Source organism: Streptococcus sp. VTCC 12886 (assembly GCF_049893425.1).
Lineage (GTDB): Bacteria > Bacillota > Bacilli > Lactobacillales > Streptococcaceae > Streptococcus > Streptococcus suis_AA.
Genome location: NZ_JBMVJB010000003.1, coordinates 1 through 57456, shown reverse-complemented (window position 1 = coordinate 57456; position 57456 = coordinate 1). Strand labels below are relative to the sequence as shown.

Genomic DNA, 57456 nt, shown 5'->3' with positions numbered 1-57456 from the left:
AGAAGCAAGTTGTACCTGGAGACCAGTTAATCATGACAGCTAAATTTGTCAAACGCCGTGGAACCATTGCGGTCGTTGAGGCAAAGGCAGAGGTGGACGGGAAATTGGCTGCATCGGGGGTGTTGACTTTTGCTATCGGGAAATAAATCAGTTCTCCATTTTATCTTTTATTGCGTCGTTAACTCGTTTTGCCGTACCCAAGTACTGTCTACAACAAATGATACGAATTTTATTCGTCTCATTTCCAACCTCCAAAGGTTTCCCAAACCTTTGGAGCAAGCACTAAAAGTAAAATGAAGAACTGCTATTGATAACCATTATTTAATATTCTCATCTTGAGATTGTTATAACAATTATTCTATGTTAAAAAGGAGATAGGATTCATCATGTTTGAGAAAATTTTGATTGCCAATCGTGGTGAGATAGCGGTGCGGATTATTCGTGCGGCCAGGGAATTGGGGATAGCGACAGTAGCTGTCTATTCAGAAGCCGACAAGGAAGCACTCCATACCATGTTGGCAGATGAGGCAGTTTGTATTGGACCAGCACGTTCGACAGACTCCTATCTCAATATGCAGGCGGTCATCTCGGCGGCTGTTGTGACAGGTGCTCAGGCTATTCACCCTGGTTTTGGATTTTTGAGTGAAAACTCCAAATTTGCCACCCTCTGTGAAGAGGTCGGCATCAAGTTTATCGGGCCATCCGGAACGGTTATGGATACCATGGGGGATAAAATCAACGCGCGGGCGGAGATGATTAAGGCTCAAGTGCCTGTTATTCCAGGATCAGACGGTGAAGTCTTAACAATCCAAGAAGCCCTTGAAATCGCTGATAAGATTGGCTACCCTGTCATGCTCAAGGCATCGGCAGGTGGTGGCGGTAAGGGGATTCGTAAGGTGGAAAAAGCTGAAGACTTAGTACCTGCCTTCGAATCGGCTTCCAGCGAAGCCAAGGCAGCCTTTGGTAATGGCGCTATGTATATGGAGCGGGTCGTTTATCCAGCTCGCCATATCGAAGTACAGATTTTGGCGGATCAGCATGGTCATGTCATTCATCTGGGAGAACGGGATTGTTCCCTTCAACGCAATAACCAAAAAGTTTTAGAAGAAGCTCCGTCTATTGCTATCGGCCAGACCATGCGGGACCGTATCGGTCAAGCAGCTGTGCGGGCTGCCCAGTCAGTTGGTTATGAAAATGCAGGGACTATTGAGTTCCTCTTGGATGAAGCCAAAGGTGAATTTTACTTCATGGAAATGAACACACGGGTGCAGGTAGAACATCCTGTAACCGAGTTTGTGACTGGTGTGGATATTGTCAAGGAGCAGATTAAAATAGCAGCTGGTCAGGAACTCAGTGTCCGTCAAGAAGATGTGCAGATTACAGGTCATGCTATTGAATGCCGTATCAATGCCGAAAATCCAGCCTTCAACTTCGCCCCAAGCCCGGGAAAAATCTCCAATCTTTATCTGCCAAGTGGTGGCGTTGGTTTGCGTGTGGATTCGGCAGTTTATCCGGGCTACACGATTCCACCATACTATGATTCTATGATTGCTAAGGTTATTGTGCATGGAGAAAATCGTTTCGAAGCTCTAATGAAAATGCAACGTGCGCTTTATGAACTAGAAATTGAAGGAGTGGTAACCAATACGGACTTCCAGTTGCACTTGATTTCTGACAAACGTGTTGTGGCTGGTGATTATGATACAGCCTATCTTATGGAAGAGTTTTTACCGCACTATCAAGAAGAATTAAAAAAGTAAATTAGGAGAGAAGTATGGCTTTGTTTCGTAAAAAGGATAAGTATATTCGCATCAGTCCCAATCGTTCACGGACAGAAAAGGCAATTCAAACAAAGCCGGAAGTGCCAGATGAACTCTTTTCGAAGTGTCCTGCTTGTAAAGAGATTTTGTACAAACGAGATCTTGGACCAGAAAAAGTCTGTCACCATTGTTCATATAACTTTCGAATTACAGCCTATGAACGTCTGAATTTGACGATAGATGAGGGAACATTTGAGGAATTATTTACAGGAATTGACACGAAAAATCCGCTCGATTTTCCAAATTATCTTGAAAAGTTGTCTGAAAATCGTCAGAAAACGGGACTGGATGAGGCAGTCTTGACTGGTAGGGCGAAAATTGGTGGTCATTCAGTAGCTTTGGGGATTTTGGACTCAAACTTTATCATGGCCTCTATGGGAACGGTGGTCGGTGAGAAAATCACTCGTCTTTTCGAACTCGCTATGGAAGAGCGACTCCCAGTTGTACTCTTTACCGCATCTGGCGGTGCTCGAATGCAGGAGGGCATTATGAGTCTGATGCAAATGGCCAAAATTTCAGCTGTAGTAAAACGTCATTCTAATGTGGGTCTCTTTTACTTGACGGTCTTGACTGACCCGACAACAGGAGGTGTGACGGCTAGTTTTGCTATGGAAGGAGATATTATCTTGGCTGAGCCACAGGCCCTGGTTGGATTCGCAGGGCGGCGCGTGATTGAGTCAACTGTACGGGAAAATTTGCCAGACGATTTCCAGAAGGCTGAATTTTTACAAGAACATGGCTTTGTTGATGCCATTGTCAAACGCCAAGATTTACCGACGACGATTAGTCGCTTGCTGAGAATGCATGGAGGTGTAAGATGACCAGTGATATTGCACGTATGATCCGTTTGGCACGTGATCAGGCACGCTTGACGACCTTAGACTATGCCACGCAACTCTTCGATGATTTTATTGAGTTACATGGTGACCGAAACTTCCGCGATGACGGTGCTGTGGTCGGTGGTATCGGATTTCTAGAAGGTCAGCCTGTGACAGTTATTGGAATCCAAAAAGGCAAGAACCTCCAGGACAACCTTAAACGCAACTTTGGTCAGCCCCATCCTGAAGGTTACCGCAAGGCCCTTCGCCTTATGAAGCAGGCGGAGAAGTTTGGTCGCCCAGTTGTCACATTTATTAATACTGCAGGAGCATATCCAGGCGTCGGTGCAGAGGAGCGTGGACAGGGCGAGGCCATTGCCCGAAACCTCATGGAGATGAGCGACCTCAAGGTGCCTATTATCGCCATTATCATCGGTGAGGGAGGATCTGGTGGGGCTCTTGCTCTAGCAGTCGCAGACCAGGTCTGGATGCTGGAAAACTCTATTTACGCTGTCCTCAGCCCTGAAGGTTTTGCCTCTATCCTCTGGAAAGACGGCAGTCGGGCCATGGAAGCAGCAGAACTCATGAAGATCACGTCATACGAGTTGGAGAAACTCCAAGTGGTCGATCGGGTTGTTTTGGAAAATGGCAGAGCTACCAAGGAAGTCTTGGCTGACATCAAGGAAAACCTGGTCAGCCAGTTGGCTCAACTGCAGACCTTGCCACTAGATGAGCTGCTCGAAAACCGCTATCAACGCTTTAGAAAGTACTAGGAAGACCTAGTATTTTTTTCTAGATTTGATACAAGGGATAAAATCATTTCAGGAGGTTTTCCATGTTAGTAAAAGCAGATCTATCAAACGCAGAAGAATTGCTACCTATTCAGCACCGAGCATTTGCAGCTTTGTATGAAACTTATCAGGACCAGTACAACCTTGCTATTGAAGCTATGGACTATTTTCAATCAGGATTTGCACGACCAAATTGCACCTACTACAAGATTGTCGAGGAAGGGCACACAGTCAGTCGGTTTAGTACGAACAACGGTCGCTGAAGATGCTGACCAGGGCTGGTTAGACATGATTGGCATTGATCCAGACCACAGAGGAAAAGGCTATGGTCACAAGGCTATGCTAGAATTAGAAAGCCTTTATCTGACAAGTTATCCGTTGTGTGCTCTGTACCGTCTTACAGGAGCCTAGATTAGTCGCTTTCTATGAAAAACTTGTCAAAACCGAACCTGAACAAGAAGCTATGGACATGGTCTACATGGAGAAGTGGATTTTGGATCCAAAAAAACGTTTCTGTTAGTCAGTTGGATAACGGAAACGTTTTTTATTTTAATTTAATTCTGATTTATCAGGTAAAAGTATTGCCAGAACGATATAGGCAGTTAAAAAAGGTAAATTAGTGATAATGGCCAAGAAGATGACAACCAATCGAACGTTTTCTAACTTCCAACCATAGTTTTCATACAGGTCAAAATAGTCATATAGTCCAGCAATAACACCAGCAATTTCTTTACGACTTTTATCTTTATACCATTTCTTTGGCTTCATATCTCACTCCTATGGTTTAATAACTTCTACCCCACCCATGTATGGACGGAGTACTTCGGGAATAGTAACAGAGCCGTCTTCATTTTGGTAGTTTTCAAGGATGGCAGCCACAGTACGACCAACTGCCAAACCAGACCCATTGAGGGTGTGGAGCAATTTGACCTTGCCGTCAGCAGCATCGCGGTAGCGGATTTGGGCACGACGGGCTTGGAAATCCTCGGTATTTGAACAGCTTGAGATTTCACGGTAGGCATTTTGGGCAGGAATCCAGACTTCTAAGTCATAGGTTTTGGCTGCTGAGAAGCCCATATCCCCTGTACAGAGGGACAAAACGCGGTAAGGCAAGCCTAATTTTTGAAGGATATTTTCTGCGTTTGCTGTCATTTTTTCCAATTCATCATAAGATTGCTCTGGTGTGGCAAATTTGACCATTTCTACCTTGTGGAATTGGTGGAGGCGGATAAGACCGCGGGTATCACGACCAGCAGAACCTGCCTCAGAACGGAAAGATGGGCTCATAGCTGTGAAGTAGATTGGCAAGTCTTTTTCTTCCAAAATCTCGTTGCGGTAGTAGTTGGTCAATGGCACCTCCGCAGTTGGAATGAGGACATAGTTAGTATCAGTCAACTCAAACGTATCTTCTTTAAATTTTGGATATTGACCGGTACCATACATTGAGTCACGGTTAACCATATAAGGCGTGATAATTTCTTGGTAGCCTTCTGCGATATGCTCATCCAACATGAAGTTATAAAGGGCACGCTCCAAACGAGCACCTAAATTCTTGTAGAAAAGGAAACGAGCACCAGTTACTTTTGCACCACGTTCCCAGTCCAGAATGTCAAGGTCTTCACCCAAATCCCAGTGAGCTTTTGGCTCGAAATTAAATTCACGGGGTGTTCCCCAACGGCGAACTTCCACGTTTTCCTCTTCGTCTACCCCAACTGGAACAGAATCATGAGGAGTATTTGGAAGAACTGCAAGGATGGCATTTAGTTTTTCATCAATTTCGAAGAGTTCTGCATCTAAATTTTTCACATCTGCAGACAATTTTTGCATAGCAGCAATCTTATCATCTACATTTTCTTTGTTACGTTTTGCTTGGGCAATTTCTGCAGAAACTGTGTTACGTTCAGCTTTTAATTCTTCTACAGTAACCAAGATTTCACGGCGTTTTGCATCCAATTCTTTGATATTTTCCAAGCTTTCAGCAGTTACACCACGTGTAGCTAATTTAGAAGCTACTCCGTCAAAATCTGTACGAATACGTTTTATATCTAACATAACTATGAATACCCAGAGCAGAGTAGCTACAAGTCAAAGTAGAAAGTTACTAGAAAGTTTAGATTTTTTAGGTGGCTTTTTACTTTGACAGAGCCTAATGCTCTAGTTCAATTTTTAGCATCTTGAGTGACGATGAAATTGAACTTTCCTTTCTTTTTTTTAAAATAAAACGCACACATGAGTAACTACTGGAGCGATATTTACCGCGGTTCCATCCAGTTTCACATGTGTGCACTTTTTAATATTTAATTTTAGTAGCAACGGTAGAATTTCATTAATTTTACTTATCTGCTCACAGCAACCGCAGACTTTCTGAAAAGCTAAACTAATTACTTATCCGTTTATCTTATTATACTTGATTTTCTATTTTTTGGCAAATAGATTAAAAATTTTTCTTCCAATTGTTTGAATGAGGGTTGGTAATTTGACGACTTTCTCATTTCCGATATGCTCACGAGCAACTTTGAGAATCTTACCAGAGTCTTTGGAAGCAAACAGGAATCGACTTTTTTTGGTGTAAATTTCAAAATGTCGACTGATTTTTTTTCCAGAAACATTTGCACCAATGCTAGTCATCTCTGACCAAGGAATCTGGATATAGCGCTCAACGTTGCTATCAGGATAGAATTCTAGAGCCTTGTCACCAAGTAAAAATTTGCCAACCTTACCACCAAATCCCATGTAAGAAACTCCTGTGGTTTGTAGCTCAATGCTTGTATTTTGTGATTGTGCCATAGTGTTCCCTTCTTAGATATTCATTATATCATAAAACCCCGCATTTGCGGGGTAATTGATTACATAATTCCGAAGAAACGAGCAAGAATACCTACGATGAAGAGACCGATAATCATTGTGATTGGTGTTACTTTTTTCTTAAGCAAGTACATGCAGAGGAAAGTAAGGAGAAGTCCCATCAAACCTGGAATCAAACTGTCCAACTGGCCTTGTAAAGTTTGTGCTTGAGTTGGTTCAAGGCTAAATCCGCTAAGAGCTTGACCAAGAATACCTTTCAACTCAGTACCAGTAACTGTACCTTCTGGGAAGACAATGTAGCCACCTTCTGGCAATTGTTTAGCAGGAAGGTTTACAGAGAAATTAATAGAAACCCAACGTTGAACAAGTACAGCAAGGATGAACATACCAAGGATAGAAGCACCTTTTGTAATATCTTGTAAGATACCACCTGACATGTCTTTAGTGATTTCACTACCAGCTTTGTAACCAAATTCTTGAGTATACCAGAGGAAGGCCATACGGATAGCATTCCATCCGATAAAGAATAGAAGTGGACCAACGATGTTACCAGTCATTGCAAGTGAAGCACCAAGGGCACCGAGAATCGGACGAACAGTAAACCAGAAAACTGGGTCACCGATACCTGCAAGAGGTCCCATCATACCGATTTTCACACCTTGGATTGCTTTGTCGTCGATTTCAGCACCATTAGCACGTTCTTCTTCTAGGGCAAGTGTTACACCAAGGATTGGAGAAGCAACATATGGGTGTGTGTTGAAGAATTCCAAGTGGCGCTCAAGGGCAGCAGCTTGATCTTCTTTTTTAGTGTAGAGTTTTTTGATAGCTGGAATCATTGCATATGCCCAACCTAAGTTTTGCATACGCTCGTAGTTCCAAGAACCTTGAAGGAAGGTTGAACGCCACCAAACTTTTTTACGATCGCTTACGGAAAGTTGAATTTTTTCTGACATGGTTAAATCTCCCTTCTCTTAGTAGTCTTCAAGAATATCGCCGATTGGGTCGTTAGATGAAGCACCACCGTTACCAGAACCACCTTGTTTAGACAAGTTAAGGTAGATAATGGCAATTGCAACACCGATAACACCAAGTGCGATAAGAGTCAATTGGCTAATTGCAGCAAATGCAAAACCAAGTGCGAAGAATGGCCAAACTTCACGAGTTGCCATCATGTTGATAACCATAGCGTAACCTACGGCTACAACCATACCACCGCCGACAGCCATACCGCCTTTGAGCCATTCTGGCATTGCTTCAAGAACAGATTGAACAGCTTCAGCTGGCATTGCAAGAAGAAGAGCAGCAGGAATGGCGATACGCAAACCTTGGAGAAGGAGAGCAAATAAGTGGTAACGTTCTACTGCAGCAAAGTTAGCACTTTTTGCAGCATTATCAGCACCGTGTACAAGACCGACTGAGATTGTACGTACAATCATAGTAAGGAAAAGACCAGCTACTGCAAGAGGGATAGCAGTTGTAGTAGCAACGGCAATACCTTCAGTTGAGAAGTCTCCACCTTTAATCATGATGATAGCAGCAGCAACTGAAGCGAGAGCGGCGTCAGGAGCAACAGCTGCACCGATGTTAGCCCAACCAAGGGCAATCATTTGTAGAGAACCACCAAGCATAACACCTGCAGCTAAGTTACCAGTAACGAGACCAATAAGGGTACAAGCGACCAATGGTTGATGAAATTGGAATTCGTCAAGGATACCTTCAAGACCAGCGAAGAAGGCAACGATGACAACGAGAATTGCAGAAATAAATGTAATATCTGACATGTTGTAATCCTTTCTATACTAACAGATCGATTTATTTTACGTTTGCCTTGTTGATAAGTTCAAACAAGTCTTTTTTCGAATCGTTTGGTACTTTACGAACGTCAAATTTCACTCCAAGGTCACGCAATTTTTCAAATGTTGCAACGTCATCTTTATCCATTGATAATACGTTGTTGACCATTGTTTTACCAGTTGAGTGAGCCATAGAACCGACATTCAATTCTTTGATTTCAAGTCCACCTTCAATCGCTTCAAGAGCTTCTTGAGGCGTTTCGAAAAGAATCAAGGCATGTGTATTACCAAAGCGAGGGTCTTTTGATACCTCAATCAATTTCTTGATTGGTACAACGTTCGCTTTTACGTTACCAGGTGCAGCCTGTTTGATGAGTTGTTTGCGCAATTCATCTTTTGCAACCGTATCAGATGCAACGATAATACGATCTACTTTAGAAGCAGGAACCCAAGCAGTTGCCACTTGACCATGCAAGAGACGCGAATCGATACGAGCCAAGTTGATTTTCAACTTGCCGTCACCAATAACAGTTCCTGGAGGGATAGCACCTTGAGGTGCAGCAGGAGTGGCAGTTGCCACAGGAGTAGCTTCAGCTGGTTGAAGTTCTTCTGGAAGAACCTTCACTCCATCCTTAGCTTCCTTAATAATGTTTGCCGCAACTTCTTCCACACCAGCAGAAGCATTAATCATACGTTCTGTGTATGCTTGGATAAGCATTGGCAAGTTTAGACCTGTGATGATGACTACCTTGCGGTCTGGATTTTCACCAGCTACGCGGCTTGCTTGGTTAAATGGTGAACCACTCCAAAGGTCAGCCAAAACCAAAACTTCATCATCGGCATCGAATGCGTCAACGGCTGCATTCAGCTTGGCATATAAATCATCAGGACCTTCACTTGGCATAAAAGTAACGACTTGTACTTTTTCTTGTTCGCCAAAGATCATTGAACCTGACTGATGAATACCAGCAGCAAATTCGCCATGACTTGCAATAATGATTCCAATACTCATTATTGATCCTCCTAAATTTTTTTAGATCCTATGAAAGTCTGAGAAGACCTTCATATTCCTTGTAACGTGTATATTATAAAACGCTTACAGAAGAATGTCAAGTATATATGTAAATAAGTTTGGGAAAACTTTCAGAAAAATTATAAAATAATACCGCTTCGCATATGTTTTATTGGTCGCAGAACTCCTGATATCATAGCTTTTGTACAAAACAAAAACTCTGAAAATAATTTTTCAGAGCCTATAATTTTTTATAAAAATAATTTTTCTAATTCTTTTGCGACACCATCTTCAAAATTGGCAAATTCAGTCATCTGATCAGCATGGGGGCGAAGTGTGTCACTACAGTTTTTCATGCCATATGCTTTTCCAGCGAGGTCAAGCATTTCTACATCATTATGTTCATCCCCAAATGCAATCAAATCTTTTGCATCTAATTGAAATATATCCAATAAATAAATCAAAGCTGAAGCCTTAGTAACACCTTTTGCACAGGTTTCCAATACATTGAGAGGTCCACCCCAGGTATTGATTTCTAATTCATTATTGAAATAAGATCTCATTTCTTCCGCAAGTGCGTATTTATCAGTTGCTCTTGTCTGCATGAGGATTGAATGTGGGTCAGAAGTGATTAATTCAGGTTTAATAAGTGTGTCAGGTGTTATTTGTTCAACTCCCATCAAGCTAGGATCAACTCGGTCCAGATGATTTTGTGTAATAAAGAATTTATTTTTATACTCACCAGCAATAAACTCGGCTTCAAATGTATCTTCAGATTTTAAAAATTCTAATAGATAGCTTTTATCGATTAAAACACTCTTTTCCCATTCCCATCTTCGATTTGGAATATGTACCAATGACCCGTTAAAATTAATCATCGGTGTATCTAACCCCAGTTGTTGATAGAATGTTTCAGCCATCCGATAGGGGCGTCCAGTAGCAATTAAAACTAGGTGTCCCTGTTTTCTTACTTTTTTAATTGTAGAGATTGTGTACTCGGATAATTGGCTTTCTTGATTTAAAAGCGTTCCATCCAAATCAATTGCTATCATTTTTTTCTTCATCATTTAATGTTTATATTACTCCGTTTTATAGCTAATAAGTGACAGTATATCAAAAACAAGTAAGATAATCAAAAAATTAATAGTTCAGCTATTTAATAGTAGAGAATGCAATATAGTTCACAAAAAACGAACGTTTCAACAAACATTTAAGGGGAATCTGTAAAAATTACCGGAAAAAGCGTTCATTTCTATTGAAATATTATTTTATTTCCGGTATAATAAGTTTATTGTTCGTGAATACGTGAATAAAGGAGAAAAATGAAAAATGGACAAGTTTTTTAAACTAAAAGAACATAACACGACTGTTTCGACAGAGATTATGGCAGGGCTTACGACATTCTTTGCAATGTCATATATTTTATTTGTCAACCCAAGCATTTTGAGTGTTGCGGGTATGCCAACACAAGCTGTTTTCTTGGCGACCATTATTGCCAGTGCGGTCTCTACATTAGTAATGGGACTATTTGCAAATGTACCTTATGCTTTGGCACCAGGTATGGGGTTGAATGCCTTCTTCACCTATACAGTAGTTATTGGTTTGGGCTTCACATGGCAAGAAGCACTTGGTATGGTATTCTTGTGTGGTTTGTTTAATATCTTTATCACAGTTACAAAAGTTCGTAAAAGTATTATTAAGGCGATTCCTGTTAGCTTGCAACATGCTATTGGTGGAGGTATTGGGGTATTTGTAGCCTACCTTGGTTTCAAAAATTCTAACTTGATTACTTTCCTAACATCTGGTTCAGATATCATTACAGTCAATGGTGTTGCCCCGGCGGATGCAACAGCAGAAACATTCTCAAATGGTGTTTTCTCTGTCTTAGCTGGCGGTGGTGTAGTTCCTTCTATCTCAACCTTCACTGATCCAAGTGTACTTCTTACTGTATTTGGTCTGATTCTTACAGCTGTTTTGGTTATTAAGAATGTACGTGGTGCTATCTTGATTGGTATTATCGCGACAACTGTAGCAGGTATCCCAGCAGGTGTAGTTGATTTATCTTCTATTAATTTTGCAGATAATCATATTGGTTCAGCATTTGGAGAATTAGGGACAACCTTCCTTGCAGCCTTTGGAGGAATCGGCTCACTATTTGCTGATTCAAGCCGTTTACCATTAGTATTGATGACCATTTTTGCATTCAGTTTGTCAGATACATTCGATACTTTGGGTACCTTCATTGGTACAGGTCGTAAGACTGGTATCTTCTCTGCTGAAGATGAAAAAGCACTTGAAAATGGCACAGGTTTCAATTCAAAAATGGATAGAGCGCTCTTTGCAGATGCAATTGGTACATCTATTGGTGCCATCTTTGGTACTTCAAATACCACAACCTATGTTGAGTCTGCTGCAGGTATCTCAGCAGGTGGGCGTACAGGTTTGACAGCTGTCACAACAGCAGTTCTCTTCCTTCTTTCTATTCTTATTTTGCCATTTGTTGGAATCGTGCCAGCGGCAGCGACATCTCCAGCCTTGATTATTGTCGGTGTCATGATGGTATCTTCATTCCTTGATGTGGATTGGAGCCGATTTGAAGATGCGCTTCCAGCCTTCTTTGCAGCCTTCTTTATGGCACTATGCTTCTCTATCTCTTACGGTATTGCAGCAGCCTTTATCTTCTATTGCTTGGTAAAAGTTTCAACAGGTAAGGCTAAAGAAATTCACCCAATTCTTTGGGGTGCTACAGCACTGTTTATTTTAAACTTTATCATTTTGGCCATTATCTAACATGGTTTATATACATCAACCTGGTTTCTAAGAAACCAGGTTTTTTGTCAAATATATAGAATGTAGGAAGCGGGTTACGACTAATTTGAGACAAATTGAAGAAATGTAAAATGGTTTGTATTAGCTATATGAGGAAATTTGTAAATAGAAGACCCCTTAAACGAAAAGTCCAAGGGGGAATGCGTTAACTATAATGTTTGAATAAGGCATGAGTTGCTTCGTGAATAGTCCTTGCTGTCTCAGCATTATTCATTGTATAAAGATGGACACCAGCCACATCATTAGTGACCAAATCAACAATTTGATCCACAGCATAGGCAAGACCTGCAGCCCGAAGTGATTCAGGATCGTGCTCATATTTTTCTAAAATGGCTTTAAACTTACGGGGCAAGCGTATGTTTTCACACGTTTTCAAGAGTCGAAGTGCCTGATTCCTGTTGATAATAGGCATGATACCTGCAATAATAGGCACTTCGATGTCTGCTAGAATACATTTCTCTTGAAAATTGTAGAAGGCTTCATTATCGAAGAAGAGTTGTGATACTAATGTCGAACAACCTGCGTCCACTTTCTTTTTTAGGTTCTTGATATCTGATACTGCGTTTGACGATTCAGGATGTCCTTCTGGATAGCAAGCTCCGATGATATCAAATTGAGGAGCTTCTTCCTTGATAAAGGAAACTAAATCAGTTGCATATTTGAAATCCTCCTTTGGAGAAAGCTCATTGATAATATCTCCACGCAGGGCTAAAATCTGATGGACACCAATTTCGTCGAGAGAATGAAGAACAGAACGAACTTTTTCCTTTGTTAGATAAGCCGCAGGTAAGTGTGCAATGGTTGGAATATGTAACTCATTGTGCACATGGTTTGCCAACTTAACAGTTGTTTCCTCAACATTCAAATTGTTGTTGCTACAAGTCACACTAATAAAGTGAGGGGCCAAACCCTGCATCTCATTAAGCGCGTGGATAATTTTTTCATTGCCTACTTCTGGTTTTGGAGGAAAAATTTCAAATGAGAGACTTGGGGTTTGACCAATCATAAATTAGAGTTCCTTTCTGGCTGCCTTAGCTGCTTGAATCAAGTGGATAAGGCTGACTTTTGTTTCTTTTTCACCACGAGTTTTAAGACCGCAGTCGGGGTTAATCCACACTTTTTCTTTTGGTACTTTAGCAAGAATAGCTTCTATCGTATGAGAAATTTCTTCTACAGATGGAACACGTGGGGAGTGGATATCATAGACACCAGGACCTACCTGAGTTTGGAAATTCTTAGCCTTGAGTTCATCTAAGATAACGAGATTTGAACGGCTGGCTTCAAAGGAGATAACGTCCGCATCCATATTGTCGATGGCAGGAATAATGTCTGTAAATTCGCTATAGCACATGTGAGTGTGAATTTGAGTATCTGGTGCAACAGTTGAGTGAACTAATCGGAAGGCTGGAATCGCCCAATCCAAATATTCACTGTACCAGTCGCTACGACGAAGTGGTAATTTTTCACGTAAAGCTGCTTCGTCAATTTGGATAATCTTGATACCCGCTGCTTCAAGGTCAAGAACTTCTTCCTTGATAGCAAGGGCGATTTGAAGAGTTGATTCTTTAATAGAAATATCTTCACGAGGGAATGACCAGTTGAGGATGGTTACTGGCCCTGTCAACATACCTTTAACTGGTTTGTTTGTACGGCTTTGTGCATAGCTTGACCATTTAACAGTGATTGGGTTCAAGCGCGTCACATCCCCCCAGATGATCGGTGGTTTTACCCCACGCATACCATATGATTGGACCCATCCGTTCTTACTGAAGAGATAACCAGAAAGGTTTTCACCGAAGTATTCTACCATGTCGTTTCGTTCAAACTCACCATGAACCAAGACATCGAAGTCAACTTCTTCCTGCCATGCAATCCATTCGTCTATTTGAGCTTTAACAAATGTATCGTATTCTTCTTCTGAGATATTTCCTTTGCGGAAAGCCAAGCGTGTGCTGCGAATTTCTTTTGTTTGAGGGAAAGATCCAATCGTTGTTGTTGGAAGAAGTGGTAAGTTCAATTTCTCACGTTGAATGGCTTCACGTTCTGCAAAGACTGGTAGGCGTGTATAGTCAGCGTCTGTCAGTCCTGCAAGACGGTCTGCGAGCACTTTGTCACGACCAACTCGTTCAAGGGAGAAAAGTTCCTTGTTTGCTGCTAGGGCTATCTCACCTTGTCCATTACGAATGGCATCCAAATCACGCAATTCGTTCAATTTTTCAACTGCAAAGGCAAAGTGGTTGAGAATTGCGGGTTCAAACTCTTCATTTGCTGTTGTGAAAGGCACGTGAAGAAGAGAGCAAGAAGTTGATAGGACGACATTTTCAGCTGGAATAGCATCCAGAATAGCCAAGCTCTTTTCATAATGGTTACGCCAGATATTTTTACCGTTGACGATACCAGCGTAAAGGGTCTTGTCAGCTGGGAAGCCTGTTGCAACAAGTGCAGCAGTTTCCTTACCTTCTACAAAGTCAAGACCGATGGCATCGACTGGTAGGTTAGTCAATTCTGTGTAAATATCACGAACATCACCGAAGTAGGTTTGGATGAGGACTTGCAAGCCTTTTTTGTCTGCCAAGAGAGTTTGATAGATATTTAGGAACAGGGCTTTTTCATCTGCAGTCAAATCCTTGACCAAGCTCGGTTCGTCCAGCTGGATTTTTTCAGCGCCAAGTTCTGCTAATTTTTTAAAAACTTGTCCATAGGCTGCAACTAAGCTATCAGCGAAATCAGTAGCAGTTAAACCTTCTTCAAAATCAGTTAATTGTAAGAGAGTAAATGGTCCGATTAAGACTGGTCGAGTTGAGATACCTAAGTCTTTTGCTTCTTGGAATTCATCGAAAATCTTTTGACCAGCTAGTTTGATTTCTGTGTCTTTTTCAATAGCTGGAACGATATAGTGGTAGTTGGTGTTGAACCATTTTTTCATCGGTCTAGCACGAACGTCCCCTTTTTCTCCTTGATAGCCACGCGCCAAAGCGAAGTATTTTTCAAGGTCAGTCAAATCAAGGTTTTGTGCTGCTTTAGGTACGATGTTGAATAGTACTGCTGCATCCAAAACATTGTCATAGTGTGAGAAGTCGTTGCTTGGGATTTCAGTAATGCCTGCCTCTTTTACAATATTCCAATGTTTAGCACGCAATTCTTTGGCAGCAAGCAAAAGTTCTTCCTGTGGAATTTCATTTCTAAAGTATTTTTCAGTAATAAATTTTAATTCGCGGTGTTCTCCGATTCGTGGGAAGCCGATAATGGTAGTCGTCATGGTAGTTCCTCCAAAATATTTTTATGAACCTATCCTAACAAAAAAAAGAACACTTGTATAATTGTAAAAAATTAGAGGAAGCTATAGTTTTTAGCTATACCGTTTTTTAAGAGACCAAGCTTAATTTTTTTCTATATTATTAATAACTTAAAAATGATAGCTTGTTTTTGCTAGTAGAATGATGGTGTAACTAAACAGAGGTCATAGTTTTTCTTTAAGTCGTGATAAATTTTATATATTGGTCAAATAGGGTATTCCTTGATAGACTAGTACTACTTTTGAAAATTGGAGGAAAATGTAATGAAAAAGAAATGGCTTGCAGGTTTGCTTTCAACGGTTGCGGTGGTAACCTTGGCAGCTTGCGCAAGCGGTGGTTCATCAACGACTACATCAAGTTCTAGCTCATCAGCTGACACAGAAACATTTACATATGCTATTAATGGAGATCCAAGTTCAACCAACCCAATTAATACAAGCGATCGTTGGGGATTGACCTTGACAAATTTTATCTATTCTCCACTTATTCGTGTAGAGGCTGATGGTAGTTATGTCAATGAATTGGCAGATTCTTATGAAGTAGCCGAAGATGGACTTAGTATCACAGTGAAACTTCGTCAAGATGTAAAATGGTCTGATGGTGAAGAATTTACAGCTGATGATGTTGTCTTTACTTATGAACAAAAGATTAAAGAAGAAAATGGTGGATCAGATGGTTTATATATCAATGGTCAACCTGTAACAGTCGAGAAGGTGGATGATTACACTGTGAAGTTTGTTCTTCCAGCTGTTTCAGCGCCAGCTTTGGACAATATTGTGACGGAAACCTACATCATTCCTCAACATGTGTTCAAGGATGAAGCCGACTTTTCTGCTAGTCAGTTGACAGCGACACCTGTCGGGACTGGTCCATACAAGTTTGTGGAGTACAAACATGGTGAATACATCAAATTAGCAGCGAATGAGTACTATTACAAGGGTAAAGCTAAAATTGATAATCTCGTTCTTCGTATCATTGAAAGTGCAGACACCACTAAAGTAGCACTCCAAACTGGTGAAGTAGATGCGGCCTTTGTGCTTCCATCAGATATTAAAGATTTGAGCACCGATACCATTACAACATATGCTTATAGTGAAAACCGTATTGGCTATCTTGGTCTCAATACCTCAACTGAAGAATTGAAAGATGTGAGAGTTCGTCAAGCCTTACTTTATGCGTTGAATAAAGAGGAGCTTAACCAAGCGGCCTATCTTGATAAGAAATACTATGAAACGCCATATTCATTCTTACCAGTTGCCAATCCATATGTGACAGAAGATGTTGAGAAATATGAACAAAATATTGAGAAGGCAAAACAACTCTTAGCAGAAGCAGGTGTCAGCAATCTGACTGTGAATCTTGGATACTCATCATCAGATGCAGCCCAAACCTTGCAAGCTACTTTGATTCAACAACAATTAGCAGCAATTGGTGTTACTGTTGAATTGGCAGGTGGAGACTCTACAGCGCTCTTTACAGAGTTGAAAAAAGAAGGTTCTACAGCATATGACCTCTTCTTGGGTGGCTACATCATGGGAAATGACCCTGATCAGTATGCTCGTTTGTTTAAAACTGGTGGTGCTTCAAATTACTTTAAATTGGCGTCAAGCGAGGTTGACAGTCTCTTTGAACAAGGTGCTGTTGAATTGGATCAAACAAAACGTGAGCAAATTTATGATAATTTGCAAGCAACATTGGCTGATCTAGCTGTCATCTACCCTATCGTAGATAACAAAAAAGTTTTGGCAGTTAACAATCGTGTAAAAAATGTTGAAGAAGCTGGATTAATTCCAATTTATACATTTGAAGATCCGTCTAAATTAACAATTGAATAAGTATAATATGGGATGGAAGAGGGATTTTCCTTGCTCCCAAAGAGGAGAAGGAGTGGCAAATTGCCGAAAACTCCTCCCCTCTTTTTCTCGTTTTTGGAGGATGTATGTTTCGTTATATTTTAAAAAGAATCTTACAGGCAATTCCCCTCTTGCTGTTGATTTCTTTCATTGTGTTTTCATTGATTCAGTTAGCCCCCTTTGATGTCATTGATTCAATGACAACACCAAATATGAGTCAAGAACAAATTGATTTGTTGAAGGTAAAATATGGTTTGGATCAGTCATTTTTAGTTCAATATTTTGTATGGTTGAAGGGGATTTTATCGGGAAATTTGGGTTTTTCCCTCATGACTCAACACTCGATTGGGGCAGATTTGGCCGAAAAAATTCCCAACACGATTTCCTTGGTTTTACCAGCATATTTGACGGCTCTTGTCTTAGCCATTACACTTGGGCTTGTTTCAGCTTCCCAACGTGGCAAATGGGCTGATAAAGTCATTGATGCCTTTGCATCTGTGGGCATTGCGGTACCAACTTTCTGGTTTGCTATGATTTTAATCTATTTCTTTGGTTATAAGTGGCGAGTGTTTCCGTTTATCGGAATGTACACTTTGGGAAAGGAAGGAGATGTTCTTGATTTTCTAGCTCATTTTGCCTTACCTTATCTTACATTGACCATGGCATTTTTACCTGAGTTGATTCGGTTTATTCGAGCGTCAGCGATTGTAGAGGTTGAAAAAGATTATGTAACCGTTCAAGAAGCTTTCAAAGCTAAACCGTTTGAAATTTTTGGGAAACATGTGGCCCGCAATGTTTTAATTCCTGTCGTGACTCAAGTTGGGATGGCCTTACCAATGTTGGTAACGGGTGCTATTATCACAGAGACTATTTTTGCTTGGCCTGGTGTAGGTCCTTATTTGACAGCGGCTACTAAGAGTTTGGACTATCCAGTGATTATGGCTGTCATGCTTTTGTCTGCGACCTTAGTTATTCTAGGGAATCTCTTTTCAGATATTCTCTATGCTGTCGTCGATCCACGTATTTGGAAAGGAGGAGAGGGACAATGATTCTTAAACAATTCAAGGAGACTTTGAAGAGTTCGCCACTCTATCTTTTCTCTCTTCTTTTTATTCTTTTCTTGATTATTTTATCTCTCATTGCGCCGTTGATTCCTATTGATCCAAATGTAACGGATGTCAGTCAAATGAACCAAGGGCCTAGTGCTGAGCATTGGTTTGGAACCGATCAAGTAGGGCGTGATTATTTTATTCGTGTTATTTATGGGGGACGGATCTCTCTTTTAGTTGGCTTGTTGGCAATGGCTGCATCAGTGACCATTGGCAGCTTGGTTGGCATCACAGCAGGCTATCTAGGAGGAAAATGGGATAATGCCATTATGCGGGTAGTAGATGTGCTGTCATCCATTCCTTGGCTAGTCTTAGTGATTGTTCTCAGTATCTTTTTAAAGCCTGGTTTATCCACAATCATTATTGTGATTGGTGGTTTTTCATGGATGAGTATTGCTAGGATGTTACGGGCTGAAACCTTAAAAGCAAAGGTGGCAGATTATGTTGGCTACGCATCCTTTATAGGTTTAAAGAAACCATTGATTGTTTGGCGACACATCCTGCCAGCAATCTTACCGACCTTGATTGTAACGGCCTCAACCAGTATTTCTTCAGCCATTATGACAGAATCAGCTCTTAGTTTCTTAGGAATGGGGATTCAACAGCCCTTAGCATCTTGGGGTAGTCTTTTACAAAATGCCCAGTCTACCTTACAGAGTGCTCCGCATATGGCAATCTTACCGGGACTTTTTATCCTATTGACCATCTATTCATTTAATATTATCGGTGATCTCATACGTGATTGCCTTGAAAGAGAGGTGTACTAATGTCAAAGTACTTGGTAGAAATCAGTAACCTCACCATTATCAATCAAAAAAGTAAAGAACAAACCATGCTTGTCAAAGGGATTGATCTCTCCATTCCCAAAGGAAAAATTGTTGGAATTGTTGGAGAATCAGGTTCCGGTAAGAGTTTGACAATGAAATCCTTGATGGGGATTTTACCAAAAGGTTTGGAAGCAAGCTATGATCGATTTGAAATGGATGGAAAGCAAGTTCATAATCCAAAGGTTTTGCCTTTGTCTATGATTTTTCAAGATCCAATGACCTCTTTGAATCCATTACGGACCGTTGGGTTTCATTTACGGGAAGTTCTTCGTCGTTTTCAGCCGAAATTGACCAAGGAAGAGCGGGAAGTGGCCATTTTAGAGATGTTGGATAAGGTGGGAATTTCTAATCCAGAACTTCGTCTCAAACAATTTCCTTTTGAGTTTTCAGGTGGCATGCGTCAAAGGATCATGATTGCTATGGCCTTATTGACCAAGCCAGACATGTTAATTGCTGATGAACCAACAACGGCATTAGATGTGACAATTCAAGCTCAAATCTTGGCTTTGCTAAAAGAATTGCAAGAGCAATTAGGGTTGACAGTTGTAATTGTGAGTCACGATTTTAGTGTAATTGCTGGTATTTGTGATCAGGTCTATGTGATGAGAAACGGCCTGGTGGTGGAACATGCACCTGTTGATACGATTTTTGCAGAGTCTTTGCATCCCTATACGCAATCTTTGTTGAGGGCGGCCCGCTTAGAAGCAAGTCAAGGTCCTGTACCGGCTGATCGCGATGATAGTCAGTTGGTTCAAGTTGGTCCAGAACATTGGGTGAGAAAGGAGGAGAAAAATGGCTAAAGAAGTATTGGTACAAGTTTCAGATGTGAGAAAGACCTATTCCAAGAAGAATTGGTTAGGTCAAGAACAACGCGTCGATGCTTTAAATGGTGTTGATTTGTCCATTTATAAAGGTGAGACACTCGGTCTGGTTGGTGAATCTGGCAGTGGTAAATCGACATTGTCTAAAATTGTTTTGGGACTGGAAAAAGCAAGTCAGGGACAGGTAGATTTTCCTGGTTTGACAGCTGAGGAACTAAATAATCAAGCGCTTCAGGTGATCTATCAGGATCCCTACTCCTCCCTCAATCCCTATCTATCAGCTTTAGAACTTGTCAAAGAACCGCTTTATTTGTTACCAAAAAAGGAGGCAGAAGAGAGGGCTTTAGCAATGTTGGAAAGGGTAGGTATACAGGGGGATGCTGTACATAAACGCCCAAAATCTTTTAGTGGGGGCCAACGCCAGCGTATTGGAATCGCTCGGGCAGTTGTATCCAATCCGCAATTTATCGTGTGTGATGAACCGACTTCTGCTCTGGATGTTTCGATTCAGGCAACCATATTGGATTTGCTTAACCAGCTTCAAGAGGATTTAGGTTTAACCTATCTTTTCATTTCTCATGACCTAAATTTGGTGCAGCATTTTGCTGATAGGATTGCGGTCATGTACAAGGGTAGTTTGGTTGAAATTGGACCTGCGCAGGATATTTTTCAAGATCCCCAACATCCCTACACCCGCTATCTTTTGCAATCCAATTTAAGTTTAGATCCCCATCAGGCAAGAGCTCAATTGCAGGAGTTGTCACAGACAGGTCTCCTAAAGGATTTCATTACGGAAGGCGAATGGAAAGAAATCAGCGGGGACCATTTCGTATTACAGGCTGTTGATAAATAATTTTTATCAGTCTATAAATCTTCTATATTAGACAAGGCGAGTGAGCCGTGCTACAATGAACGAAATAAATGAAAGGAGCTTTTTATGGGAAAAGTGATTATTGGAATTTCAGGAAATGAACAAGAATTTCCAACAAAATCTGGTCGAGTTTACGTAACAGTTGCGCGTGAATTGGCAGACGGTGTTCGTCAGGCTGGTGGTGTACCAATAGTTATTCCTATGGGAACTCCTGATTTAGCCAAAGATTACATTGACGTGATTGATAAGTTGATACTTTCAGGAGGTCAGCATGTTGACCCGATTCTATATGGGCAAAAACGTTTAATTGACAGTGATGATTATCTATTAGAACGTGACGAATTTGAGTTGGCTTTGATTGCTGAAGCCTTACGTCAAGGAAAACCGATTTTTGCAGTCTGCCGTGGGATGCAGTTACTGAATGTTGCACTTGGTGGTAGCTTGGAGCAAGAAGTTGCTAATCACTGGCAAAATGACTTGGTGGGCACCTCCCATCGTTTGCAAGTCAAACCACAAAGTCGTGTCGGTAAGTTATTTGCTCAAGGAAGTCAAATCAATTCCTTTCATCATCAGCGTATTAAAGACTTGGCACCCGGATTAGTCGCGACTGGTCTAGATCCAAGAGATGGTACGATTGAGGCTTATGAAAGTAAAGGCAAACAGGCTCTGTTTGGTCTACAGTGGCATCCAGAATTTTTGTACAATGACTGTAAACAGCACAGAGAGCTATTTCACTATTTGGTAGATGTGTTTTAAAGAGGGAAGCGGTTCCCTCTTTTATTATTATCAATTGTTATAATTGCATTTGTATTTGCTATAGTGAAAACCTATAGCCATCTATAAAAAAAGTCAATTGGTCAGAACTGAATTTCTGTGTTAAGATAGATACAGTTCTAATTTTAAGGAGATATATTTTATGAAATTAAAAAAATTATTTAGTTTAGCAGCAGCAACTTTATCAATCGGTGTTCTTACTGCATGCGGTAGTTCATCTTCAACTTCATCATCCGATTCAGCAGAAACAAAAACTTTGAATGTAGGTATCATGACTCGTGATGATTATACCACTGAATTGTGGGACAAAATCACTGAATTGGCTGCAGATAAGGGTGTAACACTTAACTTGACTGAGTTTACTGACTATTCACAACCAAACAAAGCTTTGGCTGAAGGCGATATTGATGTCAATGCATTCCAACACATTTATTTCTTGAATAACTGGAACCAAGAAAATGGTGAAGACTTGCAAGTTGCTGGTTATACAATTTATAGTCCAATCCGTTTCTATTCTGGTGTTGAAGGTGGTAAAGAGAAATATACTTCAACAGATGAGATTCCAGAAGGTGCGGAAATTGCAGTTCCAAATGATGCAACAAATGAAAGTCGTGCACTTTTCTTACTTGAGTCAATTGGGTTGATTGATTTGGATGTTGCGGATGGTGAGTTGGCAACACTTGCAGATGTTAAAAGTAATCCTAAAAACATCACTATTACAGAATTGGATGCTAGCCAAACAGCTCGTTCACTTGAATCTGTAGATGGTGCAGTTATCAACAATAACTATGCAAAAGAAGCTGGTTTAGACACAGATAAAGCTCTTTATATCGAGCAAAAAGGTCCTAATACAGAATTATGGTATAATGTAATTGCAGCACAAAAAGGCTGGGAAGATTCAGACAAGGCTGATGCGATTAAAGTGTTAATTGAAGCATACAACACAGATGAAGTAGCAGAAATTATCACACGAGCTTCTGGTGGAACTGACTTCCCAATCTGGGACGAAGTTGCAGCGCAATAATTGAAGATTTTTTGATAAGGAATAGAGGAAGCTGATACGAATGTTTCAGCTTCTATTCCTATTTTTAGGGAGGGACGTTCATGAGCTATTTAACAGAACAAGAACAGATCGCAAAATTTTGGCAAGATGAAATAGTACAAGAAAATATCAACCTTTTGCAGACTTTAATTGGTAAAAAATCGATTTTCGCTCAACAAATTGGATTGGAAGAGGTAGCTGACTATCTTCAAGTACTGTTTGAAGAGGCAGGAGCATCAGTTCTAGTGGATAAATCTTACGCTGCTCCATTTGTCCTTGCCAAATTCGCAGCAAATCATCGAGAAGCCCGAACAATCATCTTCTATAATCACTATGATACTGTTCCAGCAGATAGTGATCAGATTTGGTTGAATGGCAAGCCGTTTGAGTTAACAATCACAGAAGATACAATGTATGGTCGTGGGGTTGATGATGATAAAGGTCATATTATTGCACGCCTGACAGCTGTAAAGAAGTATTTAGCCAAGCATGGAGAATTGCCTGTAAATATTATTTTTATCATGGAGGGTGCTGAGGAATCAGCGTCTGTTGATTTGGATAAATACCTTGCCAAATACAAGGAACAATTGAGTCATGCAGAGCTACTCATTTGGGAACAAGGAATTCGCAACAAGAAAAACCAATTAGAAATTTCCGGCGGTAATAAGGGGATTGTGACTTTTGATGTGAGCGTTACAAGTGCAGCACTGGATATTCATTCCTCATTTGGTGGGGTTGTTGATTCAGCTCCGTGGTACCTGCTACAAGCATTAAATAGTTTACGGGAACCAGATGGAACCATAAAGGTTCCTGGTATTTATGAGAAGGTTCAGGATCCGAATGAGCGTGAATTGGCTTTAGTTGAGGAATATGCATTGATTCATGCGGAAGGGTTACATGAAATCTATGGCCTGACCTTGCCCCTCTTGATTGAGGAGAGAAAAGCACTCCTGAAACGTCTGTATTTTGAACCGTCAATTACGATTGAAGGAATTCATGCAGGCTATTATGGTCAGGGTGTTAAAACAATAATTCCCGCCCAAGCTAGTGCAAAAATGGAAGTACGACTGGTTCCCGGCTTAAGTCCAGAAGGTGTTTTGGACAGCATTCGGGAATATTTAGCGGATCAAGGGTTTGATAAGATTGAGGTAAACTTTACCCTAGGTGAAGAGTCTTATCGCTCTGATATGTCTGCCCCAGCTATTTTGAAAGTCATTGATTTAGCTAAGTCATTCTATCCTAATGGTGTTTCAATTTTACCAACCTCCCCTGGCACTGGTCCTATGCACACCGTTTTTCATGCACTAGAAGTTCCTATTGCTGGTTTTGGTTTGGGACATGAAGGTAGTAGAGACCACGCAGGTGATGAAAATGTTAAGATTACTGACTATATTGCACATGTTGAATTTATTGAGGAGTTGATAGAAACCTATGAGTAAGGAAATCATTAAACTAGATAAGATTGATGTTACCTTCCGTCAGAAAAAGCGGGAGATTACAGCAGTAAAAGATGTGAGTATTCATATTAACCAAGGGGATATTTATGGTATCGTTGGATACTCAGGAGCAGGAAAGTCGACTCTTGTTCGTGTGATTAACCTCTTGCAAGTGCCGACTGGTGGAACTATTACCGTTGATAAGGATGTCCTATTTGAAAATGGTAAGGTAACTTTGACTCCAGCTCAGTTACGCGAGAAACGCCGTGATATCGGTATGATTTTTCAGCACTTTAACCTAATGGCCCAATCAACTGCAGCAGAAAATGTGGCCTTTGCCCTTAAACACTCAGGGTTGTCCAAAGAAGAAAAGGCTGAAAAAGTAAAGAAATTACTTGATCTTGTTGGTTTGGCTGACCGTGCTGAAAACTATCCAGCTCAACTATCTGGTGGGCAGAAACAACGGGTAGCGATTGCACGAGCCTTGGCCAATGATCCTAAAATTCTGATTTCTGATGAGTCCACATCCGCATTGGATCCAAAAACAACCAAGCAAATTTTGGCACTTTTGCAGGAACTCAATGAAAAATTAGGTTTAACAATTGTTCTCATCACACATGAAATGCAGATTGTCAAAGATATTGCTAACCGAGTAGCTGTGATGCAGGATGGGCGTTTGATTGAAGAAGGTTCTGTGTTGGAAATTTTCTCTCATCCAAAACAAGAATTGACCAAAGACTTTATCAAAACAGCAACAGGAATTGATGAAGCTTTGGTGAAGATTTATCAACAAGGCATCGTGAAAGAATTGCCAGACAATAGTGTGTTGGTGCAATTGAAATACTCAGGTGCAAGTACTGACACAGCGATTGTCAATGATCTATATAAATTCTACCAAGTTTCATCAAATATTCTTTATGGAAATATTGAAATTTTGGATCATATTCCAGTAGGTGAATTGGTGGTTATTTTATCTGGTGAACAGGCAAATATTCAACGCGCGTTGACAGCCGTACGGGAAGCCAATGTTGAAGTAAACATTTTGAAAGGAGACCTTGCATGAACGCGTGGATTGAATCAACATTTGCAAATGTTATAAAAATGGGGTGGGATACCTCTTATGGTTGGAAAATTGCTATCGAATCTACCATTTACATGACCTTCTGGTCCTTTGTATTTGGAGGACTCTTAGGCTTGCTGGCTGGTTTATTACTGGTATTAACAGGTCCAAGAGGTGTATTAGAAAATAAATATGTTTTCTGGATTTTGGACAAGGTAGCCTCTCTCTTTCGTGCCATTCCATTTATCATTTTGTTAGCGGTTATTTCACCTGTTACTAAACTTATTGTTGGGAAATCAATTGGTATGACAGCCGCTCTGGTTCCTCTCTCTTTATCAGTATTTCCATTCTATGCCCGTCAGGTACAGGTTGTTTTATCTGAGATGGATCGTGGGGTTATTGAGGCGGCACAAGCTTCAGGAGCAACGATTTGGGACATTATTTGCGTCTATTTGCGTGAAGGTCTACCAGATTTAATTCGTGTGACAACCTTAACTTTGATTTCCTTGATTGGTTATACAGCAATGGCGGGAGCAATTGGTTCGGGTGGTCTTGGAAATGTTGCTATTTCTTATGGATACAATCGTTCTGACCATGACGTGACATTTGTTGCAACGTTATTAATCCTGATAATGATTTTCTTTGTTCAGTTTGTTGGAGACTTCCTCACTAAGAAAATCAATCATCGATAGTGAATAGAAAGGGATTGGCTATGGAATTTGCAAAACTTGTTCGAGGTGAACCGGGTCAGTATGTAGCATCACAAGGAGCACTTAAAGAGTTACCTGATCGCCTCTCTCTATTTAAACACCCTGTTGTAATAACTGGTCAAAAATCTTATGCGGCCTTTGTCAAACATTTTGGGAAAGAGTCAGATTGGCCAGTGCTATTCTATGATCAAACAGCTAGTCATGAGGATATGGAACGATTAGCAGCTCAAGCTCGTCATCTGGAAGCAGATGTGATCATTGGCATTGGTGGTGGTAAGGTCATGGATACGACAAAAGGAGTTGCTGATCGATTAAATGTAGAAGTTGTGTTGATTCCTACACTAGTCGCGACATGTGCATGCTCAACACCGCTTCTAGTTGCCTACCAGCCTGATCACACCTTTAAATCGATTGACTATTGCCAAAGGTCTGGATTTATGACAGTCGTTGATTATGATTTACTGGTAGATGCTCCCAAAGAGTTCTTGATTAGTGGACTTTCAGATACATTAGCAAAATGGTACGAATTAGAAGCCATCCATCGTGGAAAATTGCGACAGGATTTACCAGCGACAGTCCAATTAGCTCTGGCAACTGCACAGGTTAGTCAAGATATTCTCTTGCAAGATACTGAGTCTGTTCTTGAAGCAGTGGATAAGAAACAGGTTACACCTGCTTTCAAGCGAATAGTTGACACAGTCTATGTTGTTGCAGCAAATGTTGGTTGCCAGACTAGTGATTATGTTTCTGGTGCCCACGCTTTGCACAATGGGTTGACGGTTTTGCATGAAACACATCGGATTGCGCATGGGCTAAAAGTCGCATATGGAATTTTGGTTCAATTATGTTTGACGGGTGATGAGGACGAAGTTCGTAAGCTCCTTCCTTTCTATAAGAAAAATGGCTATATTTACCGTTGGGACCAATTTGGAGTTGAAGAGAATCGCTTATCAGCTATGAAAAAGGTTGCTGATCTAGCAACGGTACCGACTGAAAGTTATGTAAACATTCGTCGGGATATTACAGCTGATGAAGTAGTTGCCGCTATGCAACGGCTGGAAGAAATAGTGGAGGAAGCAGCTCATGACTAGAAAGATTGGAATTATTGGACTTGGACATGTGGGGGCTACCTTGCTTCATGATTTAATTGCAGCGCAAGTCTTTGATAGTTACGTGGTCATTGATAAGGATGAAAAAAAAGTAGCATCAGACGTGCTAGATATGAAAGATCGAGTTGCCAATACAGGTTACTTTGCAGATTTTGTCGTCAATGACTATTCAGCCTTAAGCGATGCAGATATTGTTGTATCTAGTTTAGGCAATATTTTAATGCAAGCAAATGCTGCCAATAGTCGTTTTGCAGAGCTTCCTTTTACTAGTCAGGAAGTGAAGGATGTTTCTAAGAAATTAGTGGCATCTGGTTTTTCAGGAATCTTAATCGTTATCACAAATCCAGTTGATGTGATTACCCAACTATATCAAACTTACACAGGTTTCCCGAAAGAAAAGGTCATCGGTACAGGAACTTTACTAGATACAGCTCGAATGAAGCGTGCGGTAGGGGAAAAATTTGGTGTTTCACCCGTCAGTGTTTCAGGCTATAATCTTGGTGAACATGGAAATTCTCAGTTTACGGCTTGGAGTCAAGTTAGGGTGAATCAAACGCCAATTCAGCAACTAGTTTCAACTGATGAATTAAGCCAACTGGCAGTTGAGGCGCGTGTTGGCGGGCATACGGTATTCTTTGGTAAAGGCTATACCAATTTTGCTATTGCAGCAGCTGCTAAGACTTTGATTGAGGCAGTTTTGTCTAATAGCAGAGTGAATTTGCCGGTATCCCATTATTTGGAAAGTTTTGATACTTATATAGGCTATCCAGCCTTAGTTGGACGTAATGGAATTGAAGACTCAGTCGTTCTCGATTTACCAAAGGGTGAACGGGAGTTACTTGATCGTTCCGCGCAAATTATTCGTGAACGAGTAGACATTGCTAAAACAGGTGATTGGGATCAATTGATTTTATGATTTATCGAAGATGTTGTTCGGTTTTCACAAGTAGGACTGCAATGACTTATCTCGCTTTTGTAGACAAACACTGATTTTTTTGCTACAATACTAAGCATGAAAGAAGGTTGTTTCAAAAGCCTGTCTAGCGAGCTTGGGAGAGTGAAAGCCAAGCCAGTCTTGAAATAATTGGCGCTTTCCCAGTCGTGAACTTATCCGACTTAATCAAAAATATACAAATGAAGTAATAAATTAGGGTGGAACCGCGTTCTCAACGCCCCTATGTCAGTTGACAGGGGAAGAAGAATGTGGTTCTTTTTGTCTGCCGACCGAGTATTTCTTGTTTTTCATCTCAAGTTGGAAGACAGCTATTATAAAGAAAGGAGACCAATTTTCACCTTAGAAAATATCAATCGCGGTTATGAACAGTTTACTGGGCCTGATTTTCCCAAACTGATTGCCCTATTTTAAGGATTGGGGAATGGTGGAAAATACTGTGGATATCCAGTCTGGCCAGGTTGTCTATTGTTCGAAGGCAGGTCAAACTCTGGAAAAGCAAGGCTATCAAGTGACGATACCTGTTTCGGACCGAGTCAATCTGGACCAGTTTGTGACCATATTACGCAATCACCAGGCTGGGCAAACAGATTTCCCTACCTTCTGCCAATAAACAGCAGAAGCAGGCATTTACAAGTGGGTCATTGACCTCGAAGCCATGACCTGTTCCTACATGGACAAAGCAGAGCAGGCTGTTTTTGAGGAGACGGTACCTAATAGTACGAACATCCACTAGTTGATTTCACTCAAAAAGATATCGTTTTAAGGAGTGAAAAGTCGCGCAACTCTTCATAGAAAAAAGGAAAAATATGTCAAAAAAACTTACTTTCCACAGTGTCAGTGGCATAGTCTCCTTTCAGTCGAATTGTTACACGTTCATCCGCTAGGGCGACTGAGCTAGACGCTGTACTAGTTCGCTTTTCCTAGCGGTATCGGCTAGGAAGGCTCACGTCGCAAGAACATCGTCATTTAGTTTATCTTTTATTACGTCGTTAACTCGCTTTGCCGTACCTCAGTACTGCCTGCAGCTCGTTGCCTAGTACTAAAAGTAAACTAAAAGACTTAGATTTAAAGAAAGAAGGAAAAATATGTCAAAAAAACTTACTTTCCAGGAAATTATCCTGACCTTACAACAATTTTGGAATGAGCAGGGGTGCTTGCTCATGCAGGCTTATGATACGGAGAAAGGTGCTGGTACTATGAGTCCCTACACTTTTTTGCGTGCTATCGGTCCTGAGCCATGGAATGCGGCTTATGTTGAGCCAAGTCGTCGTCCTGCGGATGGTCGTTACGGGGAAAACCCAAACCGTCTCTATCAGCACCACCAATTCCAAGTGGTTATGAAACCATCTCCTTCTAATATTCAAGAACTTTACTTGGAGTCTTTGAAGCGTTTGGGCATCAATCCTTTGGAGCACGACATTCGTTTCGTTGAGGACAACTGGGAAAACCCGTCAACAGGTTCAGCTGGGTTGGGCTGGGAAGTTTGGTTGGATGGTATGGAAATCACGCAGTTTACCTATTTCCAACAGGTTGGTGGTTTGGCGACAGGTCCAGTCACAGCCGAAGTAACTTATGGTTTGGAACGTTTGGCATCCTATATCCAAGAAGTTGACTCCGTTTACGACATCGAATGGGCAGACGGCGTTAAATATGGCGAAATCTTTATCCAGCCAGAATATGAGCATTCAAAATACTCCTTTGAAGTATCGGACCAAGATATGCTCCTTGAAAACTTCACTAAGTTTGAAAAAGAAGCAGAGCGGGCTTTGGAAGAAGGCTTGGTTCACCCAGCCTTTGACTATGTGCTCAAATGTTCTCACACCTTTAACCTGCTCGATGCCCGCGGAGCTGTGTCTGTAACTGAGCGTGCTGGCTACATTGCCCGTATCCGTAACCTTGCTCGTGTCGTTGCCAAAACCTTTGTGGCAGAGCGGAAGAAACTAGGCTTCCCACTTCTAGACGAAGCAACACGAGCAGAATTGTTGAAGGAGGACGCAGAATAATGACAAAGAATTTACTTGTTGAACTTGGCTTGGAAGAGATTCCTGCCTATATCGTAACCCCAGCCATGCACCAGTTGCGTGACCGCATGGCGACTTTTTTGACAGACAACCGTTTGGCTTTTGATAGCATCGATGTCTTTTCAACACCACGCCGTTTGGCTGTTCGTGTCCGTGGTTTGGCGGACCAGCAGACTGACTTGACGGAAGATTTCAAGGGGCCTGCTAAGAAGATTGCCTTGGACGCAGACGGAAACTTCACCAAGGCTGCAGAAGGTTTTGTCCGTGGCAAAGGCTTGACGACAGCGGACATCGTATTCCGCGAGATTAAGGGTGAAGAGTATGTCTACGTGACCAAACATGAAGCTGGTCAGCCAGCAAAGGCAGTTTTGGCGGGCATTCCAGAGGTCTTGAAGGCTATGACCTTTCCTGTCAGCATGAACTGGGCGTCCAACAAATTCGCCTACATCCGTCCTGTCCACACCCTGACCGTTCTCTTGGACGATGAAGCATTGGATATGAATTTCTTGGACATTTCGTCAGCTCGCATCAGCCGTGGTCATCGTTTCCTTGGAAATGAAACTGAGATTGCAAGTGCAGATTCTTACGAGGCAGACTTGCGTGCACAGTTTGTCATTACAGACCCCGCAGAGCGTCAACATATGATCGTCGAGCAAATCAAGGCTATCGAGGACAAACACAATGTGACCGTTGAGATCGACGAAGGCCTACTTAATGAAGTTCTCAATCTGGTTGAGTTCCCAACTGCCTTTATGGGCTCCTTTGACACCAAATACTTGGAGGTACCAGAAGAAGTTTTGGTCACTTCCATGAAAAACCACCAACGTTACTTCGTGGTGCGTGATAAGGCTGGCAAGCTCTTGCCAAACTTCATCTCCGTCCGGAATGGTAACGACCAACACCTTGACAATGTTATCAAAGGAAATGAAAAAGTCTTAGTGGCCCGTTTGGAAGATGGTGAGTTCTTCTGGCGTGAGGACCAAAAACTCAAGATTGCCGACTTGGTAGAACGCCTCAAAGTCGTGACCTTCCATGAGAAAATCGGCTCACTTTACGAGCATATGGAACGTACCAAAGTTATCGCAGAAAAACTGGCCGACTTAGCTGGCTTGTCTGCGGATGAAAAAGCGGATGTGGCACGTGCGTCAGACATCTACAAGTTTGACCTCTTGACAGGTATGGTTGGTGAGTTTGATGAATTGCAAGGGATTATGGGTGAGAAGTATGCCCTTCTTGCAGGGGAAAAACCTGCGGTGGCAGCGGCAATCCGTGAGCACTACTTGCCAAATTCAGCAGAAGGCGAATTGCCTGAGAGCAAGGTCGGTGCGGTCTTGGCACTTGCTGACAAATTTGATACCCTTCTATCCTTCTTCTCAGTTGGCTTGATTCCGTCTGGTTCAAACGACCCTTACGCTCTTCGTCGTGCAACACAAGGCATCGTACGGATCTTGGAAGCATTTGGTTGGGAAATTCCATTGGATCAGTTGATTGCGGAGCTCTACAGCTTGAACTTTGCCAGCTTGACCTATGACAACCAGTCAGCTGTGATGGACTTTATTCGTGCCCGTGTAGAGAAGATGATGGATAAAGCGATTCCGAAAGACATCCGTGAGGCTGTACTTGCCAGCTCAACCTTTGTGGTCAGACTGCAACTGGCAGCCAGCTCTGCAATTTTCCAAAAATCAAAAGAGGCTGACTACAAGCAAGCCGTGGAAAACTTATCACGGGTCTTCAACTTGGCTGAAAAGGCGGAGGCGACTGCGATTGACGAGGCACTTTTTGAAAACGAGCAGGAGAAAACTCTTGCTGCAGCAGTGGCTGGCTTGGAATTGACTGAAGACATGGCAGGCAACTTGGACAAGCTCTTTGCATTGAGCCCAGTCATCGCAGCCTTCTTCGACAATACCATGGTCATGGCAGATGATGTGGCCGTAAAAGCCAACCGCTTAGCCCTCTTAAAAGCCTTGGCAGATAAGGCTTCAGTAGTGGCAGTTTTCAATCTCTTGAATAGTAAGTAGGGGGGAAAAGATGGAACAAGCAAAAATCAATCGGATCAATGAATTGGCTAAAAAGAAAAAAGCTGGTACCTTGACACCAGAGGAAAAAGTTGAACAGGCTCAGCTCAGGGAAGAATATATCGAGGGATACCGTAGAGCAATCCGTCATCATATTGAGGGGATTAAGCTGGTTGATGAAGATGGCAACGATGTGACGCCAGAGAAACTTCGTCAAGTCCAACGTGAAAAAGGCTTGCATGGCCGTAGTTTAGATAATCCAAATTCCTAAATTTGTATTACTAAAAAAATAAGTGAAAGACTAGGTTTTCTAGTCTTTTTTTTTACCATCAGCTACGCTATGCTTTGGAATGTCCTTCATATCCAATTTCTACGAAAATGCTATTTTAAAAACGCATGACATAGGTCATGCGTTTTTTAGATTAAACAGTCTCTCCTTTTTTTAGTTTGCGGGAGAGGATAATTGTGCTTGGGATGAGAACTAAAATACTTCCTATCCAAGCTGCCGGGTTGGCGGCGGCAACTCCATAGAATCCGAATAATTGGAGCCCGATAATTGCCACCCCTGCTCGCATGATAAGTTCACCAAATCCGGCTAAGGTTGGAATGAAACCTTTACCTAAACCTTGAACGAAGCTACGAATAATAAAGAGAATGGCCAAAATCCAATAACAACTGCCATTGATTATGAAGTAGCTCAATGCGAGAGAGCGAACTTCTGAACTTGCCTCTGGCAAAAACAAACTAGAGAAGAAACTATGGAAGATAACCAGTAGTATTGCATAAACAATCGACCAGGCAATATCAATCCAAAGCGCTTGTTTGAGTCCTTCTAAAATCCTGTTGTACTCTTTTGCACCATAGTTTTGAGCAGTGAAAGTGGAGACTGCTAGACCTAAATTAATCATAGGCAGCATAGCTAACTGGTCGGTTTTACTAGCAATGGCTTGAGCAGCAATGGCTTGAGTTCCTAGCTGATTGAGCATTGCTTGAAGGGTAAGAGCTCCAATTGCAATAATACTTGCCTGAAATCCCATGGGGAAACCAACCTGTGCATGCTTTTTCAAATTATCTTTATCTAACTTCCAATCAGATTTTGTAAGATGAAACTGAGGAATTTTTCGTTTAATATGAAAGAGAAGGTAGAGGACAGAAACTGCTTGAGCGGTAACGGTAGCAAAACCAGCGCCAAATACACCCCACCCAACATTTAAAATAAAGAAAAAGTCGAGAATAATATTGATGATACAAGCCAGTATGAGAGCTATAAGTGGAGTGGTTGAATCACCTAAACTCCGAATTGCAGCGGACAAATAGTTATATAAAATGGTAAACACCATTCCACCAAATATAGCAACCATAAATGCATAAGAATGCTCGATTAAATTTACTGGTGTTTGTAACAATTCTAGAATAGGTCGTAGAAAAATGAGCGAAAGGACAGTTAATACTAGACTAACAAGAATGGAATAGAAAACCCCATGGACAAAACTGTGGCGGAGGCCAACAGTATCCTTAGCCCCAAAACGCTGTGCGGTAACAATGGCTAGCCCACTGGTCAATCCTTGAGCAAAACCTACAATTAGAAAGATAAGGCTACCGGCCGTCCCTACACTGGCAAAAGCTTCCTCACCCAGGGTGTGGCCGACAATCATGGAATCGGCAAAATTATAAGCTAGTTGAAAAAAAGAACCGATTAAGAGAGGAAGAGTGAAACGCAAAATAACAATGATTGGTCTTCCTTTAGTTAAATCATTCATAAAATCTCCTGAAAAGGTGCAAAGTATAAGCCCACTAACATTCCGATAAAGCTGGGTTAGCGGGCTAGGTTTAGTCGGTTAAATCTTCAAAGTGGTCAATGGTATTGTGGTCTGTAACTGCTGTAATCAGCTCATCTTCATTGAAAACATAATCAGGTGTCAATTGAATGTTTAATTCCTGATTTTCTCCACAACGGTAGCCGATGATATTCATTTTGTAGTTTTGACGTAATTGCAATTCCGCCAATGTTTTTCCAATCCATTTTTTGGGTGGTCTGAATTCAACAATAGAAACGTTACCACCTAATTCAAAAACACTAGTAGTATTGCGGTGAATTAAATGTTTAGCAAGAGAGATACCTGTTTCTCTTTCTGGTGAGATTACCTTGTCCGCACCGATACGTAATAAGATTTCTTTTGCAGTGGTACCTTTAACTTTGGCAATGACCTTAGGCACACCTAACATTTTGCTGTGCATTACAGCAAGAACGCTAGATTCTAGGTTGTTACCTGTAGCAACGACTACAGCATCACAGTTTTGGATACCTGCAGCACGCAACAGTGATCTATCCGTGATATCTCCCACTACGCCCCGTGTTAGGATAGACTCGAGTTGGTTAATCTGTTGTTCATGGTTATCGACAGCGATGATGTTACAATCATATTTGTATAACGTTTTGGCAATGGTAGTCCCGAAAACGCCGAGACCTAAAATTCCTATAGTGTAAGTTGACATTTTTTTCCCCTATTAAACTAACATAGATGATTTGGCATATTTTAATCCTTCTTTTTTCGAAATTTTTCGAATGGAAAGATTGGCTAAGATAGATAGTGGTCCAATACGACCAAAAAACATGAGGGCAATGATAATAGCTTGTCCAGCCATACTCAAGGTTGGAGTTAAATTGGCAGTAACACCAACAGTCGCGAGAGCAGACATGACTTCGAACATTAAGAAAATAAGTGGTTTATCAGCATCGGTCACTGCGATCGCAAAGAGACCAGCAAGGAAGACCATTAAGAAGACAGAGAAGGTAGCAAATGCTTTACGAATTGTTAAAATATCTATCGTGTGTGACATGAAATTTGTATTCGGCAATCCTAAAATTTCGCTACGAGCATATAAAATTATAGTGAGAAAGGCGGTAATTTTGATCCCCCCGGCAGTACCTCCAGGAGCTCCGCCAAGCATCATTTGAAAAATATAGATAAGTAGGGTAACTGGTTCCGCTTTTGTGAAGTCAATACTTGCAAAACCAGCAGTCCGCATGGTAACAGTTTGGAAAAAACTAACAAGTAATTTTTCCCAAAATGGGAGATTTCCAATAGTATCAGGGTTATTCCACTCTGTAACAAGTGTTAGTAGTGTACCAGCAGATAAAATGATTGCTGTAATAGCAAGAACGACCTTGGTATGAAAACGTAATTTTTTAAAGTATCTTTTTTTAAAGTGTCTTCTGGATAAAATTTGTGTTTGAAAATCAAACCAGACGGAAAAACCTAGTCCCCCCATAATAATTAAGGCAGCTAAAGTGAGATTTACTAATGGATTATCAACATAACGGACAATACTTGTCGCACCAAAATTATCAAATCCTGCATTACAAAATGCAGAAACAGCGAGAAAAATGGAATTGAATATTCCCTGTTGCCAGCCAAAATCTGGAACGAACTGAAATGTTAGAATGAGAGCACCTAGAGATTCAATGGCCAAAGTGAAAGCGAAAGCAGATTTGATAAAGCTACGAAAGTACTTGGTATCAGAACGAGATAAGGCTTCTTGGAGCGTAGCCATATTCATGAAATCTATCTTTCGACCGCCACGAAGAGCAAACAAGCCAATGAAACCAATAAGACTGAGGCCACCAACCTGAATCAGAAGAATACAGATAATCTGACCGAATATGGAATAGGTTTCAGAAACAGCTTGAGTAAACAAACCTGTTACGCAGACCATGGAGACTGCTGTAAAAAGATGATCCCAATAAGTGGCGACGGAGCTATCAGCTTGCGAAATAGGTAAGCTGAGTAAGATGGAACCGACCAAAATCACGAATAGAAAGCTAAACATAATTCGTTGACCTGGAGTTAGTTTGATAGATAAAAAAGACATGATATTCCCTTTTGATAATTAAATATGAAGCTATTGTAGCACAAATAGATGAAAAAGGTAAGAAATAATGAATTAAAATGTTTATGAAATTATCAAGAAAATTAAGGGATTTTATAACCTGTTGAAAACCAGTTTTGTAAAAGGTTACATGCAGAAAATTCAGACGATAGATTGTCGATTATTCTGCTAAAATAATAATGATAGGCCACTTGGTAACAAAAAAAGTCAACTCATTTTGTGAGCTGACTTTGTATCATATTAATCGGAACTGATTATCAAGCAGTTGAATATATACTATTGGCTAATCTATATGCATTAGGTTTTTGCATTCAGATTAAATGAAGAAAGCTATTTCCACTCAGCTAATATTTTTTGGTGATAGTAACGAAGAGGACCTACTTTTTCAAGCAAGTAAGTGGCGGCCAATCCTACCAGAAAACCAGAAAGTATTCCGCTAAAAGAGAGTATCGGAAGATAGTTCAATACATAAAAAGAGCGAGCGATGGTAGCAAAAACAATCAATTGACCGACATTGTGCATCATGCCGCCCAGTATGGAAATGCCAATTGGACTGACCCGACGAGGGCCGAGTTGTTTTGCAGATAACATTACAATATAGCTTAGAGTCACTCCGGCAAAACTATAGAGAAAAGTGGAGAAAGTACCACCTAGAAAAGTTGAAATAAGTAAGCGTAGCGAAACCACTTTTACACTATCTTTCGCAGGGAGTGTAAATATTGCAATCAAGCTGATGAGGTTGCCAAGGCCTAGTTTAGCGCCAGGGGCAAAAGAGAAAGGTGTGGGGGTTAATCGTTCAACTACCGAAATTACGACAGCTTGTGCAGCTAACATCGTAATAAAATTTAAGGTTTTACGTTTGGAATTCGTCATTGACTTTTGAAATATTCTTTCTTGGCGTTATTTTCTTACTAGTTATCTTACATTTTTTTTCGCTACCATGCAAGTATGCAGATATACCACTAATTATTGAAAAACGCTTGTAATGTATAAGATATTAAGATATAATGATTTTGTTATAAATTGTTGCTTTTTTCACAAGGAGGATTAATTGTGACGAAAAATATCGTGATTGTCGGTGCTGGGTACGCAGGGATTGCAGCAGCTCGACTATTAGGGAAAACGCTTAAGAAAAACGAAGATGTAAGCGTCACCTTGATTGATAAAAACTCTTTCCATACTTACATGACAGAGTTGCATGAAGTAGCTGCAGGACGTGTGGAAGCTAATGCAATCAAATATGACCTACAACGTATCTTCAAAAAATATCCAAAGGTTCAGTTGGTTACTGATAAGGTTGTAGAGATTGACTACGACAAAAAACAAGTCGTTGCTGAACACCAAACCTTGGAATTTGATTATTTGCTACTTTCTATGGGTGGTGAGGCTAATGACTTTGGTGTCAAAGGTGTCAAGGAACATGGTTTCACTTTATGGTCTATTGAGGCAGCTGAGCGTTTGCATAACCACATCATTGATGCTTGCAACCGTGCCATGCGTGAACATGATGAAACAAAACGACGTGCCCTTCTGACCTTTACAGTTATCGGCGCTGGCTTTACTGGTATTGAGATGATCGGTGAGTTAATTGATTGGGTACCAATTTTGGCGCGTGAGTTCAAGTTGGATCCGAAAGAATTCTCACTCAAGGTTGTTGAAGCAACGCCAAATATCTTGGCTATGGTTACTGAAAAAGAACAAGTCAAGGCTCGTAAATACCTTGAGAAAAAAGGCGTTGAATTAGTACTTGGTGATTGTGTTGCGAGTGTTCAAGAAGATAGCTTAACATTGGCTTCTGGCCGTCAAATTCCAACCTACACTTCTATTTGGACTGCAGGGGTTCAAGCAAATTCTGACGCTAGTGAATTCGGTATTGAAAAAGCACGTGCAGGTCGCCTAATTGCCAATGAATTTATGGAAGCCAAAGGCAAAGAAAATGTCTATGTGGCTGGTGACTTGGTTTACTTTGAAGAATCAGAAGGAAAACCGACCCCTCAAATCGTTCAAGCAGCTGAACAAACTGGTCATACTGCAGCAAGCAATATCATCGCAGCGATTAACGGCGGAGAAAAGCACAGTTATAAAGGCAAGTATGATGGTTTTATGGTATCTATCGGATCACGCTATGGTGTTGCTTTCTTGATGGATAAATACCATATGTCTGGTTTCTTTGCTATGGCAGTGAAGCATATGGTTAACTTGCTATACTTATTTACTATCCGAAGTTTCTTCTACATGGGATCTTATGTGCGTCATGAGTTCTTTGATATTAAAAATAAACGGAACATCTTTGGTGGACATACTTCTGGTAAGGGCAATCTTTTATGGTCAGTACCGATGCGTTTATTTTATGGATCAGTTTGGCTCTATGAAGGTGTGAAAAAAGGGTTTGGACTATTTGGAACAACGTCATGGTTTGGTGATCAAGTTGTCTTCCCATTCCCATGGTTAGCTGATCCAGTTTCTGGAGCTTCTGCAGCAGAGACAGTTTCAAACGCTTCACAAGCTGCTACTACCGCAGCGGAAGTAGCAGAACCAATTTTTGGATTGAGCTACGCCTATGGTGAAACACCGATGACCGTTTTAGAAAAAATGCCTGACTGGTTTGCGTCAATTATGGAATTCATGATACCGAACCAAGAAGTTGCGCTCTTTATGCAAAAATTCATGACTATTGCAGAAATCGGAATTGGTTTAGCCTTGATTGCAGGAGCATTTGTATGGATTGTATCTGCTGCAACAGTAGCTTTAGTAGTTATGTTCAGCTTATCGGGTATGTTCTACTGGGTAAATATTTGGTTTATCCCAGCAGCAATTTCATTAATGAATGGTGCAGGTAGAGCATTTGGATTAGATTATTGGATTATGCCATGGTTAGGTCGCTTCCTTGATAAGATCATTTATGGGAAGCCCAAGCATATTTACAGCATCAAGGATAATAAATAAAGGAAATTTTAACAGTTAAGTGGTACATCAAATTTGGGATGCCCACCCAGACATTAAAAGGGGGCTTGAAGAGGTTAAAACCATCATCTTATCAGAGATGATGGTTCTGCATCCAGCAGTAAAAACAAAGATTGTTGAGTATGTAGAGGCACCTGGTAAATACTTGCGTGCTGGCCTTTGTCTGCTCTTTGCACAGATGAAAGAAGGGCAAATTCATCAATCTAAGTTGTATTTTGCTGCTTATCTTGAAGTTTTACATCTAGCAACCCTTATACATGATGACGTGATCGATGGGGCAGATAAAAGACGGGGAGTTATCACGGTCCATCAGCAATTTTCAAATCGGATTGCAATCTATACTGGTGATTATCTTTTGGCCTATTCAGGCCGTTTGTTGGCCAAGGGGTTACGGTTACAAGATCTATCTCAGGAAGATATGAATTTAGGCAATGATAAACTCATGGAAACCATTTTAAGAGGAGAGTTGTCTCAATTAATGAATCAGTTTGATACAGAAATGACTATGAAAGCCTATCTCAAACAAATACAAGGGAAGACAGCATTTCTCTTTGGTTTGTCATGCCAATTGGGAGCTTTTGTGCCAGGACAGTCGAAGAAAGAAAGTGGACTAGCATTTCGAACTGGTCAAGCCCTTGGTATGGCATTCCAAATCCGAGATGATTTAATTGATTACCAATTGGATGTTAGAGTATCTGGTAAGCCTCAATTGCAGGATCTTCAAAATGGTATTTATACAGCTCCACTCTTGTTTGCAATGAGAGAAAATAAGTCAATTCGCTCAAACTTGGTAGACTACATTCAAACTCCTACTCCACAAGCTCTCGCTGATTTGGCAAATAAAATAATGACAACAAATGCAATTGACGAAACTGAGAAACTCATTGATTCCTATATTAAAAAGAGCAAATCTTTTGCGAATCGCTTGGGATTTTCAGAAAACAAATGCTTATTTGACTTAATAGAAAACGTATTCAAAAAATACTTCTAATTTGTGATTTTTTTATCAATATAGACTAGACAGATAGAAGAAAAAGTTATATCATTATAGTATAGTTATTAACATAAAACAAAGGAGTTTTATCATGAAAAACACAAAATGGATGTTGAAAAGTTTGTTAGTTCTCGGTGCTGCTGTAACTTTGGTAGCATGTGGTGCTAAAGAAGAATCAACAACAGCATCATCAACAGCAGAAACAACTACTTCTGAATCTTCATCAGCATCAGCTTGGAAAGATGGTACTTACAAAGCTGAGTCAGGATTTGATGAACGCGGTTGGAAATTTGTTCACGAAATCACTATCGAAGGTGGTAAAATTACAGCTTCAACTGCTGATTACGTGGACAAAGATGGTAATTTGAAATCAGAAAATGCTGAATACAATGCAACAATGAAAGAAAAATCAGGTGTATCTTCTGCAGAAGCTACAGATAAACTTGATGAAGAACTTCTTGCAGCACAAAGTGCAGATGTAGAAGTAGTTTCAGGTGCAACAACTACTTCTGAAAACTTCAAAAAATCAACTGAGGCACTTTTGAAAGCTGCTGAAGAAGGAAATACAGATACAATCATACTTGACTAATATCAGTCAGTAAAATGAAGGCACAGTAGCCCCAGGCTGGCTACTGTGTTTTTCTATTAGAAAGGAAGAGTTAATGAAAAAGGGAATCCGTTTATTTATAATTTGTATTGCCACATTTCTCCTAGTAGCATGCGGAGCTAAGAAAACGGAAACGTTACCTGTCGTAAAAACTCCATTGACTCGTAGCGAGAGTCTACTACATACAGTAGTGCAATTGAGTATCTTTCACGATGATCAAGAGGAAGTGATGGATGAGGCAATCGTCTATATCAAGGAAATGGAAAGTCTGCTGTCAACGAATTTGGATGGTTCAGATGTTTATCGGATCAATCAGTCGGCTGGAAAAGAAGCTGTCAAAGTAGATTATCGGACTTTTGAAGTAATTGAGAAAGCTATCGAGACTAGTGAAGAGAGTGATGGTTTATTTGATATTTCAATCGGTGCTGTGACTAATCTCTGGAAAATCGGGGATGAAGATGCACGTAAACCCAGCGATGAAGAAATACAGGCTGCTTTGCCATATATAAACTACAAGGATATCGCTCTGGATAAGCAAAACCAAACAGTCTATATCAAGAAAGGAATGACCTTAGAACTTGGGGCTATTTCAAAAGGATATATTGCGGATAAAGTGAGAGAGTTGTTTGAAAGTAAAGGGATTACTACAGCCATTATCAACCTTGGTGGGAATGTTGTAGTCATGGGTGACTCACCGAAAACACAAAAAGGATGGAACGTTGGCGTTCAAGATCCGGATCAAGTTCGAGGGGCCACGGTTGGCTCAGTTCCAGAGACACATGATTCAGTCGTTACATCTGGTATTTATGAACGGTATATTGAGGTAGATGGTGTAAAATATCACCATATTTTAGATCCTAAAACAGGTTATCCTGTAGAAAATGACATTTCAGGAGTCACAGTTTTTTCAAAAACCTCGGTTCAAGGAGATGCCTTGTCTACAACTCTTTTCTTGCTCGGTGTTGAAAAAGGACTTGCTTTCATCAACCAAATGGATGGAGTTGAAGCGGTCTTTATTGATAAGGAGCACGGTGTTCATCTGAGCGATGGGCTTAAAGATAGCTTTGAATTAACGAATGAGGAGTATCATCTTGTCAGTGAATAAATCAAAGAACGGGCTTAGTTTACCCGTATTTCTAGAATTTGTCGAAATCAAAACAAAGGTCGCCAGTGTCTTTCCTATGACACTGGGGCTTCTATGGGCAGCTTATCGCTATCAGACTTTTAATTGGTTGAATACGCTGTTGTTTGTCCTGGCAGTACTGAGTTTTGATATGTGCACGACCGCAATAAACAATAGTATGGATTATCATAAGGCAAAAGATGAAGCCTATCGTCAAGAAAGTAATGTGATTGGGAAGTTTTCGCTTGATTTTCAGCAAATGATTGGTATTATTTTTACCTTACTTATTTTTTCCATCCTGATTTCTTTATTGCTTGTCTGGCGTACAAGCTGGCTACTCTTGCCAATGGGGGCGCTATGCTTTCTCATTGGAATCTTTTATACATTTGGTCCTATTCCATTGTCGAGAATGCCACTGGGGGAAGTCTTTTCTGGAATAACTATGGGATTTGGAATTTTCTTTTTCGCTGTATTTATTCAGCAACCAGATTTGCTATTGACAAGCCAGGTGAGCGGTCAGTGGATGACTGTACAATTCTCTTGGATAAGGATATTGGAAATCATTTTTATGTCCATTCCGTTAGTTACTTTGATTGCTAATATCATGTTGGCTAACAACACCTGTGATTTAGAAGAAGATATTCGCAACCATCGCTACACCTTGGTCTACTACATCGGGAAGAAAAATGCTTTGAAACTATACTTTGTCTTGGCAAGTTTACCATGGTTGCTGTGGCTGTTGTACTGTTTGACAGGTTTCTTGCCATTCTGGGCATTGATTGGTTTGCTTGGTCTAGTACCTGCTTATCATAGTTTGGAACGATTCTTGAAAAAGCAAGTGAAGGGCGAAACTTTTATTGAAGCAGTAAAAAGTTTTGTTCTCTTTTCAGGAGTATATGTGCTTACGCTGCTAGTAGCCCTTATATTTAATAAATAAGACACAGCCTATTGACTGTGTCTTATTTATTATAATGGTAAAATGAGTTCCTCTTCTTCCTCAGAGTTGTCCCCACCGACAGCTTTAATTTCAATCATGAGATTGTGAGGCAGACAAACGGAAAGTTCACCTGGTTGGCTAATCCAGCCAGTCATCACAGCAATCTGGTCAGGACTATTGTCCTCTTTGTCACGAATCCGTTCGCCATCAACTTCAATGATGTTGTATTGTCCTTCGTTTGGATAATAGGTAATTTCTTGATGTGGAGTATCTTTTGATAATTCAAATTGATCGACGACCTCACCGTTTATCCTAACATATGCAATGATTTTAGTTTCATTTGATTGTGACGTTAAACGCGTGTATGTAAAAATCGCTGGGACAAAGGATAATAGAAGGGTCAGTCCAATTAATAGATAGTCAAATAATTTGAATTGTTTGAGAATGGATTTGAATGTCATATACAGTCTATTGTATAGAAAAAAACTTACTTTGTAAAATGTTGGATACAGATTACTTTTTCGATTGTTTGAAGAGTAGGATGGCTAACATTCCCCAAAATCCAGCTAGAAGCGGTTTGATTTGTCCAGTGAAAAAACCAATGGAGAAGGTTAGGGCAAAACCTGCAATGAGAAACCAGAGCAGTGGTTTACGATAAAGATGGATAGCTTCTTGGACAGCATTTGCTTCTGGACGGGTAGTTTGCCAGTCACTATTCAAGATTGGAAGTATAGTGAACAGTAAGATAAAAATTGGTGGATTGTCCCCAGTCAGGTAGCTATGTATATACAGGCTGCAAATTGCTGTATAGGAGAGAACAAACAAAGTGAGTATGAGTTTCGGTTTGTTAACGTTCATCTGTTTTCTCCTTTTTGAAATAAATCCGATAAAGAATAGACAGAGCAAATCCAGCAGGAAGTATGAGGATATGTGGTTTGACATGTCCTAGCCAAATGCCCACGGAATAGGTCAAGGTCATGGCAAACAGGGCAAAGATGGCTTGGATGATATAGTAGCGTTTTTCTTCTTCTGTTTTAAAGGATCTGACAATCTGAATGGCTGGTAACATGAGCAAGAATGAACCGCTAATCGGCTCATTGACCATGTAAGAGTAGATGAAGAATGCAGAAAATAAAGCATAAAATAGAACAAAAACTCGACAGGTTTGTTTGGGTGTAAAAGGTTTATTCATTGGGTCTGCTCCTTATTTTTTCTTGGCAGTATCTGCTTCCAGTTTTTGCAGATAGGCAATGGCAGACAGGGCTAGACTGGCAAAGAGGCCCATCATGCCACCGAAGAGGAGGGATTTTATGTGGAAGATGGAATCCAGTAGGGGAAGTTGGAGGCTAAAGAGGTCTGCCAGCCCAGCAAAGAGGCTAGATAGCAGTGCAACTCCCAGTCCCCAAAGAATTGGGTTAAGGGGCCGACCTTGTCTTTCCTCAGGGCTAAGCTCATCCAAGTCATATTGGGGCAAGTCAGCATGGAGGGTCTGCATATTGACGATACCTAGCAAGATAAAGCTAAAGAGAGCAATTATCATTGGATAATAGGTAGCCACCTCCAGAGGATAGCGGTAGGCTAGGAAGTAGGCGATGGCATTTCCGAGAGCTAGGAAGTAGAAGTAGTAGATAAAGGCCTGTCCGCCGATAGCATCAGCCTCGGCCCGTCGGTATTCGTCTAAAGGACCGCGGATACCATAAAAACGTTTAATCATATTTTTGATCCACTTGGGTTCTTCTTTTGAAATAGCAGAGCTGATAGTTAGGTTTTCTGCCTTTTTCATGCGCTTGCGTAACATGATTTCAAGAGCAATGCCCGTGAAAATACCACCTAGACAGGCTGCAAGGAATTTTCGGAGGTCAAATAAATGGTCGAGCGGGTTGAGCCCCTCCATCCAGGCACCAAAAACAACAGTCCAAATGTACATAACGGCAGTGAAATAGAGGGCGAATTTGATACTTGCTCCTTTGAGCTGCTTCTGTTCCTTACTAGTCAGTTCTTCTACATCTAAACTGTCCACTTGGTTGTGACGCATCTTGGATGTCATATACATACTGGCGGAAAGAGTGGATAGGAATAGAGCCGTTGGATAGCCATAGGCAACGACTTCTGGGTAGCGTTTGGATAGAGCGAGTGCCAGTAGGTTAAGAGCCATGGTGCCCCAAAGGAGCAGGATAAAGCAGGTATTGCCTAGTCGGAAGGCTTCTTTTTTGCGAAATTCATCCAAGGGCCCTGCGATACCGTAAAATCGTTTGATTAATTTATCTTGAAAGGTTTCTTTTTTCATAAGCAGCTCCTTATTTTTGATCGAACAATGGTAAGATGTAAACAAAGCCTAAGAAGTAGATGGTCCCAGCAATCAGCACTTGTAGCCAAAATTTTGCTTGGCTGATGGTGTGCAAGATTTCTGCTCCGCTATTGCCCCAAAGCTGAAAGAGGTCAAAGAGCGGGATAAAAATAAGGGTAGAGATAAGAGCTTGACGTATATTCTTTTTCATGATATTTTCCTTTCTATTCATTCCAAAAGAGGCTATTGAGATCGGTCTGTAAAGCTTTGGCTAGGTTGATACAGAGGTCTAGCGAGGGATTGTATTTGTTGTTTTCAATCATGTTGATGGTTTGCCTGGATACGCCGATGGCTTTGGCTAGATCCAGCTGGGAAATACCTAGCAGTAGGCGATAATTTTTGACACGGTTCATGGGTTCTCCTTTCGTGTAAAATATATGCGACATTCTATTGTAAAGAGAGAGGATAGACTAGCTATCCTTATGCACAATGCCAATTATATGCGACGGTTAGTTGTGAAAAAATGAGGGAGACCTCTCTGTTGATGTCAACTATATGCGACATACTTCTTTACTGTTAGTATATACCTGTTCATATAAGTTGTCAACTATATCTGACATATTTTTTGTAAAAAGTTTGCAACATCTTTTTGATTTAATTTGTGGTACAATAGAAAAGATATGACCAAGGAATTTAATCACACAACTGTTCTCTTGCATGAGACAGTCGATATGTTAGACATCAAACCAAACGGAATTTATGTAGATGCAACGCTGGGTGGAGCAGGGCATAGTGAGTATCTGCTCAGTCAGTTGACGGATGGTGGGCATCTTTATGCCTTTGATCAGGATCAGACTGCTATTGATCATGCTCACATTCGCTTAGCATCCTATATTGAAAAGGGACAAGTGACCTTTATTAGGGACAATTTCCGCAATCTCAAGACTCGCTTGGCGGAGCTAGGTGTAACAGAGATTGATGGAATTTGTTATGATTTAGGAGTATCTAGTCCACAGTTGGATGAGCGGGAGCGTGGCTTTTCTTACAAACAAGATGCTCCGCTCGATATGCGGATGAATCGTGAGGGACATTTGACAGCTTATGATGTGGTCAATAACTATGACTATCACGACTTGGTACGGATTTTCTTTAAATACGGTGAGGATAAATTTTCCAAGCAGATTGCTCGTAAAATTGAGCAAGCGCGTGCAATAAAACCAATCGAAACAACGACAGAGTTGGCTGAATTAATCAAATCAGCTAAGCCTGCGAAAGAGCTAAAGAAAAAGGGTCACCCTGCCAAGCAGATTTTCCAAGCTATTCGGATTGAGGTCAACGATGAATTGGGAGCGGCAGACGAATCTATCCAGCAGGCCATTGACTTATTGGCTCTGGATGGACGGATTTCTGTTATTACCTTCCATTCTTTAGAAGATCGTTTGACTAAACAACTCTTCAAAGAAGCGAGTACAATTGATGTTCCAAAAGGCTTACCATTTATTCCAGATAACTTGAAGGCGCCACTTGAATTGGTCAATCGTAAGCCTATCTTACCGAGTCAAGAAGAATTAGATGCAAATAATAGAGCGCATTCAGCCAAATTGCGTGTAGCTAAGAAAGTACATAAATAGGAGAGAATCTATGTTGCAAGAAACACGTAGAGAAGCTACCATGAGGGTCATTGGTGATAAAATAAAAACATTTGATCGCGTTGAAAAAGTATTTTATACCAGCATTATTCTATCGGGAATTATTTTAGCAATTGCGATTGTCTTTTTGCAAACAAGGCTCTTACAAGTTCAATCAGAAATGGCTAAGGTCAACCAAGAAATTAGTCAAAAGCAAGTTGAAATTGATGATGCAAAACAAGCTGCCAACGAATTACTGCGTTCGGCAAGATTGATGGAGATTGCTGAGAAGGCAGGACTATCTTTTAATAATGATAATATTGGAGTAGCAGAGTAATGCCCAGAAAAAACAATAAACTCTTGCGATATGTCTTGAAAAATCGCTATATTCCTTCCAAAAATCGGCGGAGAGTAGGACAAAGTTTACTGATAGTGTCGATTTTTGTATTTTTTATTTTCCTGATTAACTTTGCGATTATTATAGGAACGGATTCAAAGTTTGGTGTTGATCTTTCTGAAGGAGCGCAAGCAGTCCATCAAAAAGAAGTGATCATACAGGCGAAACGTGGAACCATTTATGATCGCACAGGGGTTCCAATTGCAGAAGACTCAACAACCTATACGGTTTATGCGATTATTGACAAGGAATATGTTTCTGAGTTAAAAGAAATCTTGTATGTCCAGTCGTCCCAATTTAATCAAGTTGCACAAGTATTTAATCAGTATCTTGGAATGGAGGAGGATTATGTTCTTAAGCAATTAAATCAACAAGATTTGAATCAAGTCTATTTTGGTACTTTAGGAAAAAACATTTCCTATAATACTATGACTACGATTCAAGAAAAGATGAAAGCTGCTGGAATTGAAGGAATACATTTTAACGCCAGTCCTGGTCGAATGTATCCAAATGGAAACTTTGCTTCTATATTTGTTGGATTAGCCAATCCGGTTGAAAACTCTGATGGAAGCAATAGTTTGCAAGGAGTAAGTGGTTTAGAATATTATTTAAATGATATTTTGGCTGGACAAGACGGTAAAGTTGTGTATGAAAAAGATAGTCAGGGCCGTGTTCTTCCAGGAACTGAAGAGGTCGTGACTGAGACAATTGATGGTCAAGATGTATACACTACTCTGTCTGCAGATTTGCAAAGATCGCTTGAAACAAATATGGATACTTTCTTTAACAATGCTAAAGGTAAGTATGCAAATGCCACCTTGGTTTCTGCGAAAACTGGTGAAATTTTAGCTACAACACAACGCCCAAGTTACGACCCAGATACAAAAGAAGGGCTTGGTGCTGAAGGACTGCTAGAACGCTCCTTGCTATATCAAGAAGCTTATGAACCAGGATCGACTATGAAAGTTCTTACTGTAGCATCGTCTATTGATAACGGAACTTTCGATCCAAATGAAACTTATACCAACAATGAATATGTGATTGCAGACGCAAAAATTAATGACTGGACACTTAATGCTGGATACTCTGCGGTCACACTAAACTTTGCACAAGGCTTCTCTCTGTCCAGTAACGTTGGAATGACACTGCTTCAACAAAAAATGGGTGATGACAAGTGGTTAAATTATTTAACAAAATTCAGATTTGGTTACCCAACACGATTCGGAATGGGAGATGAGGCGCCAGGATTGATTCCAGAGGATAATATTGTAACTATTGCGATGTCATCTTTTGGACAAGGTATATCGGTCACCCAAACACAGATGCTTCGCAGTTTTACAGCAATTGCCAATAACGGCATTATGTTGGAACCCAAATTTATTTCTGCATTGTATGACCCGAATACAAATTCGGCTCGTTTTTCAAAAGTAGAAGAAGTTGGGAACCCAGTTTCAGAAAAAGCCGCTGATGATACACTTGGCTATATGATTAATGTTGGGACAGATCCTGTTTACGGAACACTATATTCACATACTTTACAAAGTCCATCTATCGTGGTTGATGGCTATGATGTTGCAGTCAAATCTGGTACTGCGGAGATTGCCAGTGAAGATGGGCAAGGGTATATCAAGGGTGCCTATATTAACTCTGTAGTGGCAATGGTACCTGCTGAAGATCCAGAATTTATCATGTACGTAACTATTAAACAACCGGAATCACTTAATGTTATGTCATGGCGAGACATTGTCAATCCAACTTTGAAAGAAGCTATGTTGTTGAAAGATAGTCTCAACTTAGATTCAAGTGCACCAGCTTTGGCACAAGTCTCAACGGAATCAGAATACCAGTTACCGAATGTAATTGGACAAACACCAGGTGAGACTGCTGAGGAGCTACGTCGCGAATTGATTCAACCGGTTATTCTAGGAAATGGATCAGAGATTAAAAAAGTCTCTGTAGAAGTCGGCAGTAATGTTGCAGCAAATCAACAGATTCTCTTGTTAACCAATAAATTTGAAGAAATGCCTGACCTTTATGCCTTAACCAAAGAGAATATGGATCTTTTTGCAGAATGGACGGGTATTGAGGTGACCTATAAGGGTACTGGTTCAAAAGTGGTTGATCAGAGTGTTGAAGTTGGAACTGCTTTGATGAATACAAAGAAAATTACAATTACTTTAGGAGACTAACATGCAATTTGCACTTATGTCAGGATTGGTTGCTTTTTTGGCAACTGTTCTCTTAATCCCACAATTTATTACTTTTTACCAAGCTAAACGCATTGAAGGACAACAGATGCATGAAGATGTCAAGCAACATCAATTTAAGGCAGGAACTCCGACGATGGGGGGAACTGTTTTTCTAGTAGTTGCGATTCTGGTTAGTTTTATCTTCGCAGCAACGACTCACATGTTGACTGGTGGCGTTATTGCCATTCTATTCATTTTAGCCCTTTATGGTTTGGTGGGATTCTTGGATGATTTTCTGAAAATTTTCCATAAAATTAACGAAGGCTTGAATCCGAAGCAAAAGCTTGCCTTGCAAATCCTTGGTGGCATTGTCTTCTACTTTGTGCATGTTCGAGGAGCTGGTGGGGGTGAACTAAACGTATTTGGCTATATGCTAAATCTGGGAGTTCTCTATTTTCCTTTTGTACTATTTTGGTTGGTTGGCTTTTCAAATGCTGTCAACTTGACCGATGGTATTGATGGACTTGCCTCTATCTCAGTTGTCATTAGTTTATTAGCATATTCTGTTATTGCTTATAAAGAACAGAAGTTTGATATTCTTTTAGTCTGCTTGACCATGATTGGTGGTTTGCTTGGATTCTTTGTTTACAACCACAAACCTGCCAAAATATTCATGGGAGACGTAGGAAGTTTAGCGCTCGGAGGTATGTTGGCGACAATTTCGATCGCTCTCCGTCAAGAATGGACTCTCCTCCTTATTGGCCTGGTCTATGTCATTGAAACATCCTCTGTTATGTTGCAAGTTTCATATTTTAAATACACCAAAAAACGCTTTGGAGAAGGTCGTCGTATTTTCCGTATGACTCCTTTCCATCACCATTTGGAGCTTGGAGGATTGACCGGAAAAGCTGAAAAATGGAGCGAATGGAAAGTTGACTTTTTCCTCTGGTCAGTAGGTCTCATCATGAGCTTGATTACCCTAGCTATTCTTTATCTATAAAAATCAGAAACAGCAGAAATGCTGTTTTTTTACCTTGACAAATATGGTTGAGGGGTAAAATGGAGAGAGAATTGATGGAGGATGGAAATGGAACAATTCAATCAAGAATAGTTATATGGAGTGGTTATTCAAATCATGACAGCTGCTAGTCAACTTCCTATGGTTAAAGTCAATCGGGAAGGAATTTTGAAGACTCGTTTTAAAGATAGTCCCTATCTAGATAAAATTATTGCGGATGGACCAACGGCGGTGTTCACTACAAAAGCTTTGCGTAAGGAAGCTGAAAAAATCATTAATGATATGACTATGAAAACATCTTTGATTTCTTTCGCAGCTGGTTTACCGGGGAATCCATTTACAGCGGTGGCGGCAGGTACTGCTGATATAGTTCAGTATTTTGGTTTTGCCTTGAATTTGTCGCAACAAATCGCTTATCTTTTTGGTGAAGATGAATTATATGTTGGTGAAGGGAAGGAAATTTCAGAAGAGGTTCAAATCTGCATTATTGCCTACATTGGTGTCATGTTTGGAGCAGCTGGTTCAGCAGTTCTTCTCAATAAAGTATCCAAGACAGTCGGAGCTAATATCGGTAAAAAAGTAGCTATGGAGGCTTTAAGCAAGACAACTTGGTATCCCTTGGTGAAAAAGGTAGCCGCAGTGATTGGTGTGAAAATTACCAAAAAGACTGTTGAAAAGACCATTGCCAATGCAGTTCCTATTTTGGGTGGTCTGATTTCAGGAGGTTTGACCTATTTTACTTTCCAACCAATGGGTGGTTTGTTAGCTGATACCTTTGTAAAAAGTTAAATGGTGATTTCGATAGCGAACTAGAACTCAGCGAATCCTTCAAGGCTAGTTTGGCAGAGGTAAAAGAACTAGGTATTATCGAGGCAGAATTTACTGAAGTAATTGAGAGTTAATGAGGGCGGGTATCCGTCCTTTTTGCTTGTCCACCTAAATCGTGCTATAATAGGGGGAAATACAACTAAAGAGGAAACTATGAAATTTACAGATATGAAGCTCAAGCCTTATCTTCAAGAGGCATTGAAAGAAATAAACTTTGTCCAGCCGACAGAAGTTCAGGAAAAATTGATACCGGTTGTTTTGTCAGGGCGTGACTTGATTGGAGAATCAAAGACAGGATCAGGGAAAACCCATACCTTTTTGATTCCAATTTTTCAAAAATTAGATGAAGAAGTAGACCAAGTTCAAGCAGTTATTACGGCACCATCGCGCGAATTGGCAACCCAAATCTATCAGGCAGCTCGTCAGCTGGCTAGTCATTCTGAAACCGAAATTCGAGTCAGCAATTATGTAGGTGGTACAGACAAGAATCGTCAGATTGACAAGCTCCAAGCTGGGCAACCCCATATAGTCGTTGGAACACCGGGTCGGATTTATGATTTGGTGCAATCTGGAAATCTTGCTATTCACAAGGCGAAAATCTTTGTAGTGGATGAGGCTGATATGACACTGGATATGGGTTTTTTAGAAACAGTGGATAAAATTGCTGGAAGTTTGCCTAAAGATCTTCAATTTATGGTCTTCTCAGCGACTATTCCGCAAAAACTGCAACCATTTTTGAAAAAATACTTGTCCAACCCAGTTATGGAACAAATCAAGACCCACACTGTGATTTCTGATACGATTGAAAATTGGTTGATTTCGACAAAGGGTCGTGACCGTAATGCTCAGGTTTTAGAGGCAACCAAGCTCATGCAGCCTTATTTGGCAATGATTTTTGTGAATACTAAGACGCGTGCGGATGAATTGCATAGCTATCTGACAGAAAACGGTCTTCGTGTTGCAAAGATTCATGGGGACGTTCCGCCACGTGAGCGGAAACGAATCATGAATCAGGTGAAAAACTTAGACTATCAATACATTGTAGCGACCGACTTGGCTGCTCGTGGTATAGATATTGAGGGTGTCAGCCATGTCATTAATGATGCCATTCCTCAGGACCTTTCTTTCTTTGTACACCGTGTCGGTCGTACAGGACGTAACGGTTTACCGGGTATTGCCATTACCCTTTATCAACCGAGTGATGACGAAGATATTCGAGAATTAGAAAAACTAAATATAAAATTCTTACCTAAAGAAATGAAAAATGGTGAGTTTGTTGATACCTATGACCGTGATCGTCGTGTAAACCGTGAAAAGTCTCGTGAAAAACTAGATTTGGAAATGATTGGTTTGGTCAAGAAGAAAAAGAAAAAAGTCAAACCAGGCTACAAAAAGAAAATTCAGTGGGCTGTCGATGAAAAGCGTCGGAAGAACAAACGGGTTGAAGCGCGTGCTAAAGGCCGTGCGGAACGGAAGGCGAAACATCAAACCTTTTAAGAGTACTGAGGGAATACAATGTTACAAAATATTTTAAGCTTTTATTTACAAGGACTCTTGATCGCAGCGATTTTTGTTATTGTGATTAGTTTTATTTGGTTTTTAATCCGCGCTAGCAAGGGCGTAGATAAGACCTTACAAGAACGACACGACTTTTTATTTGATTTACTGATGATTAATGTTATGACGATTCCGATTGTGGCTTTTGGAGTCGTCAGTATCATTTTGATGATAAAAGTATAGAGGGAAAGAATCATGTACGATACAATTGTAATTGGTGCAGGCCCAGCCGGGATGACAGCAGCGCTGTATGCGGGGCGGAGCAATCTAAAAGTGGCCTTATTAGAACGTGGTATATATGGCGGACAGATGAACAATACCGCTGAAATCGAAAACTATCCGGGTTACGACCATATATCAGGTCCCGCCTTGGCGGAAAAGATGTTTGAGCCTCTGGAAAAATTTGGAGTGGATCATATTTTTGGAACCTTGATTCGAATTGAAGAGGATGGTTCTATTAAAAAAGTTATCACTGAAGATGGCGTTTTGGAAACCAAGTCAATCATTCTGGCTATGGGTGCAAAACATCGCTTGCTTGGTGTGCCTGGAGAAGATACTTACAATAGCCGTGGTGTTTCATACTGTGCAGTTTGTGACGGTGCTTTCTTTAGGGGTCAAAAACTCTTGGTTGTCGGAGGTGGCGATTCTGCGGTAGAAGAAGCTTTATTCTTGACTCAATTTGCCGAGTCAGTGACCATTGTTCACCGAAGAGACCAGCTTCGTGCTCAAAAGGTTATTCAAGACCGTGCATTTGCCAACGAAAAAATAAATTTTATCTGGGATAGCGTAGTGGAAGAAATCAAGGGTGATGACCTTCGCGTGCAAAGTGTTGTTATTAAAAATGTAAAAACAGAAGAAGTCAGTGAACTTGATTTTGGTGGCATCTTTATCTATGTTGGTTTGGATCCGATGACAGAATCGGTTGTAGATTTAGGAATTACGGATGAAGCTGGCTGGGTCGTTACAAATGAAAAAATGGAAACGAGCAAAGCTGGTATTTATGCCATCGGCGATATTCGCCAAAATCAACTTCGTCAAATTGCAACTGCAGTTGGAAATGGAGCAGTTGCTGGACAAGAAGTTTACAACTACATCACAGAACTAGTTGAATAGGGGAATACAATGTTTCATATTTATGATATTCGGAAAAATCCAGATGGTATTTCCTTCGAAAAGACCTTGGATTTACATGAAGAATTGCAGGCACGAAATAGTGAAGTTCTAGGATTGTCACCTGTACAAGTATCTGGTAATGTTCGATTTGAGTCAGGCTTGTTTTTTTTAGATTATCAGATGACCTATGATATCACCTTGGCTTCTAGTCGTTCACTACAACCAGTGGTTTTACATGAGGCTCAAAAGGTCAATGAGCTGTTTGTAGCTAACGAAGCCGTACTCAAAGAACAAGTTTTGATTGATGAAGATATGGTTTTAGTGGTGGAGAATGATCAGATTGTCCTAGATGAAAGCGTGGCGGATAATATCTTGCTAGCTATTCCAATCAAGGTATTGTCACCTGATGAAGAAGCTGAAAAGGACTTGCCGGCAGGTCAATCATGGACATTGATGACAGAAGAAACCTTCCAGCAGCAAGCACAAGAAAAGAAAGAGGCTAATAGCCCCTTTGCTCAATTGCAAGGACTATTTGAAGAGGATGAATAGTCCAAGCCTTTGGATGGTTAAATTTTCAGAAAATTCTTGTCAATTTTGGGTTTTCGGTGTATAATGAAAAAGATACTAACAAGAGGAGTAAACTAATGACAAAAGCAAATTTTGGTGTTGTAGGGATGGCTGTTATGGGCCGCAACCTTGCGCTTAACGTTGAGTCACGTGGCTATACAGTAGCTATTTATAACCGTTCTGCTAATAAGACTGAGGATGTGGTGGCAAGCAACCCTGGAAAAAACTTGGTACCTAGTTATGATGTAGAAAGCTTTGTTGCTTCTATTGAAAAACCTCGCCGTATCATGTTGATGGTTCAAGCTGGACCTGGTACAGATGCAACAATCCAAGCATTGTTACCACACTTGGATGAAGGCGATATCTTGATTGATGGCGGTAACACTTTCTATGAAGACACAATCCGTCGTTCTAAAGAATTAGCAAACTCAGGAATTAACTTTATCGGAACAGGTGTATCTGGTGGTGAAAAAGGTGCTCTTGAGGGTCCTTCTATCATGCCTGGTGGTCAAAAAGAAGCCTATGAGTTGGTAGCAGACGTTTTAGAAGAAATTTCAGCAAAAGCCCCAGAAGATGGTGCGCCATGTGTTACATACATTGGTCCGGATGGTGCTGGTCATTATGTTAAAATGGTTCACAATGGTATCGAGTATGGAGATATGCAATTGATCGCTGAATCATATGATTTGATGCAACATTTACTCGGCTTGTCTGTTGATGAAATGGCTGATATTTTCACTGAGTGGAATAAGGGTGAATTAGATAGTTACCTGATTGAAATCACTGCGGATATCTTGAAACGCAAAGATGATGAAGGCCAAGATGGACCAATCGTTGATTATATTTTGGATGCTGCTGGTAACAAGGGTACTGGTAAATGGACTAGCCAATCATCACTTGATTTGGGTGTGCCATTATCATTGATCACAGAGTCTGTATTTGCTCGTTATATTTCTACATACAAAGAAGAACGTGTGGCTGCAAGTAAAGTGCTTCCAAAACCAAGTCCGTTTGCCTATGAAGGGGATACGGCTGAATTGGTTGAAAAAATCCGTCAAGCCCTCTACTTTTCAAAAATTATGTCTTATGCACAAGGCTTTGCACAATTACGCGTAGCATCTAAAGAAAACAACTGGAACCTACCATTTGGTGAAATCGCAAAAATCTGGCGTGCGGGTTGTATCATTCGTGCTCGCTTCTTGCAAAAAATTACAGATGCATACGGCCGTGATGAAGATTTGGCAAACTTGCTTTTGGATGAATACTTCCTTGATGTAACAGCGAAATACCAACAAGCTGTTCGTGATGTTGTTGCTTTGGCAGTTCAAGCAGGAGTTCCTGTACCAACTTTTTCTGCAGCGATTACATACTTTGATAGCTATCGTGCTGAAAACTTACCAGCCAACTTGATTCAAGCACAACGTGATTATTTTGGTGCTCACACATATAACCGTAAAGACAAAGAAGGTGTCTTCCATTACGACTGGTATAGCGAATCAAAATAAGAATAGATGGGCGTGAGAGCGCCCTTCTTTCTAGTCATGATTCGATTCCTAAACCATGTAACTATAGAAAAAGGATGAACAATGGCTAAGAAAATTTTGATTGCTGGGAAAGAGCGTAATCTTTCACATTTTGTTTCCATGGAACTTCAGAAGAAGGAGTATATCGTTGATTATGCTTCAACAGGGAAAGAAGCTTTATCTCTAGCTCATGAGACAGACTTTGATTTGGTTTTGATGAGTTTCCAATTATCCGATATGTCCAGCAAGAAGTTGGCTAAGGAGCTTCTTGCAATCAAACCTGCTACGGTGATGATTGTAGTTGTCGAACCAACAGAAGTGGCTGACCATGGGGAAGATATATTGACGTATGCGGTATTTTACGTTGTGAAGCCATTTGTTATTAGTGACTTGGTGGAACAAATTTCCGATATTTTCCGTGGTAGAGATTTTATTGAAACGAATTGTAAACAGGTTCATTTGCATGCGGCCTATCGAGATTTAAAAGTTGATTTTCAAAACCGAACGGTCACTCGGGGAGATGAGTTAATCAACTTGACACGGCGAGAATATGATTTGCTGGCGACGTTGATGAATAGTCCGGAACCAGTTAGCCGAGAACAGCTTCTTGAACGGGTCTGGAAGTATGAAGCGGCCTCTGAAACCAATGTTGTGGATGTCTATATCCGTTATCTTCGTGGAAAATTAGATGTTCCAGGACAGGCTTCCTATATTCGGACGGTACGTGGTGTTGGCTATACCATGAGAGATTAGAGACAAGAGAGAGTGTAAAGCTCTTTCTTTTTGTTTCTACCTATGTTAGAATGGTATAGATTGTAAGGAGTATGAATCTATGAATTCGAAATTGAAAGAGCAGTTGATTTTGCTCATTTTTGCTGGGCTGGTCTTATTAACAGTTTTAAATTGGTCAACAGTTTATAGCGGAATCTTAACGGTACTTGGGAGCATGAACTCACTTCTTATTGGTGGACTTTTTGCCTTTATATTAAATGTTCCAATGAAAAAAATAGAGGACTTGATTGAAAAAGTTTCTTTTTTAAAAAAATCCAAGCGAGCTCTTGCCATCTTGGGTGTACTCATTGCCTTCATCTTAATCGTCACAGGACTGGTTCTTATTGTTCTACCAACGCTTGTAACAACTGTATCGGAATTAGTTTCCGTTAGCAGTACAGCCGTTCCAAAATCGATCAATGCTTTAACAGCATTTTTACAGTCTTATGGCCTGCTATCTGGTCAGATTGGTGAACAAGTTACGAGTCTATTGGATCAATTGAAGAATTTGACCTTTGTATCCAGTCTCGTGACGCCGATACTTTCTGGACTCGTCTCAAATGTGACAGGGATTTTCTCAAATACAATGACGTTAGTCATGGCTTTCTTCTTTACCTTAGCCATTTTGGGTAGCAAGGAACACTTACTATCTATGACACAAAAATTATTACAAGCTATCCTACCGACAAAAGCTGTCAAGGTAGTCAATTATATTGGAGCAGTGATTATTGATACCTACGATCGATTCTTGATGAGCCAGATTGTCGAAGCGTGTATCATCGGGGTTTTGGTATTTGTAAGTTACTCTGTTTCAGGAATCCCTTATGCAAGCATGGCTGGGATCTTAACAGGTGTATTGTCCTTTGTGCCCTATATTGGTCCATTTTCAGCATGTCTAATCAGTGCTCTCTTTGTTGCTGTTCAAAATCCATTGCTGGCTCTGTGGTCTATTGTACTCTTCCAAATTATACAATTAATTGAAGGAAATGTGATCTACCCCCGTGTTGTCGGGCAGTCTGTAGGACTTCCTACTGTATTTACTTTGACAGCAGCATTGATAGGTGGTAATTTATTTGGTCTGTTAGGTATGGTCTTCTTCACACCGATCTTTGCAGTTGTTTATCGATTGGTAAAAGAATGGGTATATAGTCGACTAAAAACAAAAAATCAGATTTTGAAGGAAAGTGAATAAATACGCTTTCTTTTTTTGTTACATTGGTAAGTGTCTAGAGTTTTGAGAAATAGAAAATTGTACCAAGAGAACGGAGAAATCCGTTCTCTTTTTCTGTTGTTTT

General features: G+C 40.6%; 58 protein-coding genes and 2 pseudogenes (1 of these 60 only partly in view). 41 read left to right on the top strand and 19 right to left on the bottom strand.

Annotation, left to right across the window (positions count from 1 at the left end; all coding sequences use genetic code 11):
* The 6 genes from fabZ to ACPC57_RS01535 form a co-directional block, all read left to right on the top strand.
* On the top strand, positions 1-146 hold the 3' end of the coding sequence (gene fabZ, locus ACPC57_RS01560; protein ID WP_130555232.1) for a 3-hydroxyacyl-ACP dehydratase FabZ. Its footprint begins 277 nt before the window's first position; only the last 146 of its 423 coding nucleotides appear in the window; the start codon falls outside the window, past its left edge; the stop codon is at positions 144-146.
* Positions 147-386: 240 nt separating this feature from the next.
* The gene (locus tag ACPC57_RS01555; RefSeq protein WP_130555231.1) at positions 387-1760 is read left to right on the top strand and encodes an acetyl-CoA carboxylase biotin carboxylase subunit; all 1374 of its coding nucleotides are present in this window, start codon (positions 387-389) and stop codon (positions 1758-1760) included.
* A gap of 14 nt (positions 1761-1774) precedes the next feature.
* Positions 1775-2641 carry an acetyl-CoA carboxylase, carboxyltransferase subunit beta gene (gene accD, locus ACPC57_RS01550; RefSeq protein ID WP_277836850.1) on the top strand — a complete coding sequence of 289 codons (867 nt, stop codon included), beginning with the start codon at positions 1775-1777 and terminating at the stop codon, positions 2639-2641.
* Positions 2638-3411: an acetyl-CoA carboxylase carboxyl transferase subunit alpha gene (locus ACPC57_RS01545; protein WP_289649208.1), complete on the top strand. Its 774-nt coding sequence runs from the start codon at positions 2638-2640 to the stop codon at positions 3409-3411. Before accD ends, ACPC57_RS01545 begins: the two co-directional genes overlap by 4 nt.
* 62 nt (positions 3412-3473) lie before the next feature.
* On the top strand, positions 3474-3692 hold the full coding sequence (locus ACPC57_RS01540) for a hypothetical protein (RefSeq protein WP_434066164.1): 219 nt from the start codon (positions 3474-3476) through the stop codon (positions 3690-3692).
* The gene (locus tag ACPC57_RS01535) at positions 3610-3840 is read left to right on the top strand and encodes a GNAT family N-acetyltransferase (RefSeq protein WP_434066163.1); all 231 of its coding nucleotides are present in this window, start codon (positions 3610-3612) and stop codon (positions 3838-3840) included. Before ACPC57_RS01540 ends, ACPC57_RS01535 begins: the two co-directional genes overlap by 83 nt.
* A gap of 138 nt (positions 3841-3978) precedes the next feature.
* On the opposite strand, the gene ACPC57_RS01530 is transcribed toward ACPC57_RS01535, so the two are convergent.
* From ACPC57_RS01530 to ACPC57_RS01500, 7 genes are all read right to left on the bottom strand, one after another.
* Positions 3979-4197: a PspC domain-containing protein gene (locus tag ACPC57_RS01530; RefSeq protein ID WP_171989364.1), complete on the bottom strand. Its 219-nt coding sequence runs from the start codon at positions 4195-4197 to the stop codon at positions 3979-3981.
* 9 nt (positions 4198-4206) lie between these two features.
* The gene (gene serS / locus ACPC57_RS01525; protein ID WP_274504584.1) at positions 4207-5481 is read right to left on the bottom strand and encodes a serine--tRNA ligase; all 1275 of its coding nucleotides are present in this window, start codon (positions 5479-5481) and stop codon (positions 4207-4209) included.
* Positions 5482-5844: 363 nt separating this feature from the next.
* Positions 5845-6216: a DUF956 family protein gene (locus ACPC57_RS01520; protein WP_274504585.1), complete on the bottom strand. Its 372-nt coding sequence runs from the start codon at positions 6214-6216 to the stop codon at positions 5845-5847.
* Positions 6217-6275: 59 nt separating this feature from the next.
* Positions 6276-7187: a PTS system mannose/fructose/sorbose family transporter subunit IID gene (locus ACPC57_RS01515; protein ID WP_274504586.1), complete on the bottom strand. Its 912-nt coding sequence runs from the start codon at positions 7185-7187 to the stop codon at positions 6276-6278.
* An 18-nt stretch (positions 7188-7205) separates the two neighbouring features.
* Positions 7206-8015 carry a PTS mannose/fructose/sorbose transporter subunit IIC gene (locus ACPC57_RS01510; RefSeq protein WP_217374693.1) on the bottom strand — a complete coding sequence of 270 codons (810 nt, stop codon included), beginning with the start codon at positions 8013-8015 and terminating at the stop codon, positions 7206-7208.
* Positions 8016-8046: 31 nt separating this feature from the next.
* Positions 8047-9039 (bottom strand): PTS sugar transporter subunit IIB, encoded by a 993-nt coding sequence (locus ACPC57_RS01505; RefSeq protein WP_217374694.1) that lies wholly within the window; start codon positions 9037-9039, stop codon positions 8047-8049.
* A 251-nt stretch (positions 9040-9290) separates the two neighbouring features.
* Positions 9291-10103, bottom strand: coding sequence for a Cof-type HAD-IIB family hydrolase (locus ACPC57_RS01500; protein WP_318151007.1), 813 nt, complete (start codon positions 10101-10103; stop codon positions 9291-9293).
* Between the two features lie 265 nt (positions 10104-10368).
* Here ACPC57_RS01500 and ACPC57_RS01495 point away from each other — a divergent pair, with 265 nt between their 5' ends.
* The gene (locus ACPC57_RS01495) at positions 10369-11829 is read left to right on the top strand and encodes an NCS2 family permease (RefSeq protein WP_217374695.1); all 1461 of its coding nucleotides are present in this window, start codon (positions 10369-10371) and stop codon (positions 11827-11829) included.
* Between the two features lie 184 nt (positions 11830-12013).
* Here ACPC57_RS01495 and metF read toward each other — a convergent pair whose 3' ends face one another.
* Together metF and metE are read right to left on the bottom strand one after the other, a co-directional pair.
* Positions 12014-12874: a methylenetetrahydrofolate reductase [NAD(P)H] gene (gene metF / locus ACPC57_RS01490; protein ID WP_277836844.1), complete on the bottom strand. Its 861-nt coding sequence runs from the start codon at positions 12872-12874 to the stop codon at positions 12014-12016.
* Between the two features lie 3 nt (positions 12875-12877).
* Positions 12878-15127 (bottom strand): 5-methyltetrahydropteroyltriglutamate--homocysteine S-methyltransferase, encoded by a 2250-nt coding sequence (gene metE / locus ACPC57_RS01485; RefSeq protein WP_274504588.1) that lies wholly within the window; start codon positions 15125-15127, stop codon positions 12878-12880.
* Between the two features lie 300 nt (positions 15128-15427).
* On the opposite strand from metE, the gene ACPC57_RS01480 reads away from it, so the two are divergent.
* The 17 genes and pseudogenes from ACPC57_RS01480 (at position 15428) to ACPC57_RS01400 (ending at position 32038) form a co-directional block, all read left to right on the top strand.
* Positions 15428-16999, top strand: coding sequence for an ABC transporter substrate-binding protein (locus ACPC57_RS01480; protein ID WP_434066162.1), 1572 nt, complete (start codon positions 15428-15430; stop codon positions 16997-16999).
* 104 nt (positions 17000-17103) lie between these two features.
* Complete coding sequence (locus tag ACPC57_RS01475; RefSeq protein WP_434066161.1) at positions 17104-18066, top strand: ABC transporter permease; 963 nt, start codon at positions 17104-17106, stop codon at positions 18064-18066.
* Entirely contained in the window at positions 18063-18893 is an 831-nt protein-coding gene (locus ACPC57_RS01470) for an ABC transporter permease (RefSeq protein WP_130555171.1), read from the top strand. The genes ACPC57_RS01475 and ACPC57_RS01470 overlap by 4 nt, the downstream gene beginning before the upstream one ends.
* Positions 18893-19753, top strand: coding sequence for an ABC transporter ATP-binding protein (locus tag ACPC57_RS01465; RefSeq protein WP_434066160.1), 861 nt, complete (start codon positions 18893-18895; stop codon positions 19751-19753). The genes ACPC57_RS01470 and ACPC57_RS01465 overlap by 1 nt, the downstream gene beginning before the upstream one ends.
* Positions 19746-20627, top strand: coding sequence for an ATP-binding cassette domain-containing protein (locus ACPC57_RS01460; protein ID WP_418127053.1), 882 nt, complete (start codon positions 19746-19748; stop codon positions 20625-20627). The genes ACPC57_RS01465 and ACPC57_RS01460 overlap by 8 nt, the downstream gene beginning before the upstream one ends.
* 84 nt (positions 20628-20711) lie before the next feature.
* Positions 20712-21401: a gamma-glutamyl-gamma-aminobutyrate hydrolase family protein gene (locus ACPC57_RS01455; RefSeq protein WP_434066159.1), complete on the top strand. Its 690-nt coding sequence runs from the start codon at positions 20712-20714 to the stop codon at positions 21399-21401.
* Between the two features lie 160 nt (positions 21402-21561).
* Entirely contained in the window at positions 21562-22443 is an 882-nt protein-coding gene (locus tag ACPC57_RS01450) for a MetQ/NlpA family ABC transporter substrate-binding protein (RefSeq protein WP_434065379.1), read from the top strand.
* Between the two features lie 80 nt (positions 22444-22523).
* Positions 22524-23900: a M20/M25/M40 family metallo-hydrolase gene (locus ACPC57_RS01445; protein ID WP_434066158.1), complete on the top strand. Its 1377-nt coding sequence runs from the start codon at positions 22524-22526 to the stop codon at positions 23898-23900.
* Positions 23893-24960, top strand: a complete 1068-nt coding sequence (locus ACPC57_RS01440) for a methionine ABC transporter ATP-binding protein (RefSeq protein WP_434066157.1) — start codon at positions 23893-23895, stop codon at positions 24958-24960. Before ACPC57_RS01445 ends, ACPC57_RS01440 begins: the two co-directional genes overlap by 8 nt.
* On the top strand, positions 24957-25649 hold the full coding sequence (locus ACPC57_RS01435) for a methionine ABC transporter permease (RefSeq protein ID WP_434066156.1): 693 nt from the start codon (positions 24957-24959) through the stop codon (positions 25647-25649). The genes ACPC57_RS01440 and ACPC57_RS01435 overlap by 4 nt, the downstream gene beginning before the upstream one ends.
* A 20-nt stretch (positions 25650-25669) precedes the next feature.
* Positions 25670-26758 (top strand): iron-containing alcohol dehydrogenase family protein, encoded by a 1089-nt coding sequence (locus ACPC57_RS01430; protein WP_434066155.1) that lies wholly within the window; start codon positions 25670-25672, stop codon positions 26756-26758.
* The gene (locus tag ACPC57_RS01425) at positions 26751-27692 is read left to right on the top strand and encodes a lactate/malate family dehydrogenase (protein ID WP_434066154.1); all 942 of its coding nucleotides are present in this window, start codon (positions 26751-26753) and stop codon (positions 27690-27692) included. The genes ACPC57_RS01430 and ACPC57_RS01425 overlap by 8 nt, the downstream gene beginning before the upstream one ends.
* A 285-nt stretch (positions 27693-27977) precedes the next feature.
* Positions 27978-28142, top strand: coding sequence for a hypothetical protein (locus tag ACPC57_RS01420; RefSeq protein ID WP_289649197.1), 165 nt, complete (start codon positions 27978-27980; stop codon positions 28140-28142).
* Positions 28143-28152: 10 nt separating this feature from the next.
* Positions 28153-28464 (top strand): annotated as a pseudogene (locus ACPC57_RS01415) (DUF1398 family protein).
* 352 nt (positions 28465-28816) lie between these two features.
* Positions 28817-29734, top strand: coding sequence for a glycine--tRNA ligase subunit alpha (gene glyQ, locus ACPC57_RS01410; RefSeq protein WP_105096502.1), 918 nt, complete (start codon positions 28817-28819; stop codon positions 29732-29734).
* On the top strand, positions 29734-31770 hold the full coding sequence (gene glyS / locus ACPC57_RS01405; protein ID WP_217374709.1) for a glycine--tRNA ligase subunit beta: 2037 nt from the start codon (positions 29734-29736) through the stop codon (positions 31768-31770). Before glyQ ends, glyS begins: the two co-directional genes overlap by 1 nt.
* 10 nt (positions 31771-31780) lie before the next feature.
* The gene (locus tag ACPC57_RS01400; protein ID WP_130555170.1) at positions 31781-32038 is read left to right on the top strand and encodes a DUF896 family protein; all 258 of its coding nucleotides are present in this window, start codon (positions 31781-31783) and stop codon (positions 32036-32038) included.
* A 151-nt stretch (positions 32039-32189) separates the two neighbouring features.
* On the opposite strand, the gene ACPC57_RS01395 is transcribed toward ACPC57_RS01400, so the two are convergent.
* From ACPC57_RS01395 to ACPC57_RS01380, 4 genes are all read right to left on the bottom strand, one after another.
* Complete coding sequence (locus tag ACPC57_RS01395) at positions 32190-33527, bottom strand: MATE family efflux transporter (RefSeq protein ID WP_434066153.1); 1338 nt, start codon at positions 33525-33527, stop codon at positions 32190-32192.
* Between the two features lie 70 nt (positions 33528-33597).
* Positions 33598-34263, bottom strand: coding sequence for a potassium channel family protein (locus ACPC57_RS01390; protein ID WP_434066152.1), 666 nt, complete (start codon positions 34261-34263; stop codon positions 33598-33600).
* 12 nt (positions 34264-34275) lie between these two features.
* On the bottom strand, positions 34276-35640 hold the full coding sequence (locus tag ACPC57_RS01385) for a TrkH family potassium uptake protein (RefSeq protein WP_434066151.1): 1365 nt from the start codon (positions 35638-35640) through the stop codon (positions 34276-34278).
* Between the two features lie 348 nt (positions 35641-35988).
* Positions 35989-36531, bottom strand: a complete 543-nt coding sequence (locus ACPC57_RS01380) for a Gx transporter family protein (RefSeq protein ID WP_434066150.1) — start codon at positions 36529-36531, stop codon at positions 35989-35991.
* A gap of 180 nt (positions 36532-36711) precedes the next feature.
* On the opposite strand from ACPC57_RS01380, the gene ACPC57_RS01375 reads away from it, so the two are divergent.
* The 5 genes from ACPC57_RS01375 to menA all read left to right on the top strand — a co-directional run bounded on the left by ACPC57_RS01375 (position 36712) and on the right by menA (position 42283).
* Positions 36712-38604 carry an FAD-dependent oxidoreductase gene (locus tag ACPC57_RS01375; RefSeq protein ID WP_434066149.1) on the top strand — a complete coding sequence of 631 codons (1893 nt, stop codon included), beginning with the start codon at positions 36712-36714 and terminating at the stop codon, positions 38602-38604.
* A gap of 19 nt (positions 38605-38623) precedes the next feature.
* Entirely contained in the window at positions 38624-39613 is a 990-nt protein-coding gene (locus ACPC57_RS01370; RefSeq protein ID WP_434066148.1) for a polyprenyl synthetase family protein, read from the top strand.
* A 94-nt stretch (positions 39614-39707) separates the two neighbouring features.
* On the top strand, positions 39708-40205 hold the full coding sequence (locus ACPC57_RS01365; RefSeq protein WP_434066147.1) for an FMN-binding protein: 498 nt from the start codon (positions 39708-39710) through the stop codon (positions 40203-40205).
* A gap of 73 nt (positions 40206-40278) precedes the next feature.
* Positions 40279-41328 (top strand): FAD:protein FMN transferase, encoded by a 1050-nt coding sequence (locus ACPC57_RS01360; RefSeq protein ID WP_434066146.1) that lies wholly within the window; start codon positions 40279-40281, stop codon positions 41326-41328.
* Positions 41321-42283 (top strand): 1,4-dihydroxy-2-naphthoate polyprenyltransferase, encoded by a 963-nt coding sequence (gene menA, locus ACPC57_RS01355; RefSeq protein ID WP_434066176.1) that lies wholly within the window; start codon positions 41321-41323, stop codon positions 42281-42283. Before ACPC57_RS01360 ends, menA begins: the two co-directional genes overlap by 8 nt.
* A gap of 29 nt (positions 42284-42312) precedes the next feature.
* Here the strand turns inward: menA and ACPC57_RS01350 are convergent, their stop codons facing one another.
* From ACPC57_RS01350 to ACPC57_RS01325, 6 genes are read right to left on the bottom strand one after another with little or no spacing between them, the layout of a single operon-like run.
* Positions 42313-42744 carry a NusG domain II-containing protein gene (locus ACPC57_RS01350; RefSeq protein WP_434066145.1) on the bottom strand — a complete coding sequence of 144 codons (432 nt, stop codon included), beginning with the start codon at positions 42742-42744 and terminating at the stop codon, positions 42313-42315.
* 52 nt (positions 42745-42796) lie between these two features.
* Positions 42797-43141, bottom strand: a complete 345-nt coding sequence (locus ACPC57_RS01345) for a hypothetical protein (RefSeq protein ID WP_434066144.1) — start codon at positions 43139-43141, stop codon at positions 42797-42799.
* On the bottom strand, positions 43131-43475 hold the full coding sequence (locus tag ACPC57_RS01340) for an MFS transporter (protein ID WP_434066143.1): 345 nt from the start codon (positions 43473-43475) through the stop codon (positions 43131-43133). Before ACPC57_RS01340 ends, ACPC57_RS01345 begins: the two co-directional genes overlap by 11 nt.
* A gap of 12 nt (positions 43476-43487) precedes the next feature.
* Positions 43488-44570, bottom strand: coding sequence for a DUF3278 domain-containing protein (locus ACPC57_RS01335; protein ID WP_434066142.1), 1083 nt, complete (start codon positions 44568-44570; stop codon positions 43488-43490).
* A 10-nt stretch (positions 44571-44580) separates the two neighbouring features.
* Positions 44581-44781 carry a hypothetical protein gene (locus tag ACPC57_RS01330; protein ID WP_434066141.1) on the bottom strand — a complete coding sequence of 67 codons (201 nt, stop codon included), beginning with the start codon at positions 44779-44781 and terminating at the stop codon, positions 44581-44583.
* 13 nt (positions 44782-44794) lie between these two features.
* Positions 44795-44983 carry a helix-turn-helix transcriptional regulator gene (locus tag ACPC57_RS01325; RefSeq protein ID WP_434066140.1) on the bottom strand — a complete coding sequence of 63 codons (189 nt, stop codon included), beginning with the start codon at positions 44981-44983 and terminating at the stop codon, positions 44795-44797.
* Between the two features lie 267 nt (positions 44984-45250).
* On the opposite strand from ACPC57_RS01325, the gene rsmH reads away from it, so the two are divergent.
* From rsmH to ACPC57_RS01265, 12 genes and pseudogenes are all read left to right on the top strand, one after another.
* A complete protein-coding gene (gene rsmH / locus ACPC57_RS01320; RefSeq protein WP_434066139.1) occupies positions 45251-46201 on the top strand; it encodes a 16S rRNA (cytosine(1402)-N(4))-methyltransferase RsmH in 951 nt (316 codons plus the stop codon).
* Between the two features lie 10 nt (positions 46202-46211).
* On the top strand, positions 46212-46535 hold the full coding sequence (gene ftsL / locus ACPC57_RS01315) for a cell division protein FtsL (protein ID WP_434066138.1): 324 nt from the start codon (positions 46212-46214) through the stop codon (positions 46533-46535).
* A complete protein-coding gene (gene pbp2X, locus ACPC57_RS01310) occupies positions 46535-48784 on the top strand; it encodes a penicillin-binding protein PBP2X (RefSeq protein ID WP_434066137.1) in 2250 nt (749 codons plus the stop codon). Before ftsL ends, pbp2X begins: the two co-directional genes overlap by 1 nt.
* 1 nt (position 48785) lies before the next feature.
* Positions 48786-49784 carry a phospho-N-acetylmuramoyl-pentapeptide-transferase gene (gene mraY / locus ACPC57_RS01305; RefSeq protein ID WP_130554669.1) on the top strand — a complete coding sequence of 333 codons (999 nt, stop codon included), beginning with the start codon at positions 48786-48788 and terminating at the stop codon, positions 49782-49784.
* Positions 49785-49919: 135 nt separating this feature from the next.
* Positions 49920-50704 (top strand): annotated as a pseudogene (locus ACPC57_RS01300) (hypothetical protein).
* 79 nt (positions 50705-50783) lie between these two features.
* Complete coding sequence (locus tag ACPC57_RS01295) at positions 50784-52127, top strand: DEAD/DEAH box helicase (RefSeq protein ID WP_216807102.1); 1344 nt, start codon at positions 50784-50786, stop codon at positions 52125-52127.
* A gap of 18 nt (positions 52128-52145) precedes the next feature.
* Positions 52146-52370 carry a DUF4059 family protein gene (locus ACPC57_RS01290; RefSeq protein WP_130554666.1) on the top strand — a complete coding sequence of 75 codons (225 nt, stop codon included), beginning with the start codon at positions 52146-52148 and terminating at the stop codon, positions 52368-52370.
* Positions 52371-52382: 12 nt separating this feature from the next.
* Positions 52383-53300, top strand: coding sequence for a thioredoxin-disulfide reductase (gene trxB / locus ACPC57_RS01285; RefSeq protein ID WP_434066136.1), 918 nt, complete (start codon positions 52383-52385; stop codon positions 53298-53300).
* Between the two features lie 9 nt (positions 53301-53309).
* Positions 53310-53849 (top strand): YceD family protein, encoded by a 540-nt coding sequence (locus ACPC57_RS01280; RefSeq protein ID WP_434066135.1) that lies wholly within the window; start codon positions 53310-53312, stop codon positions 53847-53849.
* 95 nt (positions 53850-53944) lie between these two features.
* Entirely contained in the window at positions 53945-55372 is a 1428-nt protein-coding gene (gene gndA / locus ACPC57_RS01275; RefSeq protein WP_434066134.1) for an NADP-dependent phosphogluconate dehydrogenase, read from the top strand.
* An 81-nt stretch (positions 55373-55453) separates the two neighbouring features.
* A complete protein-coding gene (locus ACPC57_RS01270; RefSeq protein ID WP_217374725.1) occupies positions 55454-56143 on the top strand; it encodes a response regulator transcription factor in 690 nt (229 codons plus the stop codon).
* Between the two features lie 79 nt (positions 56144-56222).
* A complete protein-coding gene (locus tag ACPC57_RS01265; protein ID WP_130554661.1) occupies positions 56223-57353 on the top strand; it encodes an AI-2E family transporter in 1131 nt (376 codons plus the stop codon).
* Positions 57354-57456 lie beyond the last annotated feature (103 nt).

Excerpts from the sequence above, each read along its gene's own strand:
- trxB (WP_434066136.1), top strand. The coding sequence starts at position 52,383 with ATGTACGATACAATTGTAATTGGTGCAGGCCCAGCCGGGATGACAGCA.
- accD (WP_277836850.1), top strand. The coding sequence starts at position 1,775 with ATGGCTTTGTTTCGTAAAAAGGATAAGTATATTCGCATCAGTCCCAAT.
- ACPC57_RS01395 (WP_434066153.1), bottom strand. The coding sequence starts at position 33,527 with ATGAATGATTTAACTAAAGGAAGACCAATCATTGTTATTTTGCGTTTC.
- ACPC57_RS01540 (WP_434066164.1), top strand. The coding sequence starts at position 3,474 with ATGTTAGTAAAAGCAGATCTATCAAACGCAGAAGAATTGCTACCTATT.
- ACPC57_RS01295 (WP_216807102.1), top strand. The coding sequence starts at position 50,784 with ATGAAATTTACAGATATGAAGCTCAAGCCTTATCTTCAAGAGGCATTG.
- ACPC57_RS01440 (WP_434066157.1), top strand. The coding sequence starts at position 23,893 with ATGAGTAAGGAAATCATTAAACTAGATAAGATTGATGTTACCTTCCGT.
- ACPC57_RS01520 (WP_274504585.1), bottom strand. The coding sequence starts at position 6,216 with ATGGCACAATCACAAAATACAAGCATTGAGCTACAAACCACAGGAGTT.
- metE (WP_274504588.1), bottom strand. The coding sequence starts at position 15,127 with ATGACGACTACCATTATCGGCTTCCCACGAATCGGAGAACACCGCGAA.
- ftsL (WP_434066138.1), top strand. The coding sequence starts at position 46,212 with ATGTTGCAAGAAACACGTAGAGAAGCTACCATGAGGGTCATTGGTGAT.
- ACPC57_RS01555 (WP_130555231.1), top strand. The coding sequence starts at position 387 with ATGTTTGAGAAAATTTTGATTGCCAATCGTGGTGAGATAGCGGTGCGG.
- ACPC57_RS01480 (WP_434066162.1), top strand. The coding sequence starts at position 15,428 with ATGAAAAAGAAATGGCTTGCAGGTTTGCTTTCAACGGTTGCGGTGGTA.
- ACPC57_RS01365 (WP_434066147.1), top strand. The coding sequence starts at position 39,708 with ATGAAAAACACAAAATGGATGTTGAAAAGTTTGTTAGTTCTCGGTGCT.
- ACPC57_RS01505 (WP_217374694.1), bottom strand. The coding sequence starts at position 9,039 with ATGAGTATTGGAATCATTATTGCAAGTCATGGCGAATTTGCTGCTGGT.
- ACPC57_RS01530 (WP_171989364.1), bottom strand. The coding sequence starts at position 4,197 with ATGAAGCCAAAGAAATGGTATAAAGATAAAAGTCGTAAAGAAATTGCT.
- ACPC57_RS01390 (WP_434066152.1), bottom strand. The coding sequence starts at position 34,263 with ATGTCAACTTACACTATAGGAATTTTAGGTCTCGGCGTTTTCGGGACT.
- ACPC57_RS01290 (WP_130554666.1), top strand. The coding sequence starts at position 52,146 with ATGTTACAAAATATTTTAAGCTTTTATTTACAAGGACTCTTGATCGCA.
- glyS (WP_217374709.1), top strand. The coding sequence starts at position 29,734 with ATGACAAAGAATTTACTTGTTGAACTTGGCTTGGAAGAGATTCCTGCC.
- ACPC57_RS01510 (WP_217374693.1), bottom strand. The coding sequence starts at position 8,015 with ATGTCAGATATTACATTTATTTCTGCAATTCTCGTTGTCATCGTTGCC.
- ACPC57_RS01495 (WP_217374695.1), top strand. The coding sequence starts at position 10,369 with ATGGACAAGTTTTTTAAACTAAAAGAACATAACACGACTGTTTCGACA.
- ACPC57_RS01545 (WP_289649208.1), top strand. The coding sequence starts at position 2,638 with ATGACCAGTGATATTGCACGTATGATCCGTTTGGCACGTGATCAGGCA.
- pbp2X (WP_434066137.1), top strand. The coding sequence starts at position 46,535 with ATGCCCAGAAAAAACAATAAACTCTTGCGATATGTCTTGAAAAATCGC.
- ACPC57_RS01280 (WP_434066135.1), top strand. The coding sequence starts at position 53,310 with ATGTTTCATATTTATGATATTCGGAAAAATCCAGATGGTATTTCCTTC.
- ACPC57_RS01465 (WP_434066160.1), top strand. The coding sequence starts at position 18,893 with ATGTCAAAGTACTTGGTAGAAATCAGTAACCTCACCATTATCAATCAA.
- ACPC57_RS01380 (WP_434066150.1), bottom strand. The coding sequence starts at position 36,531 with ATGACGAATTCCAAACGTAAAACCTTAAATTTTATTACGATGTTAGCT.
- ACPC57_RS01425 (WP_434066154.1), top strand. The coding sequence starts at position 26,751 with ATGACTAGAAAGATTGGAATTATTGGACTTGGACATGTGGGGGCTACC.
- ACPC57_RS01345 (WP_434066144.1), bottom strand. The coding sequence starts at position 43,141 with ATGAACGTTAACAAACCGAAACTCATACTCACTTTGTTTGTTCTCTCC.
- ACPC57_RS01470 (WP_130555171.1), top strand. The coding sequence starts at position 18,063 with ATGATTCTTAAACAATTCAAGGAGACTTTGAAGAGTTCGCCACTCTAT.
- ACPC57_RS01325 (WP_434066140.1), bottom strand. The coding sequence starts at position 44,983 with ATGAACCGTGTCAAAAATTATCGCCTACTGCTAGGTATTTCCCAGCTG.
- gndA (WP_434066134.1), top strand. The coding sequence starts at position 53,945 with ATGACAAAAGCAAATTTTGGTGTTGTAGGGATGGCTGTTATGGGCCGC.
- metF (WP_277836844.1), bottom strand. The coding sequence starts at position 12,874 with ATGATTGGTCAAACCCCAAGTCTCTCATTTGAAATTTTTCCTCCAAAA.
- ACPC57_RS01400 (WP_130555170.1), top strand. The coding sequence starts at position 31,781 with ATGGAACAAGCAAAAATCAATCGGATCAATGAATTGGCTAAAAAGAAA.
- ACPC57_RS01430 (WP_434066155.1), top strand. The coding sequence starts at position 25,670 with ATGGAATTTGCAAAACTTGTTCGAGGTGAACCGGGTCAGTATGTAGCA.
- ACPC57_RS01455 (WP_434066159.1), top strand. The coding sequence starts at position 20,712 with ATGGGAAAAGTGATTATTGGAATTTCAGGAAATGAACAAGAATTTCCA.
- ACPC57_RS01435 (WP_434066156.1), top strand. The coding sequence starts at position 24,957 with ATGAACGCGTGGATTGAATCAACATTTGCAAATGTTATAAAAATGGGG.
- ACPC57_RS01420 (WP_289649197.1), top strand. The coding sequence starts at position 27,978 with ATGTGGTTCTTTTTGTCTGCCGACCGAGTATTTCTTGTTTTTCATCTC.
- ACPC57_RS01265 (WP_130554661.1), top strand. The coding sequence starts at position 56,223 with ATGAATTCGAAATTGAAAGAGCAGTTGATTTTGCTCATTTTTGCTGGG.
- ACPC57_RS01445 (WP_434066158.1), top strand. The coding sequence starts at position 22,524 with ATGAGCTATTTAACAGAACAAGAACAGATCGCAAAATTTTGGCAAGAT.
- ACPC57_RS01515 (WP_274504586.1), bottom strand. The coding sequence starts at position 7,187 with ATGTCAGAAAAAATTCAACTTTCCGTAAGCGATCGTAAAAAAGTTTGG.
- glyQ (WP_105096502.1), top strand. The coding sequence starts at position 28,817 with ATGTCAAAAAAACTTACTTTCCAGGAAATTATCCTGACCTTACAACAA.
- ACPC57_RS01385 (WP_434066151.1), bottom strand. The coding sequence starts at position 35,640 with ATGTCTTTTTTATCTATCAAACTAACTCCAGGTCAACGAATTATGTTT.
- ACPC57_RS01340 (WP_434066143.1), bottom strand. The coding sequence starts at position 43,475 with ATGAATAAACCTTTTACACCCAAACAAACCTGTCGAGTTTTTGTTCTA.
- ACPC57_RS01450 (WP_434065379.1), top strand. The coding sequence starts at position 21,562 with ATGAAATTAAAAAAATTATTTAGTTTAGCAGCAGCAACTTTATCAATC.
- ACPC57_RS01330 (WP_434066141.1), bottom strand. The coding sequence starts at position 44,781 with ATGAAAAAGAATATACGTCAAGCTCTTATCTCTACCCTTATTTTTATC.
- ACPC57_RS01350 (WP_434066145.1), bottom strand. The coding sequence starts at position 42,744 with ATGACATTCAAATCCATTCTCAAACAATTCAAATTATTTGACTATCTA.
- ACPC57_RS01335 (WP_434066142.1), bottom strand. The coding sequence starts at position 44,570 with ATGAAAAAAGAAACCTTTCAAGATAAATTAATCAAACGATTTTACGGT.
- ACPC57_RS01475 (WP_434066161.1), top strand. The coding sequence starts at position 17,104 with ATGTTTCGTTATATTTTAAAAAGAATCTTACAGGCAATTCCCCTCTTG.
- mraY (WP_130554669.1), top strand. The coding sequence starts at position 48,786 with ATGCAATTTGCACTTATGTCAGGATTGGTTGCTTTTTTGGCAACTGTT.
- ACPC57_RS01500 (WP_318151007.1), bottom strand. The coding sequence starts at position 10,103 with ATGAAGAAAAAAATGATAGCAATTGATTTGGATGGAACGCTTTTAAAT.
- serS (WP_274504584.1), bottom strand. The coding sequence starts at position 5,481 with ATGTTAGATATAAAACGTATTCGTACAGATTTTGACGGAGTAGCTTCT.
- ACPC57_RS01360 (WP_434066146.1), top strand. The coding sequence starts at position 40,279 with ATGAAAAAGGGAATCCGTTTATTTATAATTTGTATTGCCACATTTCTC.
- ACPC57_RS01460 (WP_418127053.1), top strand. The coding sequence starts at position 19,746 with ATGGCTAAAGAAGTATTGGTACAAGTTTCAGATGTGAGAAAGACCTAT.
- ACPC57_RS01270 (WP_217374725.1), top strand. The coding sequence starts at position 55,454 with ATGGCTAAGAAAATTTTGATTGCTGGGAAAGAGCGTAATCTTTCACAT.
- rsmH (WP_434066139.1), top strand. The coding sequence starts at position 45,251 with ATGACCAAGGAATTTAATCACACAACTGTTCTCTTGCATGAGACAGTC.